Source organism: Streptomyces gottesmaniae, from assembly GCF_031845845.1.
GTDB lineage: Bacteria > Actinomycetota > Actinomycetes > Streptomycetales > Streptomycetaceae > Streptomyces > Streptomyces akebiae.
This window is the reverse complement of the sequence record NZ_JAVRFJ010000016.1, coordinates 114,352-172,022: the sequence shown is the minus strand read 5'-3', so window position 1 is coordinate 172,022 and position 57,671 is coordinate 114,352. Positions and strand designations below refer to the sequence as shown.

Sequence of the window (57,671 nt, the reverse complement as noted above, 5' to 3'; positions counted from 1 at the left end):
GCGCGACAAGGAGCCGTTCAGTAACAGCGCCCGCCTCGTCGAACTGATCCGCGACTCCCTGCCACAGGCCGCCAAGCGCACCGGTGGCAACCCCGCCAAGCGCACCTTCCAGGCCCTGCGCATCGAGGTCAACGGCGAACTCACCGTCCTGGAGCGGGCGATCCCCGCCGCGGTGAAGGCCCTCGCGGTCGGCGGCCGGATCGCCGTGCTGTCGTACCACTCGCTCGAGGACCGGCTGGTGAAGCAGGTGTTCGCGGCCGGAGCCGCCACCACCGCCCCGCCCGGACTGCCCGTCGTCCCCGAGCGCTACCAGCCGAGGCTCAAGCTCCTCACCCGTGGTGCCGAACTTCCCACCGAGGAAGAGGTCGCCGAGAACCGGCGCGCCGCCCCCGCACGTCTGCGTGGGGCGGAACGCGTGCGGGAGGACGTCGCATGAGGTGTCTGACGCACATGAGCTGCATGAGGCGCAGAAGGCGTACGAGGCGACCGCACACGGTGCGTGAAGGGGACGGTGAGTGAGTCCGACAAGCGAACTCGCGGGGACGGCGAGCGAGTCCGAAGCCCGGACTCCCAGGGAGGGCGCGTGAGCAGGAAACCCGAACTGAGGGGCCGGGCGGCCCGTCTCGCGCGGCTCCTGCCCACGCGGCCCAAGGGCGCCGCCCGCACCCCCTTCGTCCTCCTGGTCGTCCTCCTCCTGGGCGGCGGCCTCATCGGTCTTCTCGTGCTGAACTCCGCGCTGAGCGAAGGGTCGTTCAAGCTCGACGACCTCCAGGACGACGTGAAGAGCTACACCGACGAGGAACAGGCGCTCCAACGGGACGTGGACGCCTACTCGGCGCCCGACGCCCTCCAGCGCCGCGCCCGCGAGCTGGGCATGGTCCCCGGCGGCGACCCGGCCTTCCTGAACCCCGACGGCACGGTCAAGGGTGTTCCGAGCGCCGCCCAGCAGTCGGTGGCCCGGATGCCGCTCGTCCTCGCGCCCGAGATCCTCGACCCCGGCCCGCCCGTGAGTCCGACGCCCACCGGGAGCTCCACGCCCTCCGGCAGCCCCACACCCTCCGGCTCCCCGACGCCGACACCGACGCCGACACCGACGCCGACGACGCCGACCCAGCCTGAGCCGCAGTCGCACGCGAGGACGCCGGAGCCCCCGGTCACGCCCACTCCCGCCCCCACCCCCACCCCCACGCTCCCGCCCGTACAGCCCACCCAGCTCCCGACGACCCCCGGCAGGTGACGGAAGTGGCCGACTCAGGCAGGCAGCCCCCGCGCCGCCGCGTACCCGGGCCCGCCCGGCCCGTCCGACCGGGCGGCCAGCAACGGCGACCGGGCCCCGGCGCCCGCCCCGCCGCACAGCGCCGCCCGGCCACGCCCCGGCAGCCGCCCGCGCGCACCATCCGGCTGGGCAGCCCCCGCCCCCGGCTGCGCATGGTGAGCCTCGCGCTGACCCTGGTGATGATCGCCTTCGTCGTACGGCTGCTCCAGGTGCAGGCCGTCGACGCGAGCGAGTACGCGGCCAAGGCCGACCAGAACCGTTACGTCGGCCGGGTGCTGGCCGCCGAGCGCGGCGGGATCACCGACCGCAACGGCGTCGCCCTGGCGATCAGCACCGACGCCAACGACATCACGGCCGACCCGACGATGTTCACGCGCGAGCAGCTGAAGATCGACGACGGGCCCGAGCAGGCCGCCGCGCTCCTCGCCCCGATCCTCGGCGCGGACCAGGAGACGCTCACCGAGAAGCTCCGCACGAAGAACACGCGGTACGTGCTGCTCGCCCGCCGCCAGACCCCCCAGGTCTGGAACCAGATCAGCGACCTGAAGACCGCGCTCGTCAAGCGGGCCGCGGACGAGAAGGGCACGGTCAACGTCCTGGCCGGCGTCTTCCAGGAGCCCAGCAGCAAGCGTGTGTACCCCAACGGCGACCTCGCCGCCGGGATACTGGGCTGGGTCAACGCCGAGGGCAAGGGCGGCGGTGGCGTCGAGCAGCAGTGGAACAGCCGTCTGGCGGGCAAGGACGGCAAGATCCGCTACGCCCAGTCGGGCGGCCGTCTCGTGCCCACCGCGGGTTCCACGGAGACCCCCGCCGTGGCCGGCTCCGACGTCGAGCTGACCATCGACCGCGACATCCAGTGGGCCGCGCAGAACGCCATCACCGAGCAGGTGAAGAAGTCCGAGGCGGACCGCGGTTACGTGATCGTGCAGGACACCCGCACCGGCGAGATCCTCGCCATGGCCAACTCGCCCGGCTTCGACCCCAACGACCTGACCAAGGCGAACCCGGACGCGCTCGGCAACGCGGCCCTCCAGGACGCCTACGAGCCCGGCTCCACCGCCAAGGTCATGTCGATGGCCGCCGTGCTGGAGGAGAACGTCGCCACCCCGCAGACGCACGTCACCGTGCCCAATCGGCTGCACCGGGGCGACCGGCTCTTCAAGGACGACATCGACCACCCGACCTGGTACCTGACGCTCAACGGCGTCCTCGCCAAGTCCAGCAACATCGGGACGATCCTCGCCACCGGCGAACTCGGCAGGAACCAGCGCGAGTCCAACACGATCCTCCACTCCTACCTGCGCAAGTTCGGCATCGGCAGCTACACCGGCCTCGGCTTCCCCGGCGAGACCAAGGGCATCCTCGCCGCGCCCGGCGACTGGTCGACCTCGCAGCAGTACACGATCCCTTTCGGCCAGGGCGTGTCGATAAACGCCATGCAGGCGGCCTCCGTCTACTCGACGATCGCCAACGGCGGCGTACGCGTGGAACCGACCCTCGTACGAGGCACCAAGGGGCCGGACGGCCGCTTCACCCCCGCCCCGAAGCCCGGCAAGACCCGGGTCGTGAGCGAGAGGACGGCGAAGACCCTCGCCCGGATGCTGGAGTCCGTCGTGGACGACGAGGAGGGCACGGGCACCAAGGCGCGCATCCCCGGCTACCGGGTCGCGGGCAAGACGGGTACGGCCAACCGTGTGGATCCGGCCACCGGCAGATACCGGGGCTACACCTCGTCGTTCGCCGGGTTCGCGCCCGCCGACAACCCGAGGATCACCGTCTACTGCGCGATCCAGAACGCCACCAAGGGCAACTACTTCGGCGGCCAGATCTGCGGACCCATCTACAAGGAGGTCATGGAGTTCGCCCTGAAGTCCCTCCAGGTGCCGCCCACCGGGGCCGAGCCCGCGAACCTGCCCGTCACCTTCGCCCCCTGACCCGCCTCCTGCCCCCACCCTGATCGGCCCTCTGATCAGCGCAACCAGCCAGGAACCGCCTCGTGACCATGATCACTCCCGATCCCGGGAACCCCGCCTCCGAGCCCCGCTCGCCCAAACCCTCGCTTCGCTCCCGTGGGGGTACGCCCGGTACGCTCACCGCCGTGCCACACGCTGATCAGTCCCAAACCACCCAGAAGGACGTTCCCGTGACGTATCCGGGACCGCCCAGGCCGGCCCACGTCTCCGCCACACCCCTCGCGGAACTCGCCGGTCAGCTGGGAGCCGAGCAGCCGACGAGCGCGGACACCGTCCAGGTCACGGGCATCACCCACGACTCGCGCGCCGTCCGCCCCGGCGACCTGTACGCCGCCCTGCCCGGTGCCCGCCTGCACGGAGCCGACTTCGTGGACCAGGCGGTCGGCCTCGGTGCCGTCGCCGTCCTCACCGACCTCAGCGGCGCCGAGCGCGCCGCCGCGGCCGGACTCCCCGCCCTCGTCGTCGCGAACCCGCGCGCGCGGATGGGCGAGCTGGCGGCCACGCTCTACGGCCGGCCGGGCGGCGACCTGCTGCAGATCGGCATCACCGGCACCTCGGGCAAGACCACCACCGCGTATCTCGTGGAGGGCGGCCTGAAGACCGTCCGCTCCACCGGACTCATCGGCACGGTCGAGACGCGCATCGGCGACGAGCGCATCAAGTCCGAGCGGACCACCCCCGAGGCCACCGACCTCCAGGCCCTCTTCGCGGTCATGCGCGAACGCGGCGTCGACTCGGTCGTCATGGAGGTCTCCAGCCACGCCCTGGTCCTCGGCCGGGTCGACGGCTGTGTCTTCGACGTGGCGGTCTTCAGCAACCTCAGCCCGGAGCACATGGAGTTCCACTCCGACATGGAGGACTACTTCCGGGCCAAGGCACAGCTCTTCACCCCGGAGCGCAGCAGGCTCGGCGTCGTCAACCTCGACGACGAGTACGGCCGCCGGCTCGTCGACGAGGCCACGGTCCCGGTCGTCACCTTCTCCGCCGAGGGACACCCCGACGCCGACTGGCGCGCCGAGGACGTCCGGGTCGGGCCGATGGACTCGACGTTCACGGTGGTCGGACCCAAGGGTGAGCGGATCGCCGCCAGGGCGCCGCTGCCGGGCTCCTTCAACGTCGCCAACACCCTGGCGGCCGTCGCCGCGCTGGCCGTCGCCGGGATCGACCCGCAGACCGCCGCCGACGGCGTCGCCGCAGTGCCGGGCGTGCCGGGCCGGCTGGAGCGGGTGGACGCCGGGCAGCCGTACCTCGCGGTCGTCGACTACGCCCACAAGACGGACGCCGTCGAGTCGGTTCTCAAGGCGCTGCGCAAGGTCACCGAGGGCAGCCTGCACGTCGTGCTCGGCTGCGGCGGCGACCGGGACACCACCAAGCGCGGACCGATGGGCGCCGCCATGGCCCGGCTCTCCGACACCGCCGTACTGACCTCCGACAACCCCCGCTCCGAGGACCCCCTCGCGATCCTCGCGGCCATGCTCGAAGGCGCGGCGTCCGTGCCGGCCCACGAGCGCGGCGAGGTCCTCCTCTTCGAGGACCGGGCCGCGGCGATCGCCGCGGCGGTGGCCCGCGCACGTCCGGGCGACACCGTGCTGGTCGCGGGCAAGGGCCATGAGCAGGGCCAGGACATCGCCGGCGTGGTCCGTCCGTTCGACGACCGCCAGGTGCTCCGCGAAGCTATCCAGCAGACCCAGGGATGAACTTGTGATCGCCCTCTCTCTCGCCGAGATCGCAGAAGTCGTCGGCGGGCAGACGCACGACATACCGGATCCGTCGGCGCTGGTCACCGGACCGGTCGTCCGGGACTCCCGCGAGGTGGAGCCCGGCAGCCTCTTCGTCGCCTTCGCGGGCGAGCGCGTGGACGGACACGACTTCGCGGCCGCGGTCGTCGAGGCGGGCGCGGCAGCGGTGCTGGCGTCCCGTCCCGTCGGCGTGCCCGCGATCGTCGTGCCCGATGTGCAGGCGGCGCTCGGCGCCCTCGCCCGGCACGTCGTGCGCAAGCTCGGCACGACCCTCGTCGCCCTCACCGGCTCCGCCGGCAAGACCAGCACCAAGGACCTGATCGCCCAGGTGCTCCGGCGCAAGGCGCCGACGGTGTTCACGCCCGGCTCCCTCAACAACGAGATCGGGCTGCCCCTCACCGCGCTCAGCGCCACCGAGGAAACCCGTTTCCTCGTCCTGGAGATGGGCGCCCGCGGCATCGGCCACATCCGGTACCTCACGGAGCTGACCCCGCCGAAGATCGGCCTCGTGCTCAACGTCGGCACCGCCCACATCGGCGAGTTCGGCGGCCGCGAGCAGATCGCCCAGGCCAAGGGCGAGCTGGTGGAGGCACTGCCTTCCGCGGACGAGGGCGGCGCCGCGATCCTCAACGCCGACGACCCCCTCGTCCGGGCCATGGCGTCCCGCACGAAGGCCCGGGTGATCCTCTTCGGCGAGTCCGGCGAAGCGGACGTACGCGCAGAGAACGTGACGCTCACCGAGGCCGGACAGCCGGCCTTCAGGCTTCACACACCCTCCGGTGCAAGCGATGTGACCATGCGCCTGTACGGTGAGCACCACGTGTCGAACGCGCTCGCCGCGGCCGCCGTCGCCCATGAGCTGGGCATGTCCGCAGACGAGATCGCCACCGCGCTCTCCGAGGCGGGCTCCCTCTCCCGCTGGCGCATGGAGGTCACCGAGCGCCCGGACGGCGTGACGGTCGTCAACGACGCCTACAACGCGAACCCCGAGTCCATGCGGGCCGCTCTGCGCGCGCTCGCGGCCATGGGCAAGGGGCGGCGGACCTGGGCGGTGCTCGGCAAGATGGCCGAGCTCGGGGACGAATCGCTCGCCGAGCACGACGCGGTCGGACGGCTCGCCGTCCGGCTCAATGTCGGCAAGCTCGTCGCGGTCGGGGGCAGGGAAGCGTCCTGGCTGCAACTGGGCGCATATAACGAGGGTTCGTGGGGTGAGGAGTCGGTGCACGTGTCCGACGCACAGGCGGCGATCGACCTGTTGCGCAGTCAGTTGCGCCCGGGAGACGTCGTACTCGTGAAGGCGTCCCGGTCGGTCGGGCTCGAGAGCGTGGCGCAGGCGCTGCTCGACAGCGGCAACGAGGGCGAGGTTGCCGCGCGATGATGAATCAGATCCTGTTCGCAGGAGTCATCGGTCTCTTCCTGACCCTGGTCGGCACCCCGCTGCTGATCAAGCTGCTGGCCCGCAAGGGCTACGGCCAGTACATCCGCGACGACGGCCCGCGCGAGCACGCCAGCAAGCGCGGTACGCCGACCATGGGTGGTATCGCCTTCATCCTGGCGACGATCGTCGCGTACTTCCTGGCCAAGGTGATCTCGGGCCAGCCGCCGACCTTCTCCGGTCTGCTGGTGCTCGGCCTGATGGCGGGCATGGGCCTCGTCGGCTTCCTCGACGACTACATCAAGATCGTCAAGCGCCGTTCGCTCGGTCTGCGGGCCAAGGCGAAGATGACCGGCCAGCTGATCGTCGGTATCGCCTTCGCGGTCCTCGCGCTGCAGTTCCCGGACGCCCGGGACCAGACGCCGGCCTCCACCAAGATCTCCTTCGTCCAGGACTTCGGCTGGTCGATCGGCCCCGTGCTGTTCGTCATCTGGGCCCTGTTCATGATCCTCGCCATGTCGAACGGCGTGAACCTGACCGACGGTCTGGACGGCCTCGCCACCGGTGCCTCCGTGCTCGTCTTCGGCGCGTACACCTTCATCGGCGTCTGGCAGTTCCAGGAGTCCTGCGCCAACACGCAGACCCTCACCAACCCGTCCGCCTGTTACGAGGTACGGGATCCGCTCGACCTGGCGATCGTGGCCTCCGCGCTGATGGGCGCCTGCCTCGGCTTCCTGTGGTGGAACACCTCGCCGGCCAAGATCTTCATGGGCGACACCGGTTCGCTGGCCCTCGGCGGCGCGCTCGCGGGTCTCGCGATCTGCTCCCGCACCGAGCTGCTCCTCGCGCTCCTCGGCGGTCTGTTCGTCCTCATCACCATGTCGGTCGTCATCCAGGTCGGCTCGTTCCGCCTCACCGGCAAGCGCGTCTTCCGCATGGCACCGCTGCAGCACCACTTCGAGCTCAAGGGCTGGTCCGAGGTCCTGGTCGTGGTCCGCTTCTGGATCATCCAGGGCATCTGTGTGATCGTCGGACTGGGCCTCTTCTACGCGGGATGGGCAGCGGACAAGTGACCGACTGGCAGGGTAAGCACGTCACCGTCGCCGGGCTGGGCGTCTCCGGCATCCCGGCGGCCAAGGTCCTGCACGGCCTCGGCGCGGCCGTCACGGTGGTCAACGACGGCGACGACGACCGTGCCCGCGCGCAGGCCGCCGACCTGGAGGCACTCGGCATCACCGTGCGCCTCGGCGACGGCGCGACCCTGCCGGAGGGCACCGAACTCGTCGTCACCACCCCGGGCTGGAAGCCGGACAAGCCGCTGTTCGCGGCCGCCCGCGCCGCCGGTCTGGAGATCTGGGGCGACGTCGAACTCGCCTGGCGCCTGCGGGGCCCCGACGCCGCACCCTGGCTGGCCGTCACGGGCACCAACGGCAAGACCACGACCGTCCAGATGCTCGCCTCGATCCTGACGGCCGCAGGGCTGCGCACGGCCGCCGTCGGCAACATCGGGGTCTCGCTGCTGGACGTCGTCCTCGGCGACGAGCCCTACGACGTCCTGGCCGTCGAGCTGTCCAGCTACCAGCTCCACTGGGCGCCCTCCCTGCGCGCCCACTCCGCCGCCGTCCTCAACCTCGCCCCCGACCACCTCGACTGGCACGGCTCCATGGAGGCGTACGCCGCCGACAAGGGCCGCGTCTACGAGGGCAATCGGGTCGCCTGCGTCTACAACGTGGCCGACAAGGCTACCGAGGACCTGGTGCGCGAGGCGGACGTCGAGGAGGGCTGCCGGGCCGTCGGGTTCACGCTCGGCACGCCCGGCCCCTCCCAACTCGGCGTGGTGGAGGGCATCCTGGTCGACCGCGCCTTCGTCGAGAACCGGCAGAAGAACGCCCAGGAACTCGCCGAGGTCGCGGACGTGCGCCCGCCGGCCCCGCACAACATCGCCAACGCCCTCGCGGCGGCCGCCCTCGCCCGCGCCTACGGGGTGCCCGCCGCGGCCGTACGGGACGGGCTGCGGGCCTTCACCCCGGACGCGCACCGCATCGCGCACGTGGCCGACGTGGACGGCGTCGCGTACATCGACGACTCCAAGGCCACCAACACGCATGCCGCGCAGGCCTCGTTGGCGGCGTACGAGTCGATCGTGTGGATCGCGGGCGGACTCGCCAAGGGGGCCACCTTCGACGAGCTCGTCGCCGGTGCGGCAGGGCGGCTGCGGGGGGTCGTGCTGATCGGCGCGGACCGCGCGCTGATCCGGGAAGCGCTGGCGCGACACGCGCCCGAAGTGCCGGTCGTCGACCTCGACCGGACCGACACTGGGGCGATGCTCGCCGCCGTCCGCGAGGCGCGGACGCTGGCACGGACGGGCGACACGGTGCTGCTGGCGCCGGCCTGTGCGTCGATGGACATGTTCGTCAACTACAACAGGCGTGGGGACGCGTTCGCGGAGGCTGTGCGCGAACTCTCCTCCACGGACGGCTGACCCGGCCAGGCTTCGCCTGGCGGCGCCGGGTGAAACTGGGAGGGACGCGTGACACGGAACTGGTCGGTCGGCGGCGAGGGCGCCCCCGATGCCGAGTAGCCGTACGAGCCGTGCGCCCCTCCAGCGCGTCACCCGACGGCCACCCGTCTCCCGGCCGCCGCGCGAGAACCCCCTGCGCAGGCTCCACACACGGGCGCGCAGGGCCTGGGACCGACCGCTGACCGCGTACTACCTGATCCTCGGCGGCAGCCTGCTGATCACCGTGCTGGGTCTGGTGATGGTCTACTCGGCCTCGCAGATCACCGCCCTGCAGAAGTCGCTGCCCGGGACCTTCTTCTTCCGCAAGCAGTTCCTCGCGGCCACGATCGGCACCGTGCTGCTGCTCGTGGCCTCGCGGATGCCGGTCAAGCTGCACCGCGCGCTGGCGTACCCGATCCTGGCCGGCTGCGTGTTCCTGATGGCCCTGGTTCAAGTGCCCGGGATAGGGCAGTCGATCAACGGAAACCAGAACTGGATCGCCGTCGGCGGCTCCTTCCAGATCCAGCCCAGCGAGTTCGGCAAGCTGGCGCTCGTGCTGTGGGGCGCCGACCTGCTGGCACGCAAGGAGGACAAGCGGCTGCTGACGCAGTGGAAGCACATGCTGGTGCCGCTCGTTCCGGTGGCGTTCCTGCTGCTCGGGCTGATCATGCTCGGCGGTGACATGGGCACCGCGATCATTCTCACGGCGATCCTGTTCGGCCTGCTGTGGCTGGCCGGGGCGCCGACGCGGATGTTCGTGGGCGTGCTGTCCATCGCCGGACTCATCGGGTTCGTCCTGATCAGGACCAGCGAGAACCGTATGGCCCGCCTGGCCTGCATCGGAGCCACCGAACCCCGGACGGACGGGGCCGACTGCTGGCAGGCCGTGCACGGAATCTACGCCCTGGCCTCGGGCGGAATCTTCGGCTCCGGGCTCGGTGCGAGTGTGGAAAAATGGGGCCAACTCCCGGAAGCGCACACCGACTTCATCTTCGCCGTCACCGGTGAGGAACTGGGCCTCGCGGGGACGCTGTCGGTGCTCGCCCTCTTCGCGGCTCTAGGCTATGCGGGTATCCGCGTGGCCGGACGCACGGAGGACCCCTTCGTCAGGTATGCCGCGGGAGGCGTGACCACCTGGATCACCGCGCAAGCGGTGATCAACATCGGTGCGGTGCTCGGTCTGTTGCCGATCGCCGGAGTCCCGCTCCCGCTGTTCTCCTACGGGGGATCCGCCCTGCTGCCGACCATGTTCGCCATCGGGTTGCTGATCGCGTTCGCACGCGACGAGCCCGCTGCGCGGGCGGCGCTTGCCATGCGGCAGCCCCGCTTTGGTAGAAAGCGTGGCGGCGGCCCTTCGGGGCCCGGGAGATGGAACACGATGCGACGGCGTGTCTCGGCACGTTCGTCCGGAGAGCGGTGAATTTCGGTGCATGTCGTACTCGCCGGTGGCGGAACCGCCGGTCACATCGAGCCCGCGCTCGCCCTCGCGGACGCCCTGCGCAGGCAGGACCCGACCGTGGGCATCACGGCCCTGGGCACGGAGCGCGGCCTCGAGACACGCCTCGTCCCCGAGCGAGGCTACGAACTCGCGCTGATCCCCGCCGTACCCCTGCCGCGCAAGCCCACCCCCGAGCTGATCACCGTGCCCGGCCGGCTGCGCGGCACGATCAAGGCGACCGAGCAGATCCTGGAGCGCACCAAGGCGGACGCGGTCGTCGGCTTCGGCGGCTATGTCGCCCTGCCCGGCTACCTCGCCGCCAAGCGCCTCGGGGTGCCCATCATCGTCCACGAGGCCAACGCCCGACCCGGCCTCGCCAACAAGATCGGCTCCCGGTACGCCGCCAAGGTCGCCGTCTCCACTCCCGACAGCAAGCTGCGCGACGCCCGCTACATCGGCATCCCGCTGCGCCGCGCCATCGCCACCCTCGACCGGGCCGCGGCCCGTCCCGAGGCCCGCGCGATGTTCGGCCTCGACCCGAACCTGCCGACCCTGCTGGTGTCCGGCGGCTCCCAGGGCGCCCGCCGCCTCAACGAGGTCGTCCAGCAGGTCGCGCCCTACCTCCAGCAGGCCGGGATCCAGATCCTGCACGCGGTCGGCCCGAAGAACGAACTGCCGCAGGTGCACCAGATGCCGGGAATGCCCCCTTACATCCCGGTACCGTACGTGGACCGGATGGACCTCGCGTACGCCGCGGCCGACATGATGCTCTGCCGCGCGGGCGCGATGACCGTCGCCGAACTCTCCGCCGTCGGGCTCCCGGCCGCCTACGTCCCGCTGCCCATCGGCAACGGCGAACAGCGGCTGAACGCCCAGCCGGTGGTCAAGGCCGGTGGCGGGCTGCTGGTCGACGACGCGGAACTGACGCCCCAGTGGGTGCAGCAGAACGTGCTGCCCGTGCTCGCCGACCCGCACCGGCTGTACGAGATGTCCCGCGCCGCGAGCGAGTTCGGCCGCCGGGACGCCGACGACCTGCTCGTCGGGATGGTGTACGAGGCGATCGCGTCGCGCCGCGGACACCACTAGAGAACGGATCGGCGAGTGAGCCGAAGGGGTGCGTCGGTGTCGAGCGGTCGAGCGCGCGGAGGCCCGAAGGGCTGAGCACGGTCGGCCGCTCGACACCGACCGAGGCGCCCCGGAGGTGAACCGAGCCAGGAGAGGGAGTGCGCGTGGCCGGACCGACCACCACCGCCGAGCGCGGCGCGGACGAGGATCTGGACTCCGGCCCGCCGCCCCGGCGGCGGCTCCCTGGCCCCCCGGCGCTGATCGCCGCCGCGATCGCCCTGATCCTGCTGGGGGGCGCCTCCCTCTGGGCCCTGTACGGCTCCTCGTGGCTGCGGGCCGACCGGGTCTCCGTGTCGGGCACCCGGGTGCTGACCGAGGCTCAGGTGCGCGAGGCGGCCGCCGTGCCGCTCGGCGATCCGCTGATCTCCGTCGACCTCGACGCCATCGAGTCACGACTGCTCAAGAAATTGCCCCGAATCGACTCGGTCGAGGTCATCCGCTCATGGCCCCACGAAATCGGGCTGAAAGTGAGCGAACGTACTCCGGTTCTGATTGTCGAAGCGGCTGATAATTCGGGCAAGTACGTCGAAGTGGACGCGAAAGGGGTGCGTTTTGCCACGGTTTCACGCGCCCCGGAAGGCGTTCCCGTACTGGAATTGACGGTGTCCCGGTCGGGTTCGTCCGCCGCCAGTCTGCGGCGATTCGGCGAGGACCGGCTCGTGCGGGCGGCCGTGGGGGTCGCCGGTTCGATTCCGGCCGCGATCGCCCACGAGACCCTGGTCGTCAAGGTCCGTTCCTACGACTCCATCTCGCTGGAGTTGAGCGGAGACCGTACGGTCGCGTGGGGGAGCGCGGAGAAGGGGCGTGCGAAGGGCCGTGCGCTCACCGCCCTGATGAAAGCGGCGCCCGGCGCGGGGCACTTCGACGTGAGTGTCCCCACCGCGCCCGCGTCATCAGGGAGTTGACGCACATCCGCGCAGGCCAGCACCCTGGTTGGGCAGCGCTATGGCTGATCACATAGGGTGAAAAGAAAAACGGGAGGTTCGGCGTGTTCGTTGAACGTGCGCCACTTGTCGACTTAGTGTCCTGTTCGGAAGAGTCCAAGGAACAGTCACACTGGTAACCCTAAACTTCAGCGTTAGGGTTCGGGTCGGCGTTCGGACCGTCCCACTTCGGCATCAGTCGTCGGCTCGCGGGTACCCCGCGAAGCGGCGACACGTAACTCGAGGCGAGAGGCCTTCGACGTGGCAGCACCGCAGAACTACCTCGCAGTCATCAAAGTCATCGGTGTCGGCGGCGGTGGTGTCAATGCCATCAACCGGATGATCGAGGTCGGTCTCAAGGGCGTCGAGTTCATCGCCATCAACACCGACGCGCAAGCTCTGTTGATGAGCGACGCCGACGTCAAGCTCGACGTCGGCCGGGAACTCACCCGCGGACTCGGCGCCGGCGCCAATCCGGCCGTCGGCCGGAAGGCCGCCGAGGACCACCGCGAGGAGATCGAGGAGGTCCTCAAGGGGGCCGACATGGTCTTCGTGACGGCCGGCGAGGGCGGCGGCACCGGCACCGGCGGCGCGCCCGTCGTGGCCAACATCGCCCGCTCGCTGGGCGCCCTCACCATCGGCGTGGTCACCCGCCCGTTCACCTTCGAGGGCCGCCGCCGCGCCAACCAGGCCGAGGACGGCATCGCCGAGCTGCGCGAAGAGGTCGACACCCTCATCGTCATCCCGAACGACCGGCTGCTCTCCATCTCGGACCGCCAGGTCTCCGTGCTGGACGCGTTCAAGTCGGCGGACCAGGTCCTGCTCTCCGGTGTCCAGGGCATCACCGACCTGATCACCACCCCCGGTCTGATCAACCTCGACTTCGCCGACGTCAAGTCGGTCATGTCCGAGGCCGGTTCGGCCCTCATGGGCATCGGCTCGGCCCGCGGCGACGACCGCGCGGTGGCCGCCGCCGAGATGGCGATCTCCTCGCCGCTCCTGGAGGCCTCCATCGACGGCGCCCGCGGCGTCCTGCTCTCCATCTCCGGCGGCTCGGACCTCGGTCTGTTCGAGATCAACGAGGCCGCCCAGCTGGTCAGCGAGGCCGCGCACCCCGAGGCCAACATCATCTTCGGCGCGGTCATCGACGACGCCCTCGGCGACGAGGTCCGGGTCACGGTCATCGCGGCCGGCTTCGACGGCGGCCAGCCCCCGGCCAAGCGGGACAACATCCTCGGCTCGGCCGCGGCCAAGCGCGAGGAGCCCGCCCCGGCGCGGCCCGCCGAGAGCCGCCCGTCCTTCGGCTCGCTCGGCAGCGTCAAGCCGAAGGAGGAGCCGGCGCCGGCGCCCGCCCCGGAGCCGGTGAACGACGTTCCGGTCGCCCCGCCGGTCCCGCCGTCCCGGTCCTACTCGGACAGCGCCGCGGAAGAGCTGGACGTGCCGGACTTCCTCAAGTGATAGGACGGCGCGAGAACGTGAGCGGCGCGCACTTCGCCTTCACCGACAGGTGGGGCGGGGTGAGCGCCGCTCCGTATGAGGAGCTCAATCTCGGCGGGGCCGTCGGGGACGACGCCGCCGCTGTCACGACCAACCGGGAGCTCGCGGCCAAGTCGCTGGGTCTGGAGCCCGACCGGGTCGTCTGGATGAACCAGGTGCACGGCGCGGACGTGGCCGTGGTCGACGGACCGTGGGGCTCCGGTTCCGGCTCCGACTCCATCCCGTCCGTCGACGCGATCGTCACCACCCGGCGCGGTCTCGCGCTCGCCGTCCTCACCGCCGACTGCGTGCCCGTCCTGCTGACCGACCCCGTCGCCGGGGTCGCCGCCGCCGCGCACGCGGGTCGGCCCGGCATGATCGCCGGGGTCGTCCCCGCGGCGGTACGGGCCATGACCGAACTCGGCGCCGACCCCGCCCGGATCGTCGCCCGCACCGGACCCGCCGTCTGCGGCCGGTGTTACGAAGTGCCCGAGGCGATGCGCGCCGAGGTGGCCACCGTCGAGCCGGCGGCGTACGCCGAGACCAGTTGGGGCACGCCCGCCGTGGATGTGTGCGCCGGAGTGCACGCACAGCTGAAGCGCCTCGGGGTGCACGACCGGGAGCAGTCGCCGGTGTGCACGCTGGAGTCGCGCGACCACTTCTCGTACCGTCGCGACGGCGCCACAGGGCGACTCGCGGGATATGTCTGGCTGGACTGAGGGGCATGACCGACCGTAAGGCACAACTCGCCGGAAACCTGGCGAAGGTGGAGGACCGCATCGCGGCGGCGTGCGTGGCCGCGGGCCGCAAGCGGGACGAGGTGACCCTGATCGTGGTCACCAAGACCTACCCGGCGAGCGATGTGCGGATCCTGTCGGAACTCGGTGTGCGCCACGTCGCCGAGAACAAGGACCAGGACGCGGCGCCCAAGGCGGCCGAATGCTCGGATCTGTCCCTTGTGTGGCACTTCGTGGGCCAGTTGCAGACCAACAAGGTCCGTTCTGTGGTGCGTTATGCGGATCTCGTGCAGTCCGTCGATCGTTCCAGGCTTGTCACGACTCTGTCGAAAGAGGCCGTTCGGGCCGGCCGTGAGGTGGGATGTCTCATCCAGGTCGCGCTCGACGCCGACGAGAGCGGCCGGGGAGAGCGAGGAGGTGTCGGTCCGGGCGGAATCGAAGAACTGGCCGACCTCCTGGCGGAGTCGCCGGGGGTGCGGGTCGATGGTCTGATGACCGTCGCGCCGCTCACCGGGGAGTACGCCGGACGCCAACGGGCCGCGTTCGAGCGGTTGATGGATTTGTCGACCGACCTGCGCCGAGCCCATCCGGCTGCGAACATGGTCTCCGCAGGGATGAGTGCGGACCTCGAGGATGCCGTGGCGGCCGGAGCGACACATGTGCGCGTCGGCACTGCGGTACTCGGAGTCCGTCCCGGGCTCGGGTAACGTCGCCAAGAAGTCGGACCACAGCAGAAAATATGGTCATTCCGTCGAGAGGCGGGCGCAACGACCTCGTGGATCGCGGGCACTTGGAAGTCGTCAGTCGATCCACCACAGAGCGGAGGACTCAGAGCATGGCCGGCGCGATGCGCAAGATGGCGGTCTACCTCGGCCTCGTGGAGGACGATGGGTACGACGGCAGGGGATTCGACCCCGATGACGACTTCGAGCCCGAGCTCGACCCCGAGCCCGAGCGGGACCACCGCCGGCACGAGGCGGTGCATCAGTCACACCAGTCACACCAGTCCCAAAGGGATGAATCGGTACGAGTGGTGCAGCCCCCGGTGCAGCGCGAACCGGTGTCGCACGCCACTTCGCTTCCCGCGGAATCGGTGCGACCCGCCCGGATCGCGCCCGTGGCGTCCATCACACAAGAACGTTCGAGTCTGGAGAAGAACGCACCGGTGATCATGCCCAAGGTCGTGTCCGAGCGAGAGCCGTACCGGATCACCACATTGCACCCGCGGACCTACAACGAGGCCCGTACCATCGGGGAACACTTCCGTGAGGGCACCCCGGTGATCATGAATCTGACTGAGATGGACGACACAGATGCGAAGCGACTTGTCGACTTTGCGGCCGGTTTGGTGTTTGGTCTTCACGGCAGCATCGAGCGGGTGACGCAGAAGGTGTTCCTGTTGTCGCCTGCTAACGTCGATGTCACGGCGGAGGACAAGGCCCGCATCGCAGAGGGCGGGTTCTTCAACCAGAGCTGAGACGTACGACCGAAAACAGCGGTAGAGCAACACGGAATTGGGGAGAGGGAAACACCGGACATGAGCGTGGTCTTGACGATCCTCTACATCGCGCTGACGGTGTTCTTCATCGTGTTGATCTTCCGTTTGGTCATGGACTACGTCTTCCAGTTCGCCCGCTCATGGCAGCCCGGCAAGGCGATGGTGGTCGTTCTGGAGGCCACCTACACTGTCACCGATCCACCGCTCAAGCTTCTGCGGCGGTTCATTCCGCCGCTGCGTCTCGGGGGCGTGGCGCTCGACCTGTCCTTCTTCGTGCTGATGATCATCGTTTTCATCCTGCGTGCGGTGGTAGCCAGCGGGATGGGAGCGGTGTGAGAGATGCGGTCTTGCCGAATGCCGACGACTACGTTGAGGTGAAGAGATGCCGTTGACCCCCGAGGACGTGCGGAACAAGCAGTTCACGACCGTCCGCCTCCGAGAAGGCTATGACGAGGACGAGGTCGATGCCTTCCTCGATGAGGTCGAAGCCGAACTGACGCGCCTGCTGCGCGAGAACGAGGACCTGCGCGCCAAGCTGGCCGCGGCCACGCGCGCGGCTGCTCAGAACCAGCAGAACATGCGCAAGCCTCCGGAGCCTCAGGACCAGCAGGGCGGCATGCAGCAGGGTGGCATGCAGCAGCAGGGCGGCATGCAGCAAGGTGGCATGCAGCAGGGCGGCATGCAGCAACAGGGCGGCATGCAGCAGCAGGGTATGCGAGGTCCCGGTGGACCCGTACCCGCCGGCATATCGGGCCCGCCGCAGCAGATGGGGGGCCCCATGGGTGGGCCGCCCCAGCTGCCGAGCGGTGCTCCGCAGCTGCCCGCCGGCCCCGGTGGCCAGGGTGGGCAGCAGGGTCCCGGCCCGATGGGTCAGGGACCGATGGGCCAGGGCCCGATGGGTCAGGGCCAGATGCAGCCGCAGATGGGCCAGGGCCAGATGGGCCAGGGTCCCATGGGCGGCCAGCCCATGCAGCAGCAGATGGGCGGTCCGATGGGCGGCCCCATGGGTGGTCCGATGGGCGGCCCCGGCCAGGGTCCCGGCGGCGACAGCGCCGCGCGGGTGCTCTCGCTGGCCCAGCAGACCGCCGACCAGGCAATCGCCGAGGCCCGTTCCGAGGCCAACAAGATCGTCGGCGAGGCCCGCAGCCGCGCCGAGGGTCTGGAGCGGGACGCCCGTGCCAAGGCCGACGCGCTGGAGCGGGACGCGCAGGAGAAGCACCGCGTCGCGATGGGCTCCCTGGAGTCCGCCCGCGCCACGCTGGAGCGCAAGGTCGAGGACCTGCGCGGCTTCGAGCGCGAGTACCGCACGCGTCTGAAGTCCTACCTGGAGTCGCAGCTGCGTCAGCTGGAGACCCAGGCGGACGACTCGCTCGCCCCGCCGCGCACTCCGGCGACCGCGTCGCTGCCGCCGTCCCCGGCGCCCTCCATGGCACCGGCCGGCGCGAGCGCCCCGTCGTACGGCGGCAACCCGGGCGGCATGGGTGGAGGCATGGGCGGTGGCCCGGCTCCGGCCGCGCCCTCCTACGGCGGTCAGCAGCAGATGTCTCCGGCCATGACCCAGCCGATGGCTCCGGTCCGGCCGCAGGGCCCCTCTCCGATGGGGCAGGCTCCCTCGCCGATGCGTGGGTTCCTCATCGACGAGGACGACAACTGACGATTACTGGTACGCCGTAGGCGTCGGCAGCGTTCAGGGCGGGGCCCCGGATTTTCGATCCGGGGCCCCGCCCTTTCGCTGCGCGCGGGCGGGTTTCGGTGGGCTTTTGTTCGGGAGTGGGGGCGGCTGTTCCCCGTACGCAACGCCGAAGCCCTGGGGCACCGACATGCTCGGTGCCCCAGGGCTTCGGAGCGCCCGGCGGCTGCCGCCGGGCGGGGGCGGAGGGGCTCACCGGAGCTGACAGGGGGCCGCTGCCCCCACCCGTGCCGCTGGGGCAGCTGGGGCGTGCAAGGGCAGCAAGGCCGCCGGGTCCGCACAGGCCAGCGGGGCCGCTGGGCCCGCGCCCCGGCTGCGGGCGCGGCGAGCTGCGCGGGGCGGCCATGACGGCCGCCCCGCCGCCCCAGGCCCGCCGTGCTCGGCGGACGCTGTCGGTCAGACCTTGCGCAGGCGGAAGGTCAGCGTGAGGGCCTCGTCCGCGAAGGGCGTGCCGTACGTCTCGTCGGCCTCGCCGGAGGCGAAGTCCGTCGCGAGGACCTCGTCCGCGATCAGGGCCGAGTGCTCGGTCAGCGCCGCGGTCACCGCCGGGTCCGTCGCCGTCCAGCGCAGGGCGATCCGGTCGGCCACGTCGAGGCCGCTGTTCTTGCGGGCCTCCTGGATCAGGCGGATGGCGTCCCGGGCCAGGCCTGCCCGGCGCAGTTCCTCCGTGATCTCCAGGTCGAGGGCGACCGTCGCGCCGGAGTCGGAGGCCACCGACCAGCCCTCGCGGGGGGTCTCCGTGATGATGACCTCGTCGGGGGCGAGGGTGATGGTCTCGCCGTCGACCTCGACGGTGGCCGTGCCCTCGCGCAGCGCCAGGGACAGGGCGGCCGCGTCGGCGTTCGCCACGGCCTTGGCCACGTCCTGGACGCGCTTGCCGAAGCGCTTGCCGAGGGCCCGGAAGTTGGCCTTCGCGGTCGTGTCCACCAGGGAGCCGCCGACCTCGGAGAGGGAGGCCAGCGAGCTGACGTTCAGCTCCTCGGTGATCTGCGCGTGCAGTTCGGGGTTCAGCGCGTCGAAGCCCGTCGCCGCCACCAGGGCGCGGGAGAGGGGCTGACGGGTCTTGACGCCGGACTCCGCGCGCGTGGCCCGGCCCAGCTCCACGAGCCGGCGTACGAGCACCATCTGCTTGGACAGCTCCGGGTCGATCGCGGTCAGGTCCGCCTCGGGCCAGGCGGCGAGGTGCACGGACTCGGGGGCCCCCGGGGAGACCGGCACGATCAGGTCCTGCCAGACCCGCTCGGTGATGAACGGGGTCAGCGGGGCCATCAGCTTGGTGACCGTCTCGACGACCTCGTGGAGGGTGCGCAGCGCGGCCTTGTCGCCCTGCCAGAAGCGGCGGCGCGACCGGCGCACGTACCAGTTGGACAGGTCGTCGACGAAGGCCGAGAGGAGCTTTCCGGCGCGCTGGGTGTCGTAGGCCTCCAGGGCCCCGGTCACCTGGTCGGTGAGGGCGTGGAGCTCGGAGAGCAGCCAGCGGTCCAGGACCGGGCGGTCGGCCGGGGCCGGGTCCGCCGCGCTGGGCGCCCAGTTCGACGTACGGGCGTACAGGGCCTGGAAGGCGACCGTGTTCCAGTACGTGAGGAGGGTCTTGCGGACGACCTCCTGGATGGTGCCGTGGCCCACGCGACGGGCCGCCCAGGGGGAGCCGCCGGCCGCCATGAACCAGCGGACGGCGTCGGCGCCGTGCTGGTCCATGAGCGGGATCGGCTGCAGGATGTTGCCCAGGTGCTTGGACATCTTGCGGCCGTCCTCGGCGAGGATGTGGCCGAGGCACACGACGTTCTCGTAGGAGGACTTGTCGAAGACCAGGGTGCCGACGGCCATCAGCGTGTAGAACCAACCGCGGGTCTGGTCGATGGCCTCGCTGATGAACTGGGCCGGGTAGCGGGACTCGAAGAGTTCCTTGTTCTTGTACGGGTAGCCCCACTGCGCGAACGGCATCGAGCCCGAGTCGTACCAGGCGTCGATGACCTCCGGGACGCGGGTGGCCGTGCTGCCGCAGCCGTCCTGGGGGCAGGGGAAGGTGACCGCGTCGATGAACGGGCGGTGCGGGTCCAGCTCCGACTGGTCGGTGCCGGAGAGCCGGGTCAGCTCCTCGCGGGAACCGACGCACGTGAGGTGGTTCTCCTCACAGCGCCAGATCGGCAGCGGGGTGCCCCAGTAGCGGCTGCGGGAGAGCGCCCAGTCGATGTTGTTGTTCAGCCAGTCGCCGAAGCGGCCGTGCTTGACCGAGTCCGGGAACCAGTTGGTCTTCTCGTTCTCCTGGAGGAGACGGTCCTTGACGGCGGTGGTGCGGATGTACCAGGACGGCTGCGCGTAGTAGAGGAGCGCGGTGTGGCAGCGCCAGCAGTGCGGGTAGCTGTGCTCGTACGGGATGTGCTTGAAGAGCAGGCCGCGCTGCTGGAGGTCCTCGGTGAGCTTTTCGTCCGCCTTCTTGAAGAACACGCCGCCGACGAGGGGGACGTCCTCCTCGAAGGTGCCGTCGGGACGGACCGGGTTCACCACGGGCAGGCCGTACGAGCGGCAGACCTTGAGGTCGTCCTCACCGAAGGCGGGGGACTGGTGGACCAGACCCGTACCGTCCTCGGTCGTCACGTACTCGGCGTTCACGACGTAGTGGGCCTCGGCCGGGAACTCCACGAGCTCCAACGGACGTTGATAGGTCCAGCGCTCCATCTCGGCGCCGGTGAAGGTCTGGCCGGTGGTCTCCCAGCCCTCGCCGAGCGCCTTGGCGACGAGCGGCTCGGCGACGACGAGCTTCTCGCTGCCGTCCGTGGCGACCACGTAGGTGACCTCGGGGTGGGCGGCGACCGCGGTGTTGGACACCAGCGTCCACGGCGTGGTCGTCCACACCAGGAGCGCGGCCTCACCGGCGAGCGGACCGGAGGTGAGCGGGAAACGGACGTACACCGAGGGGTCGACGACCGTCTCGTAGCCCTGCGCCAGCTCGTGGTCCGACAGGCCGGTGCCGCAGCGGGGGCACCAGGGGGCGACGCGATGGTCCTGGACCAGCAGGCCCTTGTTGAAGATCTCCTTGAGCGACCACCAGACGGACTCCACGTACTCGGGGTCCATGGTCCGGTAGGCGTCGTCGAGGTCGACCCAGTAGCCCATGCGGGTCGTGAGCTCGGTGAAGGCGTCGGTGTGCCGGGTCACCGAGTCGCGGCACTTGGCGTTGAACTCGGCGATGCCGTACGCCTCGATGTCCTTCTTGCCGTTGAAGCCGAGCTCCTTCTCGACCGCCAGCTCCACGGGGAGGCCGTGGCAGTCCCAGCCGGCCTTGCGGGCCACGTGGTAGCCGCGCATCGTGCGGAAGCGGGGGAAGACGTCCTTGAAGACGCGCGCCTCGATGTGGTGGGCGCCCGGCATGCCGTTGGCGGTGGGCGGGCCCTCGTAGAACACCCACTCGGGGCGGCCCTCGGACTGCTCCAGGCTCTTGGCGAAGATCTTCTGCTCGCGCCAGAAGTCGAGCACCGCGTGCTCGAGCGCGGGCAGATCGACCTGGGCGGGCACCTGGCGGTACGTCGGCTCTGTCATGAGCGGGCTTCCTCCAACGGACTTGCTGCCTTCCGTCGGAGGGACGAGAGCTTCGATCCTTCGTACGCCGTGTGCGGCGCGCTCCCGCGGTACCACCCTCCTTGGCTCCCCCGCGCGCCGTACGCGCCGGTGAACCCCCTCATTGAGGTCGCGATACCGGGTCTACTCGCCGTACCCCACGGACTACGCCCTGGGGTGCGGGTTTCTTCCGGCGGCTCCGGGGTGATCTTCACATCGCGCTCGCCCCCGGGCTTCCACCGTCCCCGGGTCGCTCTGGGCTGCGTACGACGCTACTCGTCCCCATCCACGCTTCTCGCTCCGCCCAGTGTACGGCGCCGTACGGACAGGGGCCGACCGGATTTCCGGCGGCCGTGCGCGGTGTGCGGCGGCGATCCGCCCGGGTTCGCGGGCGGGGGCGTGGTGACCTGCGGGATGACCCGAATGGAGCGGGCGGGGCGTCCGGATCCTGGGACGTGCCGCGCGGCGGAATACCCGGCGGGGAGCTGGGCACAACGCTTGCAGGCTCGTCGCGCGACGGGTGCGGGACGGGCGGAATGTGTGGTCTGCCCCGTTGCCGCGGGACTCGGGTCGATTTATCGTCCCAGCACGATGCGCGTGCAAGATCACAAAATGTGAAGGGGCGCGGCCATGGTGGCGAAGAAGACCGCCGTTCAGCAGTCGGCGTCCGGCAGATCCACGGTGGCCTCCGGCGGTGGAGACGAGGGGCCGAAGGCCTCGGCGGTGCAGGCGGCCGGCAAGAAGAGGGTGGCGAAGAAGGCGTTGGCCACGAAGGCGGTGGCGAAGAAGGCGGTGGCCAAGAAGGCCGCAGCGGAGAAGCCGGGCGCCGGGAAATCGGTCGCCGGGAAGCCGGTTGCCGGGAAGTCCGTCACCGGGAAGTCGGCGGGCAGGAAGTCCGTCGGTGGCGAGTCGGTCGTCAAGAAGGCCGCGGCCAAGAAGGCGACGACGGTGAAGCAGAGCACCTCTGCGACGAAGAGCACGGTCAAGAAGGCGGACGCGGCCGAGGCCGCCGAGACGACGGGAGCCACGACAGTGGTTGCGAAGAACACTCCTGGTACGGCTACGGCGGCGAAGAAGAAGCCCACCGCCGTCCCCAAGGCACGGCCCGCCGCGGTGGAGCCCGGCGAGCTCGCGGTACGCCCCGGTGAGGACCCCTGGAGCCCCGACGAGGTGGACGAGGCCCGGACGGAGCTGCAGTCCGAGGCGACGCGGCTGAGGACCGAGCTGGAGGCCTCCGAGCGGGCCCTGACCGGTCTGATGCGGGACTCCGGGGACGGCGCGGGCGACGACCAGGCCGACACCGGGGCGAAGAACATCACGCGCGAGCACGAGTTGTCCCTCGCCCACAACGCGCGCGAGATGCTCGACCAGACCGAGCGCGCCCTGGACCGGCTCGCCTCGGGCACCTACGGACTCTGCGAGAACTGCGGCAATCCGATCGGAAAGGCGCGAATGCAGGCCTTCCCCCGGGCCACACTCTGCGTCGAGTGCAAGCAGAAGCAGGAACGCCGCTAGCGATCGCCCACTGAGCCCCTGGTCCGCGGCGGGTGTGTCGTACCTTTGTCCTCAGTCAGGAACCTAGGTTGAGGGACTCACGTGGCAGAGGCGGAGCGCATCATCGGTACGCCGGACATTCCAGACGCGGCCGGGGCCGACCCGGAGCAGTCCGTCGGCGGCGACGACGCCGCGGCGCAGCGGGCCGAGACGGCCGCGAAGCCGCGCGGCAGGCGCCGGATCGCCGTGCTGTTCGGGGTCGCCGCGCTGGCGTACGCGCTCGACCTGGTCAGCAAGATGATCGTGGTCGCCAAGCTGGAGCACCATGAACCGATCGAGATCATCGGGGACTGGCTGAAGTTCGAGGCGATCCGCAACGCGGGCGCGGCCTTCGGCTTCGGCGAGGCCTTCACGATCATCTTCACGGTGATCGCGGCGATCGTGATCCTGGTGATCGCCCGGCTCGCCCGCAAGCTCTACAGCCTGCCCTGGGCGATCGCGCTCGGTCTGCTGCTCGGCGGTGCGCTGGGCAACCTCACCGACCGGATCTTCCGGTCGCCGGGTGTCTTCGAGGGCGCGGTCGTCGACTTCATCGCGCCGAAGGGCTTCGCGGTCTTCAACCTCGCCGACTCGGCCATCGTGTGCGGCGGCATCCTGATCGTGCTGCTGTCGTTCCGGGGGCTCGACCCGGACGGGACCGTCCACAAGGACTGAACCCGGCGGGACCGACGGGGTTTTCCACAGGCGCGGTCGGGCGTGTCGTGGCGGTCCGGCATACTCGTCGGGTGAGCACGATTCCCGAGATCCGTACCCTGCCCGTGCCCGACGGCCTGGAGGGCGAGCGTGTGGACGCCGTCATCTCCCGCATGTTCGGCTTCTCCCGTACCAAGGCGGCCGAGCTCGCCGCCGCGGGGAAGGTCACGGTCGACGGGTCGGTGGTCGGCAAGTCGGAGCGGGTGCACGGCGGGGCCTGGCTCGAGGTCGAGATGCCGCAGGCGCCCGCGCCGGTGCAGATCGTCGCCGAGCCGGTCGAGGGCATGGAGATCGTGCACGACGACGATGACGTGGTCGTGATCGTCAAGCCGGTCGGTGTGGCCGCGCACCCCAGCCCCGGCTGGTCGGGACCCACCGTCATCGGCGGGCTCGCCGCCGCCGGGTACCGCATCTCCACCTCCGGCGCCGCCGAGCGGCAGGGCATCGTGCACCGGCTCGACGTCGGCACCTCGGGTCTCATGGTGGTCGCCAAGTCGGAGTACGCGTACACGTCCCTCAAGCGCCAGTTCAAGGAGCGGACGGTCGACAAGCGGTACCACGCGCTGGTCCAGGGCCACCCCGACCCCACGAGCGGCACCATCGACGCGCCCATCGGACGCCACCCCAACCACGACTACAAGTGGGCGGTCATCGCCGAGGGCAAGCCGTCGGTCACGCACTACGACCTGGTCGAGGCGTTCCGCGCCGCGTCCCTGCTCGACATCAAGCTGGAGACCGGGCGCACCCACCAGATCCGCGTCCACATGGCCGCCCACCGGCACCCCTGCGTCGGTGACCTCACGTACGGCGCCGACCCGACGCTCGCCAAGCGGCTCGGCCTCACCCGTCAGTGGCTGCACGCCGTACGCCTCGGTTTCGAGCACCCCGGGGACGGCAGCTGGGTCGAGTTCGGCAGCGACTACCCCGCGGACCTGCAGAAGGCCCTGGACAAGGTCCGGGAGGAGACGTACGCGTGAGCCCCGCGCCGGTCTCCTACGAGGTGCGTGTCGCCGACGGCCCCGCTGACCGCGAGGCGTGTTTCGCGGTGCGCAAGCAGGTCTTCGTCGTCGAACAGGGCGTGCCGGAGGACCTGGAGTACGACGCGTACGACGCCGAGGCCGTGCATGTGCTCGCCGAGCGGGACGACGGGGTCCCCCTCGGGGCCGGGCGGCTGCTGTACGGAAAGGCGGCGGCCGGCAAGACCGGTGGGGAGCCCGGTGTGGGGTCCCTGGGGCGGCTCGCCGTCGTGCCGGAGGCCCGGGGGCTGGGCGTCGGGGTCGCGCTGGTGCGGGCGGTCGAGGAGGCGGCGCGGGAGCGCGGGCTGACCGCGGTGGACCTGGGGGCGCAGACGCATGCCCTGGGGTTCTACGCGCGGCTGGGGTATGAGGCGTACGGGCCGGAGTTCCCGGACGCGGGCATCCCTCATCGGGCGATGCGGCGAAGGCTTTAGCGTTCGGCGGTGCGGGTGGGGCACCCTGGGCATCCGGTCGGTCGTGATCGTCTAGCACCAGCGGAGCGCCCCCATGGATCAATTGGCCCTGTTCTTCGTCTTGTTGGTCGGGGCCGTGGTCAGCGTGCCGGTGGGGGAGCGGCTGAAGCTGCCGGCGCCGGTGCTGATGACGCTGCTGGGCATCGCCCTGGCCCTGCCCGGGTTCGTGCCCAATGTGGAGATCCCGCCGGAGCTCATCCTGCCGCTGCTGCTGCCCCCGCTGCTGTACGCGGCGGTGCGGCGGACCTCCTGGCGGCAGTTCACGGCCAACCTGCGGCCGATCCTCCTGCTGGCCGTGGCGCTGGTGTTCGTGACCACCGCCGCGGTGGCCGCCGTGGCGAACGCGATCGTGCCCGGACTGCCCGTCGCGGCGGCCGTGGCGCTCGGCGCCCTCGTCGCGCCGCCCGACCCGGTCGCGGCGACGGCCGTGGCGGGACAGCTCGGGCTGCCGCGCCGGCTGGTGTCGATACTGGAGGGCGAGGGCCTCTTCAACGACGTCACGGCCATCGTGCTCTACCACGTGGCCATCGCGGCCGCCGTCAGCGGATCGTTCTCCTGGCCGGGCGCCGCGCTCCAGCTCGTGCTGTCGGCCGTCGTCGCCCTCGCCGTGGGGATCGGGCTCGGCTGGGCCGCCAACAAGCTGATGGACTTCCTCGAGGACGCGACGCTGCAGATCGGGCTGACCCTGCTCGTGCCGTACGCGTCGTACGTGATGGCCGAGGAGCTCCACGGGTCCGGGGTGCTCGCGGTGCTCACGACCGCGTTGTTCCTCGCGGAGTACGCGCTCGGTGCGGACGACGTCCTGACGCGGCTCGCCGGGCACACCGTCTGGGACGTCGTGGACACGCTGGTCACCGGTGTCGCCTTCGGGCTGATCGGGCTGGAGCTGCACAACGCCATCCGTACGGCGTCCGGGCGATGGGGCGAGATGCTCGGCTGGGCGGCGGCCGTCGTGGTCGTCGTCGTGCTCGTACGGCTGCTGTGGCTGCTGCCCGCGACGTGGCTGGCGCGGCGGTTGCACGCGAAGCGGGACTACGACGAGGAGATCCCGGTGTCCTGGCGCGAGACCGTGGTGATGTGGTGGTCGGGGATGCGCGGGGTGGCCTCCGTGGCGCTGGCGCTGGCGATTCCGTTGGAGACCGACAGCGGGGCGCCGTTCCCGGACCGGGACGAGATCGTGTTCATCGCGTTCGGGGTGATCATGGCGACGCTGGTGCTGCAGGGGCTGACTCTGCCGTGGCTGGTGCGGCGGCTGGGGGTGCGGGCCGACGAGGGGGCCGAGAAGGAGTTCGAGAAGGCGTTGGCCGTACGGGCGGCGAAGGCGGCGAAGCGGCGGCTGAAGGAGATCGAGGAGGTGGAGGAGCTGCCGGAGGAGATGTCCGAGCGGTTGCTGCGGCGGGCCTTCGAGATCGGGGTGCGGATCAGTCCGGAGGTGGGGGAGGACGAGCGGCGGGAGGGCCATGAGCAGCGGGTGCGGCGGCTTCGGCGGATGCGGCGGATCCAGGGCGAGATGCTGAGCGCGGCTCGCCACGAGGTGCTGGCCGCGCGGAGTGAGCCGGGCGCGAATCCCGAGGTGGTGGACCGGGTGCTCCGGCATCTGGATGTGCGCAGCCTGCGCTGACCCGCCGGTACCGTGCCGGTGAGTCGGCGGGCCTGGAGTCGTCGTGTGACGTGCTTGTGCCGAGGGGCCGGAGAGCCACCGAGGTGGCGGCTCGGGGGAGTTGGGGGTTTGTAGGGTCGGGGGTATGGCTCGCAATGTGGTGATCAGTGGTGGCGGGACGGGGATCGGGCGCGCGGCGGCGGAGGTGTTCGCGGCCGGTGGGGACCGGGTGTTGTTGGTCGGGCGGCGGGGGGAGGTGCTGGAGAAGGCCGGGGTGCCCGGGGCGCTCACGTACGCGGCCGATCTCTCCGACGCGGAGAGCGTGCGGGGGCTCGCCGCCTTCGTGACGGCGGAGTTCGGGACCGTGGACGTGCTGATCCACAGCGCCGGGGGGAACGGCGGGCTGGAGCCCGCGGTGGACGGGGGCGATCCGCTCGATGCCGTCGCGCACGCCTGGGGCGTCAACTTCCGGCTGAACACGCTGACCGCCGTGCTGCTCACCGAGGCGTTGCGGGAGCGGCTGGCCTCGCCGGGCGGGCGGGTGCTCTTCCTGTCGTCGATCGCGGCGTACCGGGGGTCGGGGAGCGGGGCGTACGCCGCGTCCAAGGCGGCGCTGCACCCCTACGCGTTCGATCTGGCACGGGAGTTCGGGCCGCGCGGGATCACGGTGAACGTCGTGGCGCCCGGCTATGTGGCGGACACCGAGTTCTTCGGCGGTCCGGTGGAGGAGACGCGGCGGGCCCGGCTCGTCGCGGAGACCTCCATGGGCCGGGCAGGTACACCCGCGGATGTCGCCGACACCCTGCACTGGCTCGCGTCGCCCGGCGCCGGACACGTCACCGCGCAGATCGTCCAGGTCAACGGAGGCGCGGAGCGCGGGCACTGAGGGCGTGGGGCGGGCCCGAGGCCGGACCCGCCCCACGTTCACGCCGATGCGCCGACGGTGCCCGTGCTCACCCTCGGTCCGCGGCCCTCGGGGGCTCGTGGACGCGGCTCCGATTGATGCGGGGGGCCGTGCCGTCGCCGTTGTGGGAGGCGGGGTGGGTCGGGGGCAGGACCGCGTCGGCGGTGTTGACGCGGGGGAGGGCGTAGGGGTGGGTCTCGGTGAGCCAGTGGATCAGCTGTTCGCGGACGGTGACGCGGACGGTCCACAGGTCGTCCGGGTCCTTGGCGGTCATGAGGGCGCGCACCTCCATGGTGGAGGGGGTCGAGTCGGTGACCGTCAGGTCGAAGTGGCGGCCGTCCCAGGCGGGGCAGGAACGCAGGATGTCCCGGAGCCGGTCGCGCATCGCGGGCAGCGGCGCGGCGTGGTCGACGTGCAGGAAGACCGTGCCGGTCATCTGGGCGCCGCCCCGCGACCAGTTCTCGAACGGCTTCGAGGTGAAGTACGACACCGGCATGGTGATCCGGCGCTCGTCCCAGGTGCGGACCGTCAGGAACGTGAGGGTGATCTCGTCGACCGTGCCCCACTCGCCCTCCACCACGACCACGTCACCGAGGCGGACCATGTCGCCGAAGGCGATCTGCAGCCCCGCGAAGAGGTTGCTCAACGTGGACTGCGCGGCGATACCGGCGACGATCCCCAGGAGCCCGGCCGAGGCCAGCAGTGAGGCGCCGGCCGCGCGCATCGCCGGGAACGTCAGCAGCATCGCGGCCACGGCCACCACACCGACGATCGCCGAGACGACCCGCATGATCAGCGTGACCTGGGTCCGTACCCGGCGTACCCGGGCCGGATCGCGGTGGGCGCGGGCGTAACGGCTGTACGTCAACTCCACTATCGCGGCCGCGATGCGGATCACCAGCCAGGCCGTGGCGCCGATCAGCACCAGGGTGAGCGTGCGGCCGATGGCGGTGCGGTGCTGTTCCAGCAGCTGCGCCTCGTCGTACGTGGCTCTGAGGAAGGCCGCGCACAGGACCAGTTGGTAGGGGATGCGGCCGCGGCGCAGCAGGCCCCACAGAGGTGTCTCGTGGTGGCGCTGGTCCGCTTTGCGCAGCAGCAGATCGGTCGTCCAGCCGATGAGCAGCGTAAGGACGACCGAGCCACCGATGACGATCAATGGACGGAGTAGGTTCTCCATGCCTTCGAACGTAACCGGCCGCGCGGGGTCATGAACATGTGACTTCCGCCGCGCTCCGGGTACGCGCGCCGGGGACCGCTGTCCGCCCCTGCTGGCACCATGGCCCCATGAACATCATGCTCTTCCACTCGATCTACGGTCTGCGGCCCGCCGTGCGCCGGGCGGCGGACCGGCTGCGCGGTGCCGGACACGAGGTGTGGACCCCCGACCTCTTCAACGGCCGGACGTTCGACACGGTGGAGGAGGGCCGGGCCCTCCACGAGGAGCTGGGCCGGGAAGAGCTCCTCAAGCGGGCGGTGCTGGCCGCCGCCCCCTACTCGGAGCGAGGGCTCGTCTACGCCGGGTTCTCGCTCGGTGCCGCCGTCGCGCAGACCCTCGCCCTGGGCGACAAGAACGCGCGCGGGCTGCTGCTCCTGCACGGCACCTCGGACATCGCCGCCACCGCGTCGGTGGACGACCTGCCCGTGCAGCTGCACGTGGCCGAGCCCGACCCCTTCGAGCCGGACGACTGGCTGAGCGCCTGGTATCTGCAGATGCGCAAGGTCGGCGCCGACGTCGAGGTCTACCGCTACGCGGGCGCCGGCCACCTCTACACCGACCCCGACCTCCCCGACTACGACGAGGAGGCCGCCGAGGCCACCTGGCACGTGGCTCTCGGCTTCCTCGAAACCCTGTGAGACCAGGGCGGGATCACACGGGGTCGTACGTCCGCTCCACCTTCTGTGTCCCGCTCCGCGTCCGGTACGAGCGCGCCCAGGACGAGGTCGCGTCGGCCCTCGTGCGGTCGGACAGGACGTAGAAGTCCATCTGCGCCCGCGCGGCGGTGATGTCCAGCACGCCGTAGCCGTGGCGGTCGGTGTCGACCCAGTGGACGTGCCGGTTGGCGGCGCGGATCAGCGGGGAGGCCACCGCGGAGACGGTGCCCTCCGGGACCTTGACGAGGTCGTCCAGGTTGTCGGAGGTCACCGACGTGACGACGAACTCGGTGGCGGCGGACGCCGACAGCGGGTACGTACCGGCGTTGACCGGCACGTCGTTGGCCCAGGCCATGTGGATGTCACCGGTGAGGAAGACCGTGTTGCGGATCGCGTTCTGCCGCAGGTGGGCGAGGAGTTCGCGGCGGTCGTCGGTGTAGCCGTCCCACTGGTCCGGGTTGAGGGCGAGACCCTCCTTCGGCAGTCCCAGCAGTTCGGCGAGGGGTTCGAAGAGGTCGGCGGTGAGGTTGCCGAGGGCGAACGGGGCGATCATCACTGAGTTGCCGACCAGACGCCAGGTCGTGTCGGAGGACTTCAGCCCGGCCTTCAGCCAGTCGAGCTGGGCCCGGCCGGTCAGCGTGCGGTCCGCGTCGTCGACCTCGCCGTCGCCCACGCCCACCTGCTGCGACCGGAAGGAGCGCAGGTCGAGGAGTGAGAGGTCGACGAGCTTGCCGAAACGCAGGCGTCGGTAGGTGGTGCCCGCGACCGCCGGGCGCACCGGCATCCACTCGAAGTAGGCCTGCTTGGCCGCCGACTGACGGGCCGCCCAGGCGCCCTCCGCGCCCTCGGTGTGGTTCTCGGCACCCGCCGACCACGCGTCGTTGGCGATCTCGTGGTCGTCCCAGATGGCGACCACCGGCGCGGCCGCGTGCAGCGCCTGGAGGTCCGGGTCGGTCTTGTAACGGGCGTGCCGGACGCGGTAGTCGGCGAGGGAGAGGATCTCGTGGGTCGGCGCGTGCGGTCGTACGACCCTGTCGCGGGTGCCGTACTCGCCGGTGCCGTACTCGTAGATGTAGTCGCCGAGATGCAGCCACGCGTCCAGGTCGCCGCGGGCGGCGAGATGACGGTAGGCCGCGAAGTACCCGCCCTCCCAGTTGGCGCAGGACACCACGCCGAAGCGCAGGCCGGTGACGGTGGCGTCGGCGGCCGGGGCGGTGCGGGTGCGGGCGGCGGGCGAGTCGGTGCCGCCGGCCGAGAAGCGGAACCAGTAGTCGGTGGCGGGCGCGAGGCCACGTACGTCCGCCTTGACGGTGTGGTCGGAGGAGGCGCTCGCGGTCGTCGATCCCTTGGCGACGATGTGGGTGAACGCCTTGTCCAGGGCGACGGTCCAGCCGACCTCGATGTCCGGGCCGATGCCGGAGCCGGGCAGCGCGGCGGCGGTGGGCGTCACCCGGGTCCACAGCAGCACACCGTCGGGCAGCGGATCGCCGGAGGCGACGCCGTGCAGGAAGGCGGGGGCCTCTGCCGCCTGCGCCGGTATCGCGGCCGCCAGCGGTGCCGCGAGGACGGCACCGGCCGTGGCCGCCTTGACCACCGTGCGGCGGCTCGGGGCGGACGAACTCGTGGGCCGGGTAGGGGAATCGGGTCTGGAGTGAGATCTGCGACTGGTCACGGCGGATGAGATTACTGATCGGTAAGGCCTGAGGTAAGGCAGAGGTCCGAAATCCGCTCAATGTTCAGACGGTCGTGCGTTGTTCGTCGGATCGCCCATGGCGGTCAGGGCTCCGGTCAGCCCGTGCCCCGGCGGTCAGCGGTCCTCGGCGTAGCGTCTGGCCAGGGTGATCAGGGCCGCGCGGTCGGGACTGCCGGTGCGGTGGCGGAGGCTGGCGAGGTGCTTCTCGACGGTCCGGGGGGAGAGGAAGAGGTGCTCGGCTATCTCCTGGTTGCCGAGCCGCGCGGCGAGCAGGCGCAGAACCTCGTACTCCCGGGCGGTCACCCCCACGCGGCGCAGCTCGCGCGGGATCGTGTCGTGGCCCTGGCGGCGGCGCGGCACGGGCGAGCCCGCCTCGCGCAGCAGCGCCCGGCACGCGGCGGACACGCGGGTCGTGCCCCGCTCGTGGAAGAACTGTTCGGCGGCGCGCAGCCATTCGACGGGCCGGCCCCAGCCGTCGGCGAGCGCGGCCTGGGCGCCCAGCCGCAGACAGAGATGGGCGGCCAGCGGGATCGTGGCGGTGCCGGTCAGGGCCTCCTCCGCCGTCTTGGCGGCCTCGGCGGTCCGGCCCTCGCGGCCCAGCAGGACGGCCCGGGACCAGCCGGCGAAGGGGCGGTCCCAGTGGACCTGGGCGAATCGTTCGGTGCCGGGGCCGTCGAGTTCGACCCAGTCGGTCGTGCCGCGCAGGGTGCGCAGCAGGAGGTACGGGCCGAGGAAGCCGGTGACGCCCCGGGTGCTGGGCAGGGCCCGCATGACGGCGTCCGCCTCGGTGAACTCGGCCAACGCGCGGTCGTGTTCCTCCCGCAGCAGGGAGCAGATGCCGTGGGCCCAGCCCCACACGGAGGTGTCGGCGTAGCCCCAGAGCGCCCCGGCGCCGCGCCCGGCGAGCGCGCGCTCCAGCGTGCGCACGGTGGCGTCGAGCTTCTCCCGCTCCCCGAGCGACGCGGCGATGATGCCGGCCACGCCCGCCCCGATCAACTCCACCTCGCGCAACCGCAGTCGGCGGGCCGTGTCCCGGAGGCGACGCGCGGACTCCGTGGCCCGGTCCTGTTCGTCGCGCAGGATGTGCGCGAGGGTCAGATGCATGTCGGCCCAGGCGGTCATGAGGACCGCGCCGGTGTCCTCGGCGGCCGCCCGCGCGGCGAGCAGCCGGTCCGTGCCGGTGAACCGGACGCGGTCGAGCACGCCCAGTTCCAGCAGACCGCGGATCCGCCACACCGGCAGCGCGTGGGCCTCGGCGGTGGCGACCAGCCGGGCGAACGCGTCCTCCGCCTCGCCCAGGTCCCGGGGACGCAGGCAGTACCCGAGCATGTTGAGCGCCTTGCACGCCACCTCCGGCAGCCCCACCTCCTCCGCGGTCGCGACGGCGCCCTCGGCGAGCGCGCGGGCGCTCTCCAGCCGGTCCGGGCGCTGCGAGTTCAGCACCAGGTGGGCGGCGACCGCGTCCAGCGCGGCGCGGGACGCCGGGTCGGGCGTGTCGCCGAGCAGGTCCCTCGCCCGCCGTACGGCGGTCAGCCCCTCCTCCCACTGCTGGGCGGTCGCCGCGGCCCGCGCCCGGGTCAGAAAAGCCGCCGCCCGTCGGCCGGGCGGTGCGCCGGACACCGTCAGGACTCGGTCCAGCCGTTCACCGAGTTCGGGTACGCGCCGTACGTCCCCGGTGAGGACCAGCGTGCCGAGCAGCTCCTCCAGCAGCCGGGCCACGGCCTCGGGCGGCGCGTTGGGCGTGTCGGCGATCAGTTCCAGGCCCCGGTCGAGGAGTTCCACGGCGGTCAGCAACGCACCCCGGGCGACGGCCTGCCGGCCGGCCCCGGCGAGCAACACGGCCGCCCGCGCCGGCCGGCCACCGGCGACGCACAACTCCGCGGCGAGCCGGTACAGATCGTCACCGGCGTCTTCGCCGAGGGGGCGGTGGGGGGCGGGTGCCAGTGCGGCGGACGGGGCGAGCGCGTGGGGAGGGCCCGCTGGTTCGGGAACGCCGGGCCGCTCCGGGCCGTGGGCGTTCGCCCTGCTCGGCGTGTCGTGGTCCCCGGTGCTCGGCGTGATCGGGCATGTCGGGAGCTTTCCACCGGCGTGCGTCGCGTCGGAGCTCGTGTCCTCGCCGCTCACCCCCCACGCCCCCTCGATCGCGTCCGCCGCCGCCAGACACAGGGCCGCCCGTTCGGCGGGAAGCAGGCGGCGGGTGATGGCGTCGGCGGTGAGGGCGTGTCGGAAGGTGTGCCAGCCGGGGTCGGAGGGGGTGGTGGCGTCGGAGACGAGGTGGGCGTGGGAGGCGTGGCGGAGTTGGGCGAGGGCGGTGGCGCGGTCCAGGCCGGCGGCGCGGGCGGCGATGTCCACGGGGAAGCGCCGGCCGAGGACCGCCGCCGCTTCCAGGAGCGCGACACCGGCCGGCGGCAGTTGGTCCACGCGTTGCAGGACGGCGGCGGCGACCGTGGCGGGCACACCGGCGTCGAGCGAGCCGGTCACCGTCCAGCGGGAGCCCCCGTCCCGGACGAGAGCACCCCCGTCGACCATGGCGCGCAGCAGTTCCTCCACCACGAAGGGAACGCCCTCGGACACGGTGTGCAGCTGCTTCAGCACCGGGGTCGGGACGTCTTCGGCCGAGTCGTGGCCCAGGCAGCGGGCGGCCAGCTCGGCGGTGCCGGCCGGCCCGAGGCGGGCGAGGCGGATCGTCCGGGCCGTACGACGGGACGTGGCGGCCCCGGCGAGGTCGAGCGCCGGGCCGGACTCGCCGCGCAGGGTCGCCAGCAGGACGGTCCGCTGCCCGGAGAGGTTGTCCGTGAGGTAGTCGACGATGGCGAGGGTGTCGGCGTCCGCGTCGTGCAGGTCCTCCAGCACCAGGACGCAGCCGCCGTCCCGGCCGAGGACGTGCAGGAGCCGCAGCACCGCCTCGGCGTACCCGACGAGGGGCGCGCCGTCCTGCGGTGCCAGCCCGCACAGCCGGGTCAGCAGCGGTTCGTAGGGGCCCAGATCCCCGTCCGCGGGCGCCCCGTCGCCCCGTAACGCGGAGAACACGGCCTCAGCCAGGGGGCGCAGCGGCACCGCCCGTCCGGCGGACGCGGCGCGTCCGCGCAGGACGCGCGCCCCGGTGCACGCTGCGGCGGACGCGGCTTCCTCGACGAGCCGGGACTTGCCGATGCCGGGCTCGCCCAGCACGAAGACCGACGAACCCCGCCCGTCCAGGCCCGCCCGGACGACGGCTGCCAGCAGCTCGCGCTCCGCCTCCCTGCCGACCAGGGCGGGCGAGGACAGTGACGAGAAAGACGGCTCCGAAGAGAAGGAAGGCTCCGAAGAGAAGGAAGGCTCCAACGAGAACGACGACAACTCCAGGCCCCCTGCGCCCTGTCGGGATGGTCGTGGCAACCCCGTACGCCTCCCGCACGCCGCGCGCACGTTCCCTCCGTACGCCGGGGGCGCCGTCCCCGTACGCCACCCCCGTCGAGCATCCCTCGCACGCGTCTTCGAGGCGCGTACAGAGTAGCCCCCGGTTCCACAGGGGACGCACGACTACATGGGGGATCTTCCCCGATGCCCGTCCTCCCGGAGTCCGGCACGCTTCTGTTTCGGCAGGGCAGGGGGGACAGGGCATGACCCGGGGGGACATGCCCTGCCTGCTTCTTTCTCTTTCGGCAGGGAGGTCGTCGATGCAGCGTGCCCAGGTGTGGGTCGCCGCCGGAGTGCTGGGCATGGTCCTGTGCGGGTGCTCGTCATCCACGGGGAGCACCGGGAGCACTGGAAGCACTGGGAGCACGGGGGGAGGCAGTGACGGCGGGTCGTCGTCGGCCGGTGCCGCCGCCGACGAACCGGAGGTTCCGCTGACCACCCAGGACCTGGAGCGGGTCTGCACGGACGGACTCGGCTTCGCCGGACTGCCGGCCTACGACCGTACGAAGAAGACCGTGCACCCGGCGCAGCTCATGAACAGCACCGGCGACGGCTGGACGAGCAGCGTGCCTCTCGACGGCGACTTCCCCAAGGGCTGGTTCCTCGGCTACGAGGACAAGCCGGCCGAGGCGGAGCTGGTCGTCTGCGTCGAGCGCACCAAGGCCACCGCGACCGGCAAGGTCTGCGACATGGAGGCCGACGGCAAGCCGCTGAAGATCCGGACGTACAACACCTCGTACCGGCTGCGGGTCGTCGAGGCGCGCACCGGCAAGGAGCAGTACGCGCACAGCGGCAAGGCCGAGTCCGACGAGTGCCCGGCCTACATCTTCACCTCGGACGACGAGGACGCCGACAAGTACTACAACGAGGTCCGGCCCGAGGACTACCGGGGGCGCGTCAAGCCGTACATCGCGCCGTAGCCACGGCGTGGGAGGCACGGGTGGGTGTCCGGAGGAACGGCCTCCGGAGACCCACCCGTCCCGTGCGCGACGCGGGGCGTTACTTGGTGACGCCCGCGTCCTTGAGCGCCTTCTCCCAGTCCGCGACCGAGGACGGGTTGCTGACCGTCTTGTCGTTGATCTTGATGGTCGGGGTCGACTCGACCCCCTCGGCGTCGTCGAAGGACTTGCTCATCCGCATCGCCCAGGCGTCGTATGTGCCCTTCTCGACGGCGTCCTGGAACTTCTTGTTGTTCTTCAGCGCGTCGACCGTGTTGGCCACCTTGATCAGATAGCTGTCCTTGGCGAACTCGTCGGTCGACTCCGACGGGTGGTACTTCGCGGAGTACAGGGCGGCCTTGTAGTCGAGGAACGCCTCGGGGCTGACGTTCAGGGCGGCGCCGAGCGCGCTCAGCGCGTTCTTCGAGCCCTCGCCGCTGAGATTGCCGTCGAGGAAGGTGCCGATCGTGAAGGAGAGCTTGTAGTCGCCGTCCTCCATGCCCTTGTCGACGGTCTCGCCGACGGTCTGCTCGAAGCTGGCGCAGGCCGGGCAGCGCGGGTCCTCGTACAGGTGGACCACGTTGTCGGACGGGGAGTCGCCGATCAGCACGGTCGTGCCGTTCTTGCCGGAGGTGTTGGCCGGCGCGACCACCGTGGCCTCGGCGGCGGCCTCCCACTCCGTGGGCTTGCTGGTCTGGACCACGGCGTAGCCGACGCCGCCGGCTATCGCCAGGACCGCGACGATCGAGGCCGCCACGATCGCCTGACGCCGGACCTTCGCGCGCTTGGCCTGACGCTCGCGCTCCAGACGCAGCCGCTCACGGGCCGCCGACTTCGCCGCGCTGCTGTTCCGCTTGCTCATAAGGGTGTTCTCCCTGGGAAACGCGCACCCGGGGTGCGCGGAAAGGTGTGACGGGGATGTGCTCGTGCTCAGAAGGCGGTCACGCGAACGTGACGGAGCACGGCGGTCCACGCCGTCCCAGGGAGTGGGCGAAGAGGAGGGTGCGGGCGGTGGCCGTACGGGGCACGACGCGCCTCGGCCGCTGCTCCGCCGGGGCGGGCCGCACCAGGACGGAGGCGACCGCGATCAGCAGCGGCCGGAAGCCGGCGGCGACCGCGGCGTCCAGCAGCCGGCCCAGCGCCCGCTCGCCCCGCCGCAGCCAGGCGGCGGCCAGCAGCCCGACGCCGACGTGCGCGGCGAGCAGCAGCCAGGCGGTGGACGGTCCGGCGCCCGCCAGCAGTGCGGCCGCTCGCTCGGAGCCGCCGGTGACCCCCGCCAGCGGTGCGCCGACGCTGCCGCCGCACAGCACGTCCAGCCCGACCTGGCGCAGCGGACCCGTGACGGGGCCGCCCGCCTCGCCGTAGCAGGCGTGCTGCCCCGCGGTGAAGACCGTGTCGGCGGCCAGCTCCAGTGGGACCAGCACACCGGCGATGCGTCCGAAGCCGCGCTCGCGGCCGGCCAGCGCGTAGGCGACGAGGAAGACGGCGGCGACGATCGCGGCGACGGTGGTCAGCGGGAGCGGGACCCCGGACAGCAGCACGTGCGACGCGGTGCCGAGCGTCACGACGACCGCCGTGAACAACGCCGCGCGTACGGCTCTGAAGTGGGTCCCGGATATGTCCATGGCGTTGGAGAGTCTCCCACGTTCACCCGTAAGGGACCGCTAAAGGGCCCCTGTGAGTGACGGACGTCTACAGGCCGGGGATCCGGCCGTTGCGGAAGAGGTCGACGAAGATCTGGTGGTCCGCACGCGCGCGTGCCCCGTACGCGTGCGCGAAGTCCACCAGGAGGGGTGCGAAGCCCTCCTCGTCGGCCGCGATCGCCGCGTCGATGGCCCGCTCCGTGGAGAACGGCACCAGGGACTGCCCGGTCAGGTCGTCCGCCGCCGCGTGCATCGTGGCTGTGGCCCGGCCGAGGTCGGCGACGACGGCCGAGATCTCCTCCGGGTCGTCGATGTCGCTCCAGTCCAGGTCCACCGCGTACGGCGACACCTCGGCGACCAGTTGTCCGGCGCCGTCCAGCTCGGTCCAGCCCAGCCACGGGTCCGCGTGCGCCTGCAGAGCGCGCTGGGAGATCACCGTGCGGTGGCCCTCGTGCTCGAAGTAGTCACGGATCCGATCGTCGGTGATGTGCCGGGAGACGGCCGGGGTCTGGGCCTGCTTGATGTAGATCACGACGTCGTTCTCCAGGGCGTCGCTCTGCCCCTCCAGCAGGATGTTGTACGACGGCAGGCCCGCCGAGCCGATCCCGATGCCCCGGCGGCCGACGACGTCCTTCACCCGGTAGGAGTCCGGGCGGGTCAGGGACGACTCCGGCAGCGTCTCCAGATAGCCGTCGAAGGCTGCCAGCACCTTGTACCGCGTGGCCGCGTCCAGCTCGATGGAGCCGCCGCCCGGCGCGAAGCGGCGCTCGAAGTCGCGGATCTCCGTCATCGAGTCCAGGAGGCCGAAGCGGGTCAGCGACCGGGCGTCGCGCAGCGCGTCCAGCAGCGGGCCCTGGGCGGTGTCCAGGGTGAACGGGGGCACCTCGTCCCGCTTGGCGCCGGTCGCTATGGCGTGGATCCGCTCGCGGTAGGCGGCCGCGTAGATCTCCACCAGCTCCGTGATCTGCTCGTCGCTGAGCGCCTTCGCGTACCCGATGAGCGCCACGGAGGCGGCGAAGCGCTTCAGGTCCCAGGTGAAGGGGGCGACGTACGCCTCGTCGAAGTCGTTCACGTTGAAGATCAGGCGGCCCGTGGAGTCCATGTACGTGCCGAAGTTCTCCGCGTGCAGGTCGCCGTGGATCCACACCCGCGAGGTGCGCTCGTCCAGGTACGGACCGGCACCTTCGCTCCCACCACCCCGCCCGGCGTTCTCCTCGTCCAGGTCCTTGTAGAACAGGCAGGCCGTGCCCCGGTAGAACGCGAACGCCGAGGCCGCCATCTTCCGGAACTTCACGCGGAACGCGGCCGGGTCGGCGGCCAGGAGCCGGCCGAAGGCGGTGTCGAAGACGGCGAGGATCTCCTCACCGCGTCGCTCGTCGTTGAGCTGCGGAACCGACATCGCTGGGTGCCTCCTGGTGGATCACGGGTGGGTCGCCCTCTCAACGTGCGAGCGCGCACGGGAGTGCCCACGACTCCTCCCCGAAAGGTACGGGGGAGACCCCTCGCCGTGTCACTGCCGAGGCATAGACTTCGACGCTGTCCCCCAGACTGTCAGCAGCCCGTGGGGAAGTCGTTCACGCCTGTTGTCCCTGTGTCCCCCCTGGAGGCCGAAGCCGTGTCAAAGCCGCCGTTCACGCACCTGCACGTCCACACCCAGTACTCGCTGCTGGACGGTGCCGCGCGGCTCAAGGACATGTTCGACGCGTGCAACGAGATGGGCATGACCCATATCGCCATGTCCGACCACGGCAACCTCCACGGGGCCTACGACTTCTTCCACACGGCGAAGAAGGCCGGCGTCACGCCGATCATCGGCATCGAGGCGTACGTCGCCCCCGAGTCCCGCCGCAACAAGCGCAAGATCCAGTGGGGCCAGCCGCACCAGAAGCGGGACGACGTGTCCGGTTCGGGTGGTTACACGCACAAGACGATCTGGGCGGCGAACAAGACGGGCCTGCACAACCTCTTCAAGCTCTCCTCGGACGCGTACGCCGAGGGCTGGCTCCAGAAGTGGCCCCGGATGGACAAGGAGACCATCTCCCAGTGGTCCGAGGGGCTCATCGCCTCCACCGGCTGCCCCTCCGGCGAGCTGCAGACCCGGCTGCGCCTCGGCCAGTTCGACGAGGCCCTGAAGTCGGCCGCCGAGTACCAGGACATCTTCGGCAAGGACCGGTACTTCCTGGAGCTGATGGACCACGGCATCGAGATCGAGCACCGGGTCCGCGACGGCCTCCTGGAGATCGGCAAGAAGCTCGGCATCCCGCCCCTGGTCACCAACGACTCGCACTACACGTACGCGCACGAGGCGACCGCGCACGACGCGCTGCTGTGCATCCAGACCGGCAAGAACCTCTCCGACCCGGACCGCTTCAAGTTCGACGGCACCGGCTACTACCTGAAGTCCACGGACGAGATGTACGCCATCGACTCCTCGGACGCCTGGCAGGAAGGCTGCGCCAACACCCTGCTGGTGGCCGAGCAGATCGACACCAGCGGCATGTTCGAGGCGAAGAACCTGATGCCGAAGTTCGACATCCCCGAGGGGTACACGGAGGTCAGCTGGTTCCGCGAGGAGACCATGCGCGGCATGCACCGCCGCTTCCCGGACGGCATCCCGGACGACCGCATGAAGCAGGTCGAGTACGAGATGGACACCATCATCTCGATGGGTTTCCCGGGCTACTTCCTCGTGGTCGCCGACTTCATCATGTGGGCCAAGAAGCAGGGCATCGCGGTCGGCCCCGGCCGGGGTTCCGCGGCCGGCTCGATCGTCGCGTACGCCATGGGCATCACCGACCTCGACCCGATCCCGCACGGTCTGATCTTCGAGCGGTTCCTCAACCCCGAGCGCATCTCCATGCCCGATGTCGACATCGACTTCGACGAGCGCAGGCGCGTCGAGGTGATCCGGTACGTGACGGAGAAGTACGGCGCCGACAAGGTCGCCATGATCGGCACCTACGGCAAGATCAAGGCGAAGAACGCCATCAAGGACTCCGCGCGCGTGCTGGGCTACCCGTACGCGATGGGCGACCGGCTCACCAAGGCCATGCCCGCCGACGTCCTCGGCAAGGGCATCGACCTCAACGGCATCACCGACCCCTCCCACCCGCGCTACAGCGAGGCGGGCGAGATCCGGTCGATGTACGAGAACGAACCGGACGTGAAGAAGGTGATCGACACCGCCAAGGGCGTCGAGGGCCTGGTCCGGCAGATGGGTGTGCACGCGGCCGGCGTGATCATGTCCAGCGAGCCCATCGTCGACCACGCCCCGATCTGGGTGCGGCACACCGACGGTGTGACCATCACCCAGTGGGACTACCCGCAGTGCGAGTCGCTCGGCCTGCTGAAGATGGACTTCCTCGGCCTGCGCAACCTCACGATCATGGACGACGCCATCAAGATGGTGAAGGCCAACAAGGGCATCGACCTGGAGATGCTCTCCCTCCCGCTGGACGACCCCAAGACCTTCGAACTGCTCTGCCGCGGTGACACGCTCGGCGTCTTCCAGTTCGACGGCGGCCCGATGCGCTCGCTGCTGCGCCAGATGCAGCCCGACAACTTCGAGGACATCTCCGCCGTCTCGGCCCTGTACCGGCCCGGCCCGATGGGCATGAACTCGCACATCAACTACGCCGAGCGCAAGAACGGCCGCCAGGAGATCACGCCGATCCACAAGGAGCTGGAGGAGCCGCTCGAAGAGGTCCTCGCGGTCACCTACGGCCTGATCGTCTACCAGGAGCAGGTGCAGAAGGCGGCGCAGATCATCGCCGGGTACTCGCTCGGCGAGGCCGACATCCTCCGCCGCGTGATGGGCAAGAAGAAGCCCGAGGAACTGGCGAAGAACTTCACCATCTTCCAGGCCGGCGCCAAGAAGAACGGCTACAGCGACGAGGCCATCCAGGCCCTGTGGGACGTGCTGGTCCCGTTCGCCGGCTACGCCTTCAACAAGGCCCACTCCGCCGCGTACGGTCTGGTCTCCTACTGGACGGCGTACCTCAAGGCCAACTACCCGGCCGAGTACATGGCCGCGCTGCTCACCTCTGTCAAGGACGACAAGGACAAGTCGGCGGTCTACCTCAACGAGTGCCGGCGCATGAAGATCAAGGTGCTCCCGCCGAACGTCAACGAGTCCGAGCAGAACTTCGCCGCCCAGGGCGACGACGTGATCCTCTTCGGCCTCTCCGCGGTCCGTAACGTCGGTACGAACGTGGTGGAGTCGATCATCCGCAGCCGCAAGGCCAAGGGGAAGTACGCCTCCTTCCCGGACTACCTCGACAAGGTCGAGGCGGTCGCCTGCAACAAGCGGACCACGGAGTCGCTGATCAAGGCGGGCGCCTTCGACTCCATGGGGCACACCCGCAAGGGCCTCACCGCGCACTTCGACCCGATGATCGACAACGTGGTCGCGGTCAAGCGCAAGGAGGCCGAGGGCCAGTTCGACCTCTTCGGCGGTATGGGCGAGGACGACAGCAGCGAGCCGGGCTTCGGGCTCGACGTGGAGTTCACCACGGAGGAGTGGGACAAGACCTATCTGCTCGCCCAGGAGCGGGAGATGCTCGGTCTCTACGTCTCCGACCACCCCCTCTTCGGCCTGGAGCACGTGCTCTCCGACAAGGCGGACGCGGGCATCGCCCAGCTCACCGGCGGTGAGCACGCGGACGGCGCGGTCGTCACCATCGGCGGCATCATCTCGGGCCTCCAGCGCAAGATGACCAAGCAGGGCAACGCCTGGGCCATCGCCACCGTCGAGGATCTGGCCGGCTCCATCGAGTGCATGTTCTTCCCGGCGACCTACCAGCTCGTCTCGACCCAACTCGTCGAGGACGCGGTCGTGTTCGTCAAGGGACGCCTGGACAAGCGCGAGGACGTGCCGCGGCTCGTCGCGATGGAGATGCAGGTCCCCGACCTGTCGAACGCGGGCACCAACGCGCCGGTGATCCTCACCATCCCCGCCACCCGGGTCACCCCGCCCATGGTCAGCCGGCTCGGCGAGATCCTCACCCATCACAAGGGCGACAGCGAGGTCCGGATCAGGCTCCAGGGGCCGACCAAGACGACCGTGCTCCGCCTCGACCGGCACCGGGTCAAGCCCGACCCGGCCCTGTTCGGCGACCTGAAGGTACTGCTCGGACCGTCCTGCCTGGCCGGCTGAGCCGACGAAGGCGAGGGGCGCATCCGGTGTTCGGATGCGCCCCTCGGCGTACCTGGGCTGCAACAGCCCTCCGCGCGGATGTCAGTTGTGGCCGAAGCGCTTCTGCCGTCCCTTGCGAGCCATGTCGCCGGGTGTCACCTGGGTCGCGCGCTGCTCGGCCTGCGACTCCAGCGAGGACTGCTGGGTCTGCTGCTGACCACGCTCGGACTGCGGCTGCTTACGGTCCTGTTTCTTGTTCTTGGCCATGGTGATCTGCCTCCTGTGGGGGATCTAGGGGCCAGGGCCGCGACCAGACTCACATAGCATGAGAAGGCACGCATTTCGGAAAATCACCGTCCGTGACGAGAGTTGTCGGACCGTGGGTCGCCGCCACGGGGGTACACCCGGATACGCCACGCCGAAGATCGAGTTCCGGCCGTTAACCTCCGCGCGGTCGGGCAGACTCGAAGGAAGCCCGAAGCAAACCTCCCGGAAAGAGGGTGGATCGCGTGGACCGCTGCATCGTCCTGGTGGACGCCGGGTATCTGCTCGGCGCGGCCGCCAGCCTCCTCGCCGGGGAACCCTCCCGGTCCCGCATCACCGTCGATCACGCCGCCCTCATCCAGGGGCTGCGCGAGCGCGCCGAGGCCGACACCGAACGGCCGTTGCTGCGCATCTACTGGTTCGACGGCGCCCCCGACCGGGTCCCGCAGCCCGAGCACCGCCGGCTGCGCGTGATGCCCCGGGTGACCGTCCGGCTGGGCGCGCTGACCCGCAGCGACGGGCGCTGGGCGCAGAAGGGCGTGGACGCCGCCATGCACGCCGAACTGACCGAACTGGCCCGGAACCGCGCGTGCTCCGACGTGGTCCTCGTGACCGGCGACGGGGATCTGCTGCCGGGCATGATGGCCGCCAAGGAGCACGGCGTCGCCGTACACCTGTGGGCGGTGCAGGCGGCCGACGGCGACTACAACCAGTCCGAGGACCTGGTGGCCGAGGCCGACGAGCGGCGGGTGCTCGACCGGATGTGGATCACCAAGGCCGTGCGCGCCAAGGACATCGGCGGGATCTGTGCGCCCCAGCGGGTGCCGCGACCGGAGATCGCCGCGATCCTGTCGGCGCCGCTGCCCGAGTCGGCGCTCGCCGCGGCCGCCGAACGGGCCCCGGGAGAGCCCGAGCACGCGTCGGCGGCCGACACCGCGCGCAACGGGAGCGAGGAACGGGCGGCCGCGCCCAAGGGCGTACCGACGCCGAAGGACCTGGCGGCGATGCGCGGGCCCGGAGCGCACGCCGTGCAGCATCCGGCCACCGCCACGCTCCGGTGGTCCTCCGACAAGGGCTGGGTGGACCGGCCCGGGGGCGCCGCGGAGCCGCCGGAGGCCGCGGCGATGCCGACACTGGCGCAGCTGACGACGGCGGAGCAGCGGTGGGCCGATCGGGAGGAGGACATCACGACCGTGGGGGGCGATCCCTTCGAGGTCGGACAGGTGTTCGCCCGGCGGTGGATGGCCCGGCTGACCGACCAGTCGCACCTGCAGAAGCTGTCGGGGATGTATCCCCGGGTGCCGCATCGGGTGGACGGGGAGTTGCTGCGGTACGCCGCGCGGTTCGGGCTGCTGGCGCACAAGGACGACCAGATCGACGAGCACGACCGGTACGCGATCAGGGCCGGGTTCTGGCGGGAGATCGATGTGCGTACGGGGGTCGAGCACGCGCCGGCGGCGGAGCGTTAGGGACGCCGTGTAGCTCGGGGGTGCCTTTTCGTGGGCGGCTGCAGGTGGAGCCGCATGTGGGACGGCCCCGCGCCCCTTCAGGGCGCGGCTGAGGCGACCCGGAAGGAAATCGGCACCCATGACCCCGTAGGCTCGTCCCTCGTGAGTACGCGTACGGCACAGGCGGTCCGGCATGGTGAGGATGTCGTGTGTGCTGTGCGGGGCCTGACCAAGACGTATCCGGCGACCCGGGGACGGCGCGGGACGCCCGGGACCCCCGAGGTGCGGGCCAACGACGCGGTGGCGCTGGAGGTCCGGCGCGGGGAGATCTTCGGGCTGCTCGGACCCAACGGGGCCGGCAAGACCACGCTCGTACGGCAGCTGACCGGCCTGATGCGGCCCGATGACGGCACCGTCGAGATCCTGGGCCACGACATCGTGCGGCACCCGGAGCGGGCCTCGCGGATCCTCGCCTATCTGGGGCAGGAGTCGACCGCCCTGGACGAGCTGACCGTGGCGCTCGCCGCGGAGACCACCGGACGGCTGCGCGGGCTGGACGTACGGCGGGCGCGGGCCGAGCGGGACGCGGTGCTGGAGGAACTGGGACTGACCGGGCTCGCCGCGCGGCCGCTGAAGAAGCTGTCCGGCGGGCAGCGGCGGCTCGCCTGTTTCGCCACCGCGCTCGTCGGGGAGCGTCCGCTGCTCGTGCTCGACGAGCCGACCAGCGGTATGGACCCGGTGGCCCGGCGCGCCGTGTGGGCCGCCGTCGACCGGCGGCGCGCCGAGTCCGGCACCACCGTCCTGCTGGTCACCCACAACGTCATCGAGGCCGAGACCGTGCTCGACCGGGTCGCCGTCCTCGACCAGGGCCGGGTCATCGCCTGCGACTCGCCGACCGGGCTGAAGGAGCAGGTCGCGGGCGAGGTGCGGGTCGAACTCGTGTGGCGGGAGAAGGCTCCGCTGGACGTCCCCGAGGTCGTGGCGCTGCGCCCGCGCGCGGTGGAGTCCGGGCGCCGTTGGACGCTCCGGCTCGCCCCCGAGGAGGCGCGTGCCGTGGTGGCCACCGTGACCGGGGGCGCGGCCTTCGTGGCGCTCGACGACTTCACCCTCGCCACCCCGAGCCTGGAGGACGTCTACCTGGCGCTCGGCGGCAGCGCGGGCAGCGCCCAGGGACTGGTCAAGGGGTGAGGGACGCGGGCGTGAGCCGGAGAGCAGTCGGTGCGAAGGTGAACGACATGGCTGTCGCAGCCGTACGAAAATGGGCGACAGCCGAAGCGAAGGGGAGCAGCTCGACGTGAGTGTCGTACCCGCCGAGATCCTGCCGGGCAAGGCCCTGGCCGTGGAGGAGCGCGTGGAGCGCCGAGCCGCCGAGCTCGGGCCCCGCGCGCGCCTGTGGCCATCGCTCTGCGCGGTGTACCGGGCGCAGCTGTCCCGGGCGCGGGTCGCACGGATCCCGCTGCTGTTCGTGGCCACCTTCCAGTCGATCGGGATCATGATCCTGATGCGCGGTGTGGTGGACGGCGGGGCCGAGGCGCACGCCGTGGTCGCCGGTTCGGCGGTGCTCGTCGTCGCCTTCGTCGCGCTGAACCTGCTGGCCCAGTACTTCGGGCAGCTGCGCTCCAGCGGCGGGCTCGACCACTACGCGACCCTGCCGGTGCCGCCGGCGGCCGTGGTGCTGGGCGCGGCGGGGGCGTACGCCTCCTTCACCGTGCCGGGGACCGTCGTGACCGCCGTCTTCGGCTGTGTGCTCTTCGGGCTGCCGCTGACCCACCTCTGGGTGCTCGCCGCCGTGATCCCGCTCGCCGGGGCCGCCCTCGCCGGCCTGGGCGCCGCGCTGGGACTGCTCGCCCCGCGCCCGGAACTCGCCACCGTGCTCGGACAGCTCGGCATGTCGGCGGCGCTGCTCCTGGGCGTGCTGCCCGCCGACCGGATGCCGGTCTTCATCCAGTTCGCCCGGGACCTGCTGCCGTCGACGTACGGCGTGGAGGCCTTCGCGCGGACCTTCGGGCCGAACCCCGACTGGGCGTTCGTGCTCCGGGACCTCGCCGTGTGCGCGGGGGTCGGGGTCGTCTCGCTTGCCGTCGCCACCTGGGCCTACCGGCGGGCCGCCGTCCGGTGACGCGGCGCGCGGCCGGGCCTGGCACGATGGCAGGGTGACCGCACCGTTGACTCCTCCACCGCCGCCGCACGACCAGTCCCCGAACGACCCCTGGGCTCCGCCGCCCACCAGCGGTGGGGACGGGGCGGAACCCTGGTACGGGCCGGAGAAGCCGGCCGGCCCCGGCCTGAGGACCGAGCTGATCGAGGCCGCCGTCGTCACCGTGGTCATGGCGCTGCTCGGTGGCGCGCTGCTGGGCGTCCTGTGGTGGTGGCTCGCGCCGCACGTACCGCTCGTCTCCGACGGGTCGGCGGTCTACTTCAAGGACACCGAGGGCGAGCAGGCCGTGGGTGTCGACGGAACGTTCACGCTGCTGGCCCTGGGCGTCGGGGCGCTGAGCGCGCTCGTCGTGTTCCTGCTGCGCCGGCGTGGCGGGGTGCCGCTGGTCGTGGCGCTCATGGTCGGCGGGCTGCTGGGGGCCGTGCTGGCGTGGCGGCTCGGGGTGTGGCTCGGGCCCGGGACCGATGTCGCCGCGCGGGCCGAGGAGGTCGGGCAGGGGGTGACGTTCTCGGCGCCGCTGAAGCTCGCGGCGAAGGGTGCGCTGCTGGCTTGGCCGTTCGCGGGGTTGCTGGTGCACCTCGGATTGACGGCGCTGTTCGGACCGCGTGATCCCGAGCCGTTCGAGTCCGAGCCGGGGAAGGACGGGTACGGCGTGCCGGTGGTGTGATTTCGGGCGCCTGATAGTTCGGGGGTTCGGGTGTGTCGGCGGGTGCGGGTGTGTGGGGGCTTCTCGCGCAGTTCCCCGCGCCCCTAAAAGCTTCAGGCCCTGCGGGCCTGAAAGACCACGGCCTGCGGGCCGCGAAAGACCACGGCCTGCGGCCTGAAGCGCAACGGGCCTGCGGGCCTGTAAGGCGATGGGGCCGCGGGCCTGAAGGCGATGGGGCCGCGGGATGAAAAGCATGGGGCGCAGCCCCTGCTTTTCAGGGGCGCGGGGAACTGCGCGAGAAGCCCCTCCGGGCCGCAGCCGAAAACGCGCCGCCCCCCGGAGGGTCACGCGCGAGCGATCCGCGCGGACACCGCCTCCGTGAGCTTCGCGAGATCCCCCGGGGACAGCTCGACCTCCAGGCCCCGTCGCCCGGCCGACACGCAGATCGTGGCGTGCGCGTCCGCCGACACGTCCAGCACCGTGCGGAGCCTCTTGCGCTGGCCGAGGGGGGAGATACCGCCACGGACATAGCCCGTCGTGCGCTCCGCGAGCGTGGGATCGGCCATCGCCGCCCGCTTGCCGCCGACCGCCGTCGCCAGCGACTTCAGATCCAGCGAGCCCGCCACCGGCACGACCGCCACCACGAGGGCGCCGTCGACGTCCGCGACCAGGGTCTTGAAGACCCGCTCGGGCGACACGCCCATCGCCTCGGCCGCCTCCTCGCCGTAGGAGGGGTGCGCCGGATCGTGCTCGTAGGCGTGCACGGTGAACTCCACGCCCGCCGCCGTCAGGGCCACCGTCGCGGGCGTGCCACCCGCCTGCTGCTTCTTCGACTTCTTCGCCATCGGCCTTCTCGTGTACGTCAGTTGAGGCTCGTCGGACCCCGCGTCAGCTCCGACGCGGGCAACGACGGCAGACTACGGATGATCGCGGACTCGGCGCGCAGGAGTTTCAGCTCGTCACGCAGCCGGGACGCCGTGTCGGGGGCCTGGAGGAGCCGCTGCTTGGCGGGCGTGTCGAGCATCATCGCCGCGGCGACCAGGTACGAGACGACGGCCGGCTCGTCGGGCAGGTCGGCGCCCGTCGACAGTGAGCGCTCCCGGGCCCCCGCGAGCCGCTTCTGGTACTGGCGGAACGCCCGCAGGACACCCTCGGCGAGCGCGCCCGCCTCGTCGCCCGCGTCCTCCGGCAGTTCCTCCAGGTCCGCCATCAGGAACGGACCCGTGGTGTCCACCGAGAGCAGGCGCACACGGGTGGTGCCGGTGGCGAGGACCTCGTACGTGCCGTTGTCGCGCTCCCGGATGGTGGCCGCGTCCGCGATGCAGCCCACGGAGTGGAACGCCTTCGTCGGTTCCTCGCCGAAGCCCGCCGTGGGGCCCCGGTCGGGCAGCGCGGTCGGATCAGGCATGCCCGGGGCGCTCGGCGCGACCTCGTGGCCGTCGCGGATGGCGACCACGGCGAAGCGGCGGGGTTGGTCCTCGGGGGTCTTCAGCAACTCGCGCATCATGGCGCGATAGCGCTCCTCGAAGATGTTCAGAGGTAGCACGAGTCCCGGGTACAACACCGAGTTCAGGGGGAAGAGCGGCAGCCGGACGGTGGTCACGAGGCCAGAGCCTAATGGTCGTCGGGGCGGGCGCGTTCGTCCGTACTCGTTTGGTGACCTCCCGCCGGAGCTATCCTTCGGCCCGCCCCGGCCTCCGCGGCCGTGCGCGCAGCGGGATCGAGCACGCCACCTCCAGCCGCACGCCGTCCCGCAACTGGAGGAACTGGCCCAGCGGATCGTCCGACACCCGGTCCCAGGGGAAGGACGTGGCGTAGGGGCCGATCATGCGCAGTTGGGCCAGGGCGTCGGACCAGCGTTCCAGCCGGACCAGGACGTAGGTCAGCAGGTTGCGGACCTCGGCCGGCCATGGATCGCCGGGCCCGTACTCGGCGGAGAGCGCGATCGCGCCGTCAGCCGCCCGGTCCAGGCGGGCGCGCGGGATCGCGGCCCCGCCACCGTCCGCGAGGTACGCGAAGGCCGCCCGCACCGGCAGGGCCCGGACCAGGGACCCGGGAAGCGCGTCCTCGGCGGCCCGCTCGGCGAAGTCGAAGCACTCGCGGTGCGAGCCGTACCACGCGGCGGACAGGTACTTCAGGGCCGAGACATGACAGCCGTAGTGGTGCGGGGAGCGGCGGACCGCCTCCCTCCAGAGCTGTTCGAAGCCGGTGTGGCCGAGCCCCGTGCCCCGGGCGTGGTCGAGGGCGATCCGCCAGGGCACCGGATCGCGGGGTTCCCACTCGGCCGCCGCCGTGATCAACGGGCCCGCCTCGCGCAGCAGTTCGGCGCGGGCGGGGGAGCGCCAGCCGCGGGCCACCGCCAGTTCGGCCCTGACCAGCAGGACGTCCGGGTCGTGCGGTGCGGCCCGGTGCCAGGTCCGCAGCCACTCGTCGCGCGCGTGGGCGAACGCGGCGAGCCGTAACGCGTACCGGTCGCGGTTCTCCCACTCGGCGGCCTCCCGGGTGGTCGCCAGCAGCTTCGCCACGGGCGTGTGGTCCCCGCGGCCGGCCGCCACCAGCGCGGGCCCGAGCCGCTCGTCGGGGGCGTCGAGCAGCACCTCGTCGTCGGCGGGCAGCCCCGCGGCTAGCCGTGAGGTGTGGCGTGCCATCCGGGCCGTACGGACGAGCGCACGCAGCGGATCCATGGCGCCTGGCCCCCCTTTGCGCCTTTGCCCGGTGCCGCTCTCGCGGTCCGGGTGCTCACCTTCGTGGTTTCGCGAGTTGATGTTCCGGTACGAAGACGGAGGGAAAGCGAGTCAGGTTGTCTGATGCGGAGATCAGGTCGAAATCACCGGTCAACTTCCGATCGGAATCGGTCAGTTCCTGCTCAAGAGGCGGGTGGCGCCCGCCGCCACCGTCGTCGCCAGGATCCAGCCCAGGATGATGACCACCGCCGCCAGCCACTGCCAGCCGCCCCGCAGCTGCCAGTAGCCGACCTGGCCGAGGTCGATGACCGGCAGCAGCAGGTCCAGGGCGAACAGGGACGGGTCCCAGTGCGGATGTTCGCCGCTCTTCATCGGCGGATGGTCGGCGTGCGAGAAGGCGTACGAGGTCAACGCCCACAGCAACGCCATCCACACCGCGGCCCGGCCCGGCCGGTACCCGTACGCGACCGTCCAGTCCTGCGCGTACCCCCAGAGCTTGGCCGCGAGCGGCAGGTTCTCCCGCCGGTGGCGCTGCTTGGCGAGGAGCACCTCGCGGGCGCCCTCGTCGTCCCCGCCGGCCCGCAGCACGGTCGCCAGCCGCTCGTACGGCTCCGGGCTGTACTCGGCGGTCGCCGCCGCCACCCACTCCAACCTTCTGGCCAGCGGAAACCGGTCGCGCGGCACCAGGGTCTCGTACTGGAAGCCGCCCATGTGGAGGTTGCCGGGCCCGGGCCAGCTGGCCGAATTGTCGATCAGGACGCCGACGCGGGCCCCCGACAGGACGACCTTGCCGCGCTCAGGTCTCTCCCCTAGGAACCGCAGTTCGGGCACCTGCACGCGACGCAGCGACAGCTCCTGTTCGTCCGTGAAGGTGAACCTGGCCCGCTCCAGGTCGACGGAGTCCCCGAACCGCCCGTCGTCCAGCCGGATCCCGCCCTGGCACTCGAAGCGCTGCACACGGGTCCCGCGCGCGGGTGTGCTGCCGCTGGTGTGCAGCGGATTGCCGATGCCGGCCGGGGTCAGGTACAGGGTGCGTTCGACGGTCAGCTGCGGCGCGTTCAGGGCGAGGCGCCCGTAGGGGTTGGCGAGCCGGCTGCCGCGCAGGCTGAGCGAGGCGCCGACCGTCGCGCCGCGCAGGCTCAGCTCGCCGTGCGACTCCAGCATCTCGGCCTGGACGTCCTGGGCGACGGTCAGCCCGTCGGCGGAGAGCGAGCGGCCGTGCCGGTCGCGGTAGACGACCGCCTGGTTGAGCAGCAGATCGGTGCCGATCTGGGCGTCCGCCAGCCGCACCCCGTTGTGGAACCGGCAGCGCGGCAGATGCAGATCGCCCTCCGTGTGCAGCCGGGCGGCCTCCAGCCGGGGCACCGAGCAGTCCACCAGCCGTACGGTCGTGAAACGGGCCTCCGGCAGCAGGATCTCCTTCTCGAACCGGCAGCCCTTCATCTCGACGTACGGCACCACCTGGCCGCCCGCGAGCTCCAGGACGCCCTTGATCTGGACGCCGACCAGCTTCAGCGCGGACACCCGGCCGGCCAGCGCGGGCGGTCCGTCCAGCAGCAGCCAGGCCACGATCCGGGCCCGCACGGTCCGCTCGGGGCCCCAGGGGTGGCCGCCGTGCGGATCGTCCACGGCGACGTCCCCGTCCCGCAGGTCGTACACACTGCCGTTGCGGAAGGCCTGCCACATGCCCGCTTCGGCGGCGGTCAGGTCCTCCGGCAGTTCCCCGTCGTCCCGGATGCCGGGCCCCTCGCTCACGACTCTTCCTTCCCCCGTCCTCCGCATTCGCGTGTATCGCGCAACTGTTTACGCTGGTGATGCCCGCTGAGTGACAGCCTGAACGCAAGACGTGAAGAGGATCTTCCGGGTTCCCGCGCGGGGCCGTATCAGCCATTGGAACGCGCGGACGGCCGCCGACGCGGGTCTGAGAGAATTGGGCCTGTGATCTCCCGAATCGATCTGCGCGGCGACGCCCTCCCCGAGGGACCCGCCCTGCGCGACCTGCTGCCCCGAGCCGACTTCGACGTCTCGGCCGCCCTGGAGAAGGTGCGTCCGATCTGCGAGGCCGTGCATCATCGGGGAGACGCGGCGCTGATCGACTTCGCGGAGAAGTTCGACGGGGTCCGGCTGACCTCCGTGCGAGTCCCGGCCGAGGCCCTCACCGAGGCCCTGGAGCAGCTCGACCCGGCCGTCCGCGCGGCCCTGGAGGAGTCGATCCGGCGCGCCCGCATCGTCCACCGCGAGCAGCGCCGCACCAACCGCACCACCCAGGTCGTGCCCGGCGGCACCGTCACCGAGAAGTGGGTGCCGGTCGAACGGGTCGGCCTCTACGCCCCCGGCGGCCGGTCCGTCTACCCCTCCTCCGTGATCATGAACGTGGTCCCGGCGCAGGAGGCCGGAGTCGGCTCGATCGCCCTCGCCTCACCGGCACAGGCCGAGTTCGACGGGCTTCCGCACCCCACGATCCTGGCCGCCTGCGCCCTGCTCGGCGTCGACGAGGTCTACGCGGCCGGCGGCGCCACCGCCGTCGCGATGTTCGCGTACGGCACCGAGTCCTGCCCGCCCGCCCCCATGGTCACCGGGCCGGGCAACATCTGGGTGGCCGCCGCCAAGCGGTACTTCACCGGCGTCATCGGCATCGACTCCGAGGCGGGCCCGACCGAGATCGCGGTCCTCGCCGACGACACCGCCGACCCGGTCCACGTCGCCGCCGACCTGATCAGCCAGGCCGAGCACGACCCGCTCGCCGCCGCCGTGCTCGTCACCGACTCCGTCGCGCTCGCCGACGCGGTCGAGAAGGAGCTCCAGCCGCAGGTCGAGGCCACCAAGCACATCGAGGACCGCATCCGGCCCGCCCTGGCCGGCCGGCAGTCCGCGATCGTCCTGGTCGACGGCGTCGACGAGGGCCTGCGCGTCGTGAACGCCTACGGCGCCGAGCACCTGGAGATCCAGACGGCCGACGCCGCCCGGGTCGCCGAGCGTGTCGTCAACGCGGGCGCGATCTTCATCGGCCCCTGGGCGCCGGTCTCGCTGGGCGACTACGCGGCCGGCTCCAACCACGTGCTCCCGACCGGCGGCTGCGCCTGCCACTCCTCCGGTCTGTCCGTCCAGTCCTTCCTGCGCGGCATCCACATCGTCGACTACACCGAGGACGCGCTGGCCGAGGTCGCGCACCACGTGGTGACGCTGGCGGAGGCGGAGGACCTCCCCGCGCACGGCGCGGCGATCAAGGCAAGGTTCGGCTGGAAGGTACCTGGCAAGTGAGCTTCGGAATCGACGATCTCCCCGTACGGGACGAACTGCGCGGCAAGAGCCCCTACGGCGCGCCCCAGCTCGACGTCCCCGTACGACTGAACACCAACGAGAACCCGTACCCCCTGCCCGAGCCGCTCGTCGAGCGGATCACCGAGCGGGTGCGGGAGGCGGCCCGGAACCTCAACCGCTACCCCGATCGGGACGCCGTGGAACTGCGCACCCGGCTCGCCGCGTACCTGACGGACACCTCCGGCCACCAGGTCGGCCTCGCCAACGTGTGGGCCGCCAACGGCTCCAACGAGGTCATCCAGCAGCTGCTGCAGACCTTCGGCGGGCCCGGCCGCAGCGCCATCGGGTTCGAGCCCTCGTACTCGATGCACGGTCTGATCTCCCGAGGGACCGGCACGGAATGGATCTCCGGCCCCCGCAACGACGACTTCACGATCGACCTCGCCGCCGCCGAGAAGGCGATCGCCGAGCACCGGCCCGACGTCGTCTTCGTCACCACCCCCAACAACCCCACGGGCACCGCTGTCCCGGCCGAGACCGTCCTCGCGCTGTACGAGGCCGCGCAGGCGGCGAAGCCGTCGCTCGTCGTGGTCGACGAGGCGTACATCGAGTTCAGCCACGGCGACTCGCTGCTGCCCCTCATCGAGGGCCGCCCGAACCTCGTCGTCTCGCGCACGATGTCGAAGGCGTTCGGCGCGGCGGGCCTGCGCCTCGGCTACCTCGCCGCCCACCCGGCGGTCGTGGACGCCGTCCAGCTGGTCCGGCTGCCGTACCACCTCTCCGCCGTCACCCAGGCGACCGCCCTGGCAGCCCTGGAGCACACCGGCACACTGCTGAAGTACGTCGAGCAGCTGAAGTCGGAGCGGGACCGGCTGGTGGAGGAACTGCTGGCGATCGGCTACGAGGTCACCGCGTCCGACGCCAACTTCGTGCAGTTCGGCCGCTTCGACGACTCCCACACCGTGTGGCAGCGGATCCTCGACCGGGGTGTCCTGGTCCGGGACAACGGAGTGCCGGGCTGGCTCCGGGTCACCGCCGGCACCCCCGAAGAGAACGACGCGTTCCTCGACGCGGTCCGTGAACTCAAGAAGGAGCAGAACGCATGAGCCGCGTAGGACGCATAGAGCGGACGACGAAGGAGACGTCGGTCCTCGTCGAGATCGACCTCGACGGCACCGGCAGGACGGAGATCTCCACCGGGGTCGGCTTCTACGACCACATGCTCGACCAGCTCGGCCGGCACGGTCTGTTCGACCTGACCGTGAAGACCGACGGCGACCTGCACATCGACTCCCACCACACCATCGAGGACACCGCCCTCGCGCTGGGCGCCGCCTTCAAGCAGGCCCTCGGCGACAAGGTGGGCATCTACCGCTTCGGTAACTGCACGGTGCCGCTGGACGAGTCCCTCGCCCAGGTCACCGTCGACCTCTCCGGCCGCCCCTACCTCGTGCACACCGAGCCCGAGAAGATGGCGCCGATGATCGGCGAGTACGACACCACGATGACCCGGCACATCCTGGAGTCCTTCGTCGCCCAGGCCCAGATCGCGCTGCACGTCCACGTGCCGTACGGGCGCAACGCGCACCACATCGTCGAATGCCAGTTCAAGGCGTTGGCCCGGGCGCTGCGCTACGCCTCCGAGCGCGACCCGCGTGCGGTCGGCATCCTGCCCTCCACGAAGGGCGCGCTGTGAACGGTCTGTCCACCGTCCTGATCGTCGTCGGCCTCTTCCTGGTCGGCGGGATCATCTCGTTCGCCAAGCAGCAGATGCCCAAGAGCCTCATCACGCTGCTCTCGATCGGCGCCGCGATGTGTCTCGTCGCGGGCATCCTGCGGCTGGAGGTGTGGAATTGAGCACCGCGTCCAAGAAGGTCGTCGTCTTCGACTACGGCTTCGGGAACGTGAGGTCCGCCGAGCGCGCCCTCGCGCGCACCGGCGCCGAGGTCGAGATAACACGTGACTTCGACAGGGCCATGAACGCCGACGGGCTGCTGGTCCCCGGCGTCGGCGCCTTCGCCGCCTGCATGAAGGGCCTCAAGGAGGCGCGCGGCGACTGGATCATCGACCGGCGCCTCTCCGGCGGCCGCCCGGTGATGGGCATCTGCGTCGGCATGCAGATCCTCTTCGCGCGCGGCATCGAGCACGGCGTGGAGACCGAGGGCCTCGACGAGTGGCCCGGCGCGGTCGAACCGCTCCAGGCCGAGATCGTGCCCCACATGGGCTGGAACACCGTCGACGCCCCGGCCGGCACCGAGCTGTTCGCCGGCCTCGACGCCGACGCCCGCTTCTACTTCGTGCACTCCTACGCCGTCCACGACTGGACCCTGGAGACGCACAACCCGACCCTGACCAGCCCCAAGGTCACCTGGTCCACGCACGGCAAGCCGTTCGTGGCGGCCGTGGAGAACGGCGCCCTGTGGGCCACCCAGTTCCACCCCGAGAAGTCCGGCGACGCCGGAGCGCAGCTGCTGAACAACTGGATCGGAACCCTGTAGCCATGGCAAAGCTCGAACTCCTCCCCGCCGTCGACGTCCGTGACGGCCAGGCGGTCCGGCTCGTCCACGGCGAGTCCGGCACGGAGACCTCCTACGGCTCCCCGCTCCAGGCCGCACTCTCCTGGCAGAGCGCGGGCGCCGAGTGGCTGCACCTGGTCGACCTGGACGCCGCGTTCGGCACCGGCGACAACCGGGACCTGGTCGCCGAGGTCACCCGGGCCATGGACATCAAGGTCGAGCTCTCCGGCGGCATCCGGGACGACGCCTCCCTGGCGAAGGCCCTGGCCACCGGCTGCACCCGGGTCAACCTCGGCACCGCCGCCCTGGAGACCCCCGAGTGGGTCGCCAAGGTCATCGCCGAGCACGGCGACCGGATCGCCGTGGGCCTCGACGTACGCGGCACGACGCTCAAGGGCCGCGGCTGGACCCGCGACGGCGGCGACCTCTACGAGACGCTGGAGCGCCTCGACAAGGAGGGCTGCGCGCGGTACGTGGTCACGGACATCGCCAAGGACGGCACCCTCCAGGGCCCGAACCTGGAGCTGCTGAGGAACGTCTGCGCGGCCACCGACCGCCCGGTCGTCGCCTCCGGCGGGGTCTCCTCCCTCGACGACCTGCGGGCCATCGCCGAGCTGGTGCCCCTCGGTGTCGAGGGGTCCATCGTCGGGAAGGCCCTGTACGCGAAGGCGTTCACCCTGGAAGAGGCCCTGGAGGCTGTGTCGTCATGACGTCCGATGCCGTACGGCGTGTCCAGAGCGGGAGTCCCTGGGAGGAGTCCTTCGGTTTCGCGCGCGCCGTCGCGGCGGGCGACCGCGTCCTGGTGGCGGGCACGACGGCCTTCAAGGGCGATGTGCTCTACGGGGAGGGCGACCCGTACGAGCAGGCCAAGGTGGCCTTCACCAGCGCGGTCGAGGCGCTCGGCGAGTTCGGGCTCGGTGCCGGGGCCGTGATCCGTACGCGGATGTACCTGACGCACATGCGGGACGTGGAAGCCGTGGGGCGGGCCCACAAGGAGATCTTCGACCCGGTGCGTCCGGCCGCGACCCTGCTGGTCGTGGAGGGGTTCGTCGACCCGCGCATCCTGGTCGAAGTAGAGATCGAAGCATTCCGGGGCTAGGCCTCTCGCGAGCCTGGCCGAGCCTTTCTGGGTTTTTCTAAGGAGCCGTGGATTCATGACCCTGGCGGTCCGAGTCATCCCCTGCCTGGACGTGGACAACGGCCGGGTCGTCAAGGGTGTCAACTTCCAGAACCTTCGCGACGCGGGCGACCCCGTCGAGATGGCGAAGGTGTACGACACCGAGGGCGCCGACGAGCTGACGTTCCTCGACATCACCGCCTCGTCGGGCAACCGCGAGACCACCTACGACGTGGTGCGCCGCACCGCCGAGCAGGTCTTCATCCCGCTGACCGTCGGCGGCGGCGTCCGCACCGCCGAGGACGTCGACAAGCTGCTGCGGGCCGGCGCGGACAAGGTGGGCGTCAACACGGCCGCCATCGCCCGCCCCGACCTGATCCGCGAGATCGCCGAGCGGTTCGGCCGCCAGGTGCTGGTGCTCTCGGTCGACGCGCGCCGCACCCCTTCCCGCAGCGGCTCCAAAGGCTCCTTCGAGGTCACCACCCACGGCGGCCGCAAGGGCACCGGCATCGACGCCGTCGAGTGGGCCCACCGCGCCGCCGAGCTGGGCGCCGGCGAGATCCTGCTCAACTCGATGGACGCCGACGGCACCAAGGACGGCTACGACCTGGAGATGATCACTGCCGTCCGCAAGCACGTGACCGTCCCGGTCATCGCCTCCGGCGGCGCCGGCAAGCTCGCCGACTTCTCCCCGGCCATCGAGGCGGGTGCCGACGCCGTCCTCGCCGCCTCCGTCTTCCACTTCGGCGACCTGCGCATCGGCGAGGTCAAGGACGCGCTGCGGGGGGCCGGGCACGCCGTACGGTGACGCCCCGGACCGTCGAGGTGAGCCCCGCGCACCGGGCGGCCGGGGCTCACCACCCGGGGCGCACCCGCCGCGACCGCGCCTCAGATCCCCAACTGCTTCGTCTCGTGCAGCTTGGTGATCGCCTCCTTCTCGCCCTCCAGCTCCACGTCGGCCACCTGCTGGCGGCCGTACAGGAACAGCAGCAGCTCGGAAGGCTCACCGGTGACGGTGACGACCGGGGCGCCACGATGGGCCACCGCCGTCTGACCGTCGGGGCGGCGCAGGACCAGACCGGTGGGGGAGCCACGGCCCATGAGGCGGGCGGTGCGCTCCAGACGGGACCACAGGGCGTCCTGGAAGACCTGGTCGAGCTCGCGCGGGGACCACTCGGGCCGGGCGCGGCGGATGTCCTCGGTGTGGACGTAGAACTCGATCGTGTTCGAGGCCTCGTCGATCTGCTTGAGGGAGAAGGGCGAGAAACGCGGCGGACCGGTACGGACGAGCTGGATCAGCTCCTCGTACGGCTTCGCGGCGAACTCCTCCATCACCCGGTCCAGGCGCGA

50 protein-coding genes (2 of these 50 only partly in view) are annotated in these 57,671 nt (G+C 71.2%); 37 read left to right on the top strand and 13 right to left on the bottom strand.

Going from position 1 to position 57,671, the window contains the following annotated elements:
• From rsmH to RM704_RS19895, 16 genes are all read left to right on the top strand, one after another.
• On the top strand, nucleotides 1-436 hold the 3' portion of the coding sequence (gene rsmH, locus RM704_RS19970; RefSeq protein WP_033528124.1) for a 16S rRNA (cytosine(1402)-N(4))-methyltransferase RsmH. Its footprint begins 521 nt before the window's first position; the window shows 436 of its 957 coding nt (coding positions 522-957); its start codon lies off the left edge, out of view; the stop codon is at nucleotides 434-436.
• Nucleotides 437-583: 147 nt separating this feature from the next.
• On the top strand, nucleotides 584-1,237 hold the full coding sequence (ftsL, locus tag RM704_RS19965) for a cell division protein FtsL (RefSeq protein WP_033528123.1): 654 nt from the start codon (nucleotides 584-586) through the stop codon (nucleotides 1,235-1,237).
• Nucleotides 1,238-1,242: 5 nt separating this feature from the next.
• The gene (locus RM704_RS19960; protein ID WP_498076436.1) at nucleotides 1,243-3,210 is read left to right on the top strand and encodes a peptidoglycan D,D-transpeptidase FtsI family protein; all 1,968 of its coding nucleotides are present in this window, start codon (nucleotides 1,243-1,245) and stop codon (nucleotides 3,208-3,210) included.
• A gap of 62 nt (nucleotides 3,211-3,272) precedes the next feature.
• The gene (locus tag RM704_RS19955; protein ID WP_078937179.1) at nucleotides 3,273-4,946 is read left to right on the top strand and encodes a UDP-N-acetylmuramoyl-L-alanyl-D-glutamate--2,6-diaminopimelate ligase; all 1,674 of its coding nucleotides are present in this window, start codon (nucleotides 3,273-3,275) and stop codon (nucleotides 4,944-4,946) included.
• A gap of 4 nt (nucleotides 4,947-4,950) precedes the next feature.
• On the top strand, nucleotides 4,951-6,366 hold the full coding sequence (locus tag RM704_RS19950) for a UDP-N-acetylmuramoyl-tripeptide--D-alanyl-D-alanine ligase (protein WP_033528120.1): 1,416 nt from the start codon (nucleotides 4,951-4,953) through the stop codon (nucleotides 6,364-6,366).
• The gene (gene mraY / locus RM704_RS19945) at nucleotides 6,363-7,436 is read left to right on the top strand and encodes a phospho-N-acetylmuramoyl-pentapeptide-transferase (protein ID WP_033528119.1); all 1,074 of its coding nucleotides are present in this window, start codon (nucleotides 6,363-6,365) and stop codon (nucleotides 7,434-7,436) included. The genes RM704_RS19950 and mraY overlap by 4 nt, the downstream gene beginning before the upstream one ends.
• Nucleotides 7,418-8,845, top strand: a complete 1,428-nt coding sequence (gene murD / locus RM704_RS19940; RefSeq protein WP_033528118.1) for a UDP-N-acetylmuramoyl-L-alanine--D-glutamate ligase — start codon at nucleotides 7,418-7,420, stop codon at nucleotides 8,843-8,845. Before mraY ends, murD begins: the two co-directional genes overlap by 19 nt.
• Before the next feature lie 88 nt (nucleotides 8,846-8,933).
• A complete protein-coding gene (gene ftsW / locus RM704_RS19935) occupies nucleotides 8,934-10,283 on the top strand; it encodes a putative lipid II flippase FtsW (RefSeq protein WP_033528117.1) in 1,350 nt (449 codons plus the stop codon).
• Between the two features lie 6 nt (nucleotides 10,284-10,289).
• Nucleotides 10,290-11,387 carry an undecaprenyldiphospho-muramoylpentapeptide beta-N-acetylglucosaminyltransferase gene (gene murG / locus RM704_RS19930; protein WP_033528116.1) on the top strand — a complete coding sequence of 366 codons (1,098 nt, stop codon included), beginning with the start codon at nucleotides 10,290-10,292 and terminating at the stop codon, nucleotides 11,385-11,387.
• A gap of 143 nt (nucleotides 11,388-11,530) precedes the next feature.
• On the top strand, nucleotides 11,531-12,331 hold the full coding sequence (locus RM704_RS19925; protein WP_033528214.1) for a cell division protein FtsQ/DivIB: 801 nt from the start codon (nucleotides 11,531-11,533) through the stop codon (nucleotides 12,329-12,331).
• Nucleotides 12,332-12,610: 279 nt separating this feature from the next.
• Nucleotides 12,611-13,807 (top strand): cell division protein FtsZ, encoded by a 1,197-nt coding sequence (gene ftsZ / locus RM704_RS19920; protein ID WP_033528115.1) that lies wholly within the window; start codon nucleotides 12,611-12,613, stop codon nucleotides 13,805-13,807.
• On the top strand, nucleotides 13,804-14,544 hold the full coding sequence (gene pgeF, locus RM704_RS19915) for a peptidoglycan editing factor PgeF (protein ID WP_033528114.1): 741 nt from the start codon (nucleotides 13,804-13,806) through the stop codon (nucleotides 14,542-14,544). Before ftsZ ends, pgeF begins: the two co-directional genes overlap by 4 nt.
• A gap of 5 nt (nucleotides 14,545-14,549) precedes the next feature.
• Complete coding sequence (locus RM704_RS19910) at nucleotides 14,550-15,269, top strand: YggS family pyridoxal phosphate-dependent enzyme (RefSeq protein ID WP_033528113.1); 720 nt, start codon at nucleotides 14,550-14,552, stop codon at nucleotides 15,267-15,269.
• 128 nt (nucleotides 15,270-15,397) lie between these two features.
• A complete protein-coding gene (locus RM704_RS19905; RefSeq protein WP_033528112.1) occupies nucleotides 15,398-16,039 on the top strand; it encodes a cell division protein SepF in 642 nt (213 codons plus the stop codon).
• Between the two features lie 60 nt (nucleotides 16,040-16,099).
• Complete coding sequence (locus RM704_RS19900; protein WP_033528111.1) at nucleotides 16,100-16,396, top strand: YggT family protein; 297 nt, start codon at nucleotides 16,100-16,102, stop codon at nucleotides 16,394-16,396.
• A 46-nt stretch (nucleotides 16,397-16,442) separates the two neighbouring features.
• Nucleotides 16,443-17,714 carry a DivIVA domain-containing protein gene (locus RM704_RS19895; RefSeq protein WP_033528110.1) on the top strand — a complete coding sequence of 424 codons (1,272 nt, stop codon included), beginning with the start codon at nucleotides 16,443-16,445 and terminating at the stop codon, nucleotides 17,712-17,714.
• Nucleotides 17,715-18,146: 432 nt separating this feature from the next.
• Here RM704_RS19895 and ileS read toward each other — a convergent pair whose 3' ends face one another.
• Nucleotides 18,147-21,290 (bottom strand): isoleucine--tRNA ligase, encoded by a 3,144-nt coding sequence (gene ileS / locus RM704_RS19890; protein WP_033528109.1) that lies wholly within the window; start codon nucleotides 21,288-21,290, stop codon nucleotides 18,147-18,149.
• Between the two features lie 648 nt (nucleotides 21,291-21,938).
• Between ileS and RM704_RS19885 the strand changes: the two genes are divergently transcribed.
• The 6 genes from RM704_RS19885 to RM704_RS19860 all read left to right on the top strand — a co-directional run bounded on the left by RM704_RS19885 (nucleotide 21,939) and on the right by RM704_RS19860 (nucleotide 27,530).
• Complete coding sequence (locus RM704_RS19885) at nucleotides 21,939-22,823, top strand: TraR/DksA family transcriptional regulator (protein ID WP_078937177.1); 885 nt, start codon at nucleotides 21,939-21,941, stop codon at nucleotides 22,821-22,823.
• An 81-nt stretch (nucleotides 22,824-22,904) separates the two neighbouring features.
• Nucleotides 22,905-23,516, top strand: coding sequence for a signal peptidase II (lspA, locus tag RM704_RS19880; protein WP_033528108.1), 612 nt, complete (start codon nucleotides 22,905-22,907; stop codon nucleotides 23,514-23,516).
• A gap of 71 nt (nucleotides 23,517-23,587) precedes the next feature.
• Nucleotides 23,588-24,532, top strand: coding sequence for an RluA family pseudouridine synthase (locus RM704_RS19875; protein WP_033528107.1), 945 nt, complete (start codon nucleotides 23,588-23,590; stop codon nucleotides 24,530-24,532).
• Nucleotides 24,529-25,005: a GNAT family N-acetyltransferase gene (locus RM704_RS19870; RefSeq protein WP_033528106.1), complete on the top strand. Its 477-nt coding sequence runs from the start codon at nucleotides 24,529-24,531 to the stop codon at nucleotides 25,003-25,005. Before RM704_RS19875 ends, RM704_RS19870 begins: the two co-directional genes overlap by 4 nt.
• A gap of 73 nt (nucleotides 25,006-25,078) precedes the next feature.
• Nucleotides 25,079-26,665 carry a Na+/H+ antiporter gene (locus RM704_RS19865; protein WP_033528105.1) on the top strand — a complete coding sequence of 529 codons (1,587 nt, stop codon included), beginning with the start codon at nucleotides 25,079-25,081 and terminating at the stop codon, nucleotides 26,663-26,665.
• Between the two features lie 124 nt (nucleotides 26,666-26,789).
• Nucleotides 26,790-27,530, top strand: coding sequence for an SDR family NAD(P)-dependent oxidoreductase (locus RM704_RS19860; RefSeq protein ID WP_033528104.1), 741 nt, complete (start codon nucleotides 26,790-26,792; stop codon nucleotides 27,528-27,530).
• 67 nt (nucleotides 27,531-27,597) lie between these two features.
• Here RM704_RS19860 and RM704_RS19855 read toward each other — a convergent pair whose 3' ends face one another.
• The gene (locus tag RM704_RS19855) at nucleotides 27,598-28,725 is read right to left on the bottom strand and encodes a mechanosensitive ion channel family protein (protein ID WP_033528103.1); all 1,128 of its coding nucleotides are present in this window, start codon (nucleotides 28,723-28,725) and stop codon (nucleotides 27,598-27,600) included.
• A 107-nt stretch (nucleotides 28,726-28,832) separates the two neighbouring features.
• On the opposite strand from RM704_RS19855, the gene RM704_RS19850 reads away from it, so the two are divergent.
• Complete coding sequence (locus tag RM704_RS19850; RefSeq protein WP_033528102.1) at nucleotides 28,833-29,402, top strand: dienelactone hydrolase family protein; 570 nt, start codon at nucleotides 28,833-28,835, stop codon at nucleotides 29,400-29,402.
• A gap of 13 nt (nucleotides 29,403-29,415) precedes the next feature.
• On the opposite strand, the gene RM704_RS19845 is transcribed toward RM704_RS19850, so the two are convergent.
• Both RM704_RS19845 and RM704_RS19840 read right to left on the bottom strand, forming a co-directional pair.
• Nucleotides 29,416-31,092, bottom strand: a complete 1,677-nt coding sequence (locus RM704_RS19845) for an alkaline phosphatase D family protein (RefSeq protein WP_033528101.1) — start codon at nucleotides 31,090-31,092, stop codon at nucleotides 29,416-29,418.
• A 135-nt stretch (nucleotides 31,093-31,227) separates the two neighbouring features.
• Nucleotides 31,228-34,491 carry a helix-turn-helix transcriptional regulator gene (locus tag RM704_RS19840; RefSeq protein WP_311590929.1) on the bottom strand — a complete coding sequence of 1,088 codons (3,264 nt, stop codon included), beginning with the start codon at nucleotides 34,489-34,491 and terminating at the stop codon, nucleotides 31,228-31,230.
• A 281-nt stretch (nucleotides 34,492-34,772) separates the two neighbouring features.
• On the opposite strand from RM704_RS19840, the gene RM704_RS19835 reads away from it, so the two are divergent.
• Complete coding sequence (locus RM704_RS19835; protein ID WP_033528100.1) at nucleotides 34,773-35,432, top strand: hypothetical protein; 660 nt, start codon at nucleotides 34,773-34,775, stop codon at nucleotides 35,430-35,432.
• Between the two features lie 79 nt (nucleotides 35,433-35,511).
• Here the strand turns inward: RM704_RS19835 and RM704_RS19830 are convergent, their stop codons facing one another.
• The 3 genes from RM704_RS19830 to RM704_RS19820 all read right to left on the bottom strand — a co-directional run bounded on the left by RM704_RS19830 (nucleotide 35,512) and on the right by RM704_RS19820 (nucleotide 38,492).
• A complete protein-coding gene (locus tag RM704_RS19830) occupies nucleotides 35,512-36,312 on the bottom strand; it encodes a DsbA family protein (RefSeq protein WP_033528099.1) in 801 nt (266 codons plus the stop codon).
• 79 nt (nucleotides 36,313-36,391) lie between these two features.
• On the bottom strand, nucleotides 36,392-37,075 hold the full coding sequence (locus RM704_RS19825; RefSeq protein ID WP_033528098.1) for a hypothetical protein: 684 nt from the start codon (nucleotides 37,073-37,075) through the stop codon (nucleotides 36,392-36,394).
• A 67-nt stretch (nucleotides 37,076-37,142) separates the two neighbouring features.
• Nucleotides 37,143-38,492 carry a DUF2252 domain-containing protein gene (locus RM704_RS19820; RefSeq protein ID WP_033528097.1) on the bottom strand — a complete coding sequence of 450 codons (1,350 nt, stop codon included), beginning with the start codon at nucleotides 38,490-38,492 and terminating at the stop codon, nucleotides 37,143-37,145.
• A 216-nt stretch (nucleotides 38,493-38,708) separates the two neighbouring features.
• Between RM704_RS19820 and dnaE the strand changes: the two genes are divergently transcribed.
• Nucleotides 38,709-42,248, top strand: coding sequence for a DNA polymerase III subunit alpha (gene dnaE / locus RM704_RS19815; protein ID WP_033528211.1), 3,540 nt, complete (start codon nucleotides 38,709-38,711; stop codon nucleotides 42,246-42,248).
• An 81-nt stretch (nucleotides 42,249-42,329) separates the two neighbouring features.
• On the opposite strand, the gene RM704_RS19810 is transcribed toward dnaE, so the two are convergent.
• A complete protein-coding gene (locus RM704_RS19810; RefSeq protein ID WP_192829687.1) occupies nucleotides 42,330-42,494 on the bottom strand; it encodes a hypothetical protein in 165 nt (54 codons plus the stop codon).
• Nucleotides 42,495-42,736: 242 nt separating this feature from the next.
• On the opposite strand from RM704_RS19810, the gene RM704_RS19805 reads away from it, so the two are divergent.
• The 4 genes from RM704_RS19805 to RM704_RS19790 all read left to right on the top strand — a co-directional run bounded on the left by RM704_RS19805 (nucleotide 42,737) and on the right by RM704_RS19790 (nucleotide 46,764).
• A complete protein-coding gene (locus RM704_RS19805) occupies nucleotides 42,737-43,960 on the top strand; it encodes an NYN domain-containing protein (RefSeq protein ID WP_033528210.1) in 1,224 nt (407 codons plus the stop codon).
• 141 nt (nucleotides 43,961-44,101) lie between these two features.
• Complete coding sequence (locus RM704_RS19800) at nucleotides 44,102-45,127, top strand: ABC transporter ATP-binding protein (RefSeq protein ID WP_078937187.1); 1,026 nt, start codon at nucleotides 44,102-44,104, stop codon at nucleotides 45,125-45,127.
• A 70-nt stretch (nucleotides 45,128-45,197) separates the two neighbouring features.
• Nucleotides 45,198-46,058, top strand: coding sequence for an ABC transporter permease (locus RM704_RS19795; protein WP_033528095.1), 861 nt, complete (start codon nucleotides 45,198-45,200; stop codon nucleotides 46,056-46,058).
• A gap of 34 nt (nucleotides 46,059-46,092) precedes the next feature.
• Nucleotides 46,093-46,764 (top strand): hypothetical protein, encoded by a 672-nt coding sequence (locus RM704_RS19790; RefSeq protein ID WP_033528094.1) that lies wholly within the window; start codon nucleotides 46,093-46,095, stop codon nucleotides 46,762-46,764.
• Nucleotides 46,765-47,087: 323 nt separating this feature from the next.
• Here the strand turns inward: RM704_RS19790 and ybaK are convergent, their stop codons facing one another.
• From ybaK to RM704_RS19770, 4 genes are all read right to left on the bottom strand, one after another.
• Complete coding sequence (ybaK, locus tag RM704_RS19785; RefSeq protein WP_033528093.1) at nucleotides 47,088-47,588, bottom strand: Cys-tRNA(Pro) deacylase; 501 nt, start codon at nucleotides 47,586-47,588, stop codon at nucleotides 47,088-47,090.
• 17 nt (nucleotides 47,589-47,605) lie between these two features.
• On the bottom strand, nucleotides 47,606-48,346 hold the full coding sequence (locus RM704_RS19780) for an LON peptidase substrate-binding domain-containing protein (RefSeq protein ID WP_033528092.1): 741 nt from the start codon (nucleotides 48,344-48,346) through the stop codon (nucleotides 47,606-47,608).
• Between the two features lie 70 nt (nucleotides 48,347-48,416).
• Nucleotides 48,417-49,427 carry a hypothetical protein gene (locus RM704_RS19775; RefSeq protein ID WP_033528091.1) on the bottom strand — a complete coding sequence of 337 codons (1,011 nt, stop codon included), beginning with the start codon at nucleotides 49,425-49,427 and terminating at the stop codon, nucleotides 48,417-48,419.
• Nucleotides 49,428-49,598: 171 nt separating this feature from the next.
• Nucleotides 49,599-51,182, bottom strand: a complete 1,584-nt coding sequence (locus RM704_RS19770) for a hypothetical protein (RefSeq protein ID WP_033528090.1) — start codon at nucleotides 51,180-51,182, stop codon at nucleotides 49,599-49,601.
• 183 nt (nucleotides 51,183-51,365) lie between these two features.
• On the opposite strand from RM704_RS19770, the gene hisD reads away from it, so the two are divergent.
• The 8 genes from hisD to hisF are packed head-to-tail and all read left to right on the top strand — an operon-like array spanning nucleotide 51,366 to nucleotide 57,129.
• Nucleotides 51,366-52,688, top strand: coding sequence for a histidinol dehydrogenase (gene hisD / locus RM704_RS19765; RefSeq protein WP_033528089.1), 1,323 nt, complete (start codon nucleotides 51,366-51,368; stop codon nucleotides 52,686-52,688).
• Entirely contained in the window at nucleotides 52,685-53,794 is a 1,110-nt protein-coding gene (locus tag RM704_RS19760; RefSeq protein ID WP_033528088.1) for a histidinol-phosphate transaminase, read from the top strand. The genes hisD and RM704_RS19760 overlap by 4 nt, the downstream gene beginning before the upstream one ends.
• Nucleotides 53,791-54,384, top strand: a complete 594-nt coding sequence (gene hisB / locus RM704_RS19755) for an imidazoleglycerol-phosphate dehydratase HisB (RefSeq protein ID WP_033528087.1) — start codon at nucleotides 53,791-53,793, stop codon at nucleotides 54,382-54,384. The genes RM704_RS19760 and hisB overlap by 4 nt, the downstream gene beginning before the upstream one ends.
• Nucleotides 54,381-54,545: a CG2302 family histidine operon protein gene (locus RM704_RS19750; RefSeq protein WP_033528086.1), complete on the top strand. Its 165-nt coding sequence runs from the start codon at nucleotides 54,381-54,383 to the stop codon at nucleotides 54,543-54,545. Before hisB ends, RM704_RS19750 begins: the two co-directional genes overlap by 4 nt.
• Complete coding sequence (hisH, locus tag RM704_RS19745; RefSeq protein WP_033528085.1) at nucleotides 54,536-55,186, top strand: imidazole glycerol phosphate synthase subunit HisH; 651 nt, start codon at nucleotides 54,536-54,538, stop codon at nucleotides 55,184-55,186. The genes RM704_RS19750 and hisH overlap by 10 nt, the downstream gene beginning before the upstream one ends.
• A gap of 2 nt (nucleotides 55,187-55,188) precedes the next feature.
• Complete coding sequence (gene priA / locus RM704_RS19740; RefSeq protein WP_033528084.1) at nucleotides 55,189-55,914, top strand: bifunctional 1-(5-phosphoribosyl)-5-((5-phosphoribosylamino)methylideneamino)imidazole-4-carboxamide isomerase/phosphoribosylanthranilate isomerase PriA; 726 nt, start codon at nucleotides 55,189-55,191, stop codon at nucleotides 55,912-55,914.
• Complete coding sequence (locus tag RM704_RS19735; RefSeq protein ID WP_033528083.1) at nucleotides 55,911-56,303, top strand: RidA family protein; 393 nt, start codon at nucleotides 55,911-55,913, stop codon at nucleotides 56,301-56,303. Before priA ends, RM704_RS19735 begins: the two co-directional genes overlap by 4 nt.
• Before the next feature lie 55 nt (nucleotides 56,304-56,358).
• Nucleotides 56,359-57,129, top strand: a complete 771-nt coding sequence (hisF, locus tag RM704_RS19730; protein ID WP_033528082.1) for an imidazole glycerol phosphate synthase subunit HisF — start codon at nucleotides 56,359-56,361, stop codon at nucleotides 57,127-57,129.
• An 80-nt stretch (nucleotides 57,130-57,209) separates the two neighbouring features.
• Here the strand turns inward: hisF and RM704_RS19725 are convergent, their stop codons facing one another.
• On the bottom strand, nucleotides 57,210-57,671 hold the 3' portion of the coding sequence (locus RM704_RS19725; protein WP_033528081.1) for a TIGR03085 family metal-binding protein. The gene runs 174 nt beyond the window's last position; only the last 462 of its 636 coding nucleotides appear in the window; its start codon lies off the right edge, out of view; it ends in the stop codon at nucleotides 57,210-57,212.

Bases quoted from the DNA above. Each gene is read 5' to 3' on its own strand.
- mraY (WP_033528119.1), top strand. From the start codon at position 6,363: ATGATGAATCAGATCCTGTTCGCAGGAGTCATCGGTCTCTTCCTGACC.
- murD (WP_033528118.1), top strand. From the start codon at position 7,418: ATGGGCAGCGGACAAGTGACCGACTGGCAGGGTAAGCACGTCACCGTC.
- ftsW (WP_033528117.1), top strand. From the start codon at position 8,934: ATGCCGAGTAGCCGTACGAGCCGTGCGCCCCTCCAGCGCGTCACCCGA.
- RM704_RS19910 (WP_033528113.1), top strand. From the start codon at position 14,550: ATGACCGACCGTAAGGCACAACTCGCCGGAAACCTGGCGAAGGTGGAG.
- RM704_RS19905 (WP_033528112.1), top strand. From the start codon at position 15,398: ATGGCCGGCGCGATGCGCAAGATGGCGGTCTACCTCGGCCTCGTGGAG.
- RM704_RS19900 (WP_033528111.1), top strand. From the start codon at position 16,100: ATGAGCGTGGTCTTGACGATCCTCTACATCGCGCTGACGGTGTTCTTC.
- RM704_RS19895 (WP_033528110.1), top strand. From the start codon at position 16,443: ATGCCGTTGACCCCCGAGGACGTGCGGAACAAGCAGTTCACGACCGTC.
- ileS (WP_033528109.1), bottom strand. From the start codon at position 21,290: ATGACAGAGCCGACGTACCGCCAGGTGCCCGCCCAGGTCGATCTGCCC.
- RM704_RS19885 (WP_078937177.1), top strand. From the start codon at position 21,939: ATGGTGGCGAAGAAGACCGCCGTTCAGCAGTCGGCGTCCGGCAGATCC.
- RM704_RS19865 (WP_033528105.1), top strand. From the start codon at position 25,079: ATGGATCAATTGGCCCTGTTCTTCGTCTTGTTGGTCGGGGCCGTGGTC.
- RM704_RS19860 (WP_033528104.1), top strand. From the start codon at position 26,790: ATGGCTCGCAATGTGGTGATCAGTGGTGGCGGGACGGGGATCGGGCGC.
- RM704_RS19855 (WP_033528103.1), bottom strand. From the start codon at position 28,725: ATGGAGAACCTACTCCGTCCATTGATCGTCATCGGTGGCTCGGTCGTC.
- RM704_RS19850 (WP_033528102.1), top strand. From the start codon at position 28,833: ATGAACATCATGCTCTTCCACTCGATCTACGGTCTGCGGCCCGCCGTG.
- RM704_RS19835 (WP_033528100.1), top strand. From the start codon at position 34,773: ATGCAGCGTGCCCAGGTGTGGGTCGCCGCCGGAGTGCTGGGCATGGTC.
- RM704_RS19830 (WP_033528099.1), bottom strand. From the start codon at position 36,312: ATGAGCAAGCGGAACAGCAGCGCGGCGAAGTCGGCGGCCCGTGAGCGG.
- RM704_RS19825 (WP_033528098.1), bottom strand. From the start codon at position 37,075: ATGGACATATCCGGGACCCACTTCAGAGCCGTACGCGCGGCGTTGTTC.
- RM704_RS19820 (WP_033528097.1), bottom strand. From the start codon at position 38,492: ATGTCGGTTCCGCAGCTCAACGACGAGCGACGCGGTGAGGAGATCCTC.
- RM704_RS19810 (WP_192829687.1), bottom strand. From the start codon at position 42,494: ATGGCCAAGAACAAGAAACAGGACCGTAAGCAGCCGCAGTCCGAGCGT.
- RM704_RS19795 (WP_033528095.1), top strand. From the start codon at position 45,198: ATGGGCGACAGCCGAAGCGAAGGGGAGCAGCTCGACGTGAGTGTCGTA.
- ybaK (WP_033528093.1), bottom strand. From the start codon at position 47,588: ATGGCGAAGAAGTCGAAGAAGCAGCAGGCGGGTGGCACGCCCGCGACG.
- RM704_RS19775 (WP_033528091.1), bottom strand. From the start codon at position 49,427: ATGGATCCGCTGCGTGCGCTCGTCCGTACGGCCCGGATGGCACGCCAC.
- hisB (WP_033528087.1), top strand. From the start codon at position 53,791: ATGAGCCGCGTAGGACGCATAGAGCGGACGACGAAGGAGACGTCGGTC.
- priA (WP_033528084.1), top strand. From the start codon at position 55,189: ATGGCAAAGCTCGAACTCCTCCCCGCCGTCGACGTCCGTGACGGCCAG.
- RM704_RS19735 (WP_033528083.1), top strand. From the start codon at position 55,911: ATGACGTCCGATGCCGTACGGCGTGTCCAGAGCGGGAGTCCCTGGGAG.
- hisF (WP_033528082.1), top strand. From the start codon at position 56,359: ATGACCCTGGCGGTCCGAGTCATCCCCTGCCTGGACGTGGACAACGGC.